At 32.9% G+C, this 57,671-nt stretch carries 52 protein-coding genes, 1 rRNA gene and 2 pseudogenes (1 of these 55 running past the window's edge); 22 read left to right on the forward strand and 33 right to left on the reverse strand.

Going from position 1 to position 57,671, the window contains the following annotated elements; all coding sequences use genetic code 11:
- A 16S ribosomal RNA gene (locus ACQ654_RS06355) occupies positions 1–877 on the reverse strand; it reaches 645 nt to the left of the window's first position.
- 709 nt (positions 878–1,586) lie between these two features.
- Complete coding sequence (locus tag ACQ654_RS06360) at positions 1,587–2,264, reverse strand: DUF4294 domain-containing protein (RefSeq protein WP_430409485.1); 678 nt, start codon at positions 2,262–2,264, stop codon at positions 1,587–1,589.
- Between the two features lie 109 nt (positions 2,265–2,373).
- Here ACQ654_RS06360 and ACQ654_RS06365 point away from each other — a divergent pair, with 109 nt between their 5' ends.
- Positions 2,374–3,462 carry a M42 family metallopeptidase gene (locus tag ACQ654_RS06365; RefSeq protein ID WP_430409486.1) on the forward strand — a complete coding sequence of 363 codons (1,089 nt, stop codon included), beginning with the start codon at positions 2,374–2,376 and terminating at the stop codon, positions 3,460–3,462.
- A 458-nt stretch (positions 3,463–3,920) separates the two neighbouring features.
- On the opposite strand, the gene ACQ654_RS06370 is transcribed toward ACQ654_RS06365, so the two are convergent.
- The gene (locus ACQ654_RS06370) at positions 3,921–5,270 is read right to left on the reverse strand and encodes a RagB/SusD family nutrient uptake outer membrane protein (protein WP_430409487.1); all 1,350 of its coding nucleotides are present in this window, start codon (positions 5,268–5,270) and stop codon (positions 3,921–3,923) included.
- A 12-nt stretch (positions 5,271–5,282) separates the two neighbouring features.
- Positions 5,283–8,252 carry a SusC/RagA family TonB-linked outer membrane protein gene (locus ACQ654_RS06375; RefSeq protein WP_430409488.1) on the reverse strand — a complete coding sequence of 990 codons (2,970 nt, stop codon included), beginning with the start codon at positions 8,250–8,252 and terminating at the stop codon, positions 5,283–5,285.
- A gap of 344 nt (positions 8,253–8,596) precedes the next feature.
- Between ACQ654_RS06375 and ACQ654_RS06380 the strand changes: the two genes are divergently transcribed.
- Entirely contained in the window at positions 8,597–9,043 is a 447-nt protein-coding gene (locus ACQ654_RS06380) for an SMI1/KNR4 family protein (RefSeq protein ID WP_430409489.1), read from the forward strand.
- A 104-nt stretch (positions 9,044–9,147) separates the two neighbouring features.
- Here the strand turns inward: ACQ654_RS06380 and ACQ654_RS06385 are convergent, their stop codons facing one another.
- Together ACQ654_RS06385 and ACQ654_RS06390 are read right to left on the reverse strand one after the other, a co-directional pair.
- A complete protein-coding gene (locus ACQ654_RS06385; RefSeq protein WP_430409490.1) occupies positions 9,148–10,059 on the reverse strand; it encodes a helix-turn-helix domain-containing protein in 912 nt (303 codons plus the stop codon).
- A gap of 304 nt (positions 10,060–10,363) precedes the next feature.
- Complete coding sequence (locus tag ACQ654_RS06390) at positions 10,364–10,642, reverse strand: hypothetical protein (RefSeq protein ID WP_430409491.1); 279 nt, start codon at positions 10,640–10,642, stop codon at positions 10,364–10,366.
- A gap of 351 nt (positions 10,643–10,993) precedes the next feature.
- Here ACQ654_RS06390 and ACQ654_RS06395 point away from each other — a divergent pair, with 351 nt between their 5' ends.
- Positions 10,994–11,200 carry a class I lanthipeptide gene (locus ACQ654_RS06395; RefSeq protein WP_430409492.1) on the forward strand — a complete coding sequence of 69 codons (207 nt, stop codon included), beginning with the start codon at positions 10,994–10,996 and terminating at the stop codon, positions 11,198–11,200.
- Positions 11,201–11,301: 101 nt separating this feature from the next.
- Here ACQ654_RS06395 and ACQ654_RS06400 read toward each other — a convergent pair whose 3' ends face one another.
- Both ACQ654_RS06400 and ACQ654_RS06405 read right to left on the reverse strand, forming a co-directional pair.
- A complete protein-coding gene (locus ACQ654_RS06400) occupies positions 11,302–12,693 on the reverse strand; it encodes a M20/M25/M40 family metallo-hydrolase (protein WP_430409493.1) in 1,392 nt (463 codons plus the stop codon).
- Positions 12,694–12,712: 19 nt separating this feature from the next.
- Positions 12,713–13,591, reverse strand: coding sequence for a PPK2 family polyphosphate kinase (locus tag ACQ654_RS06405; RefSeq protein ID WP_430409494.1), 879 nt, complete (start codon positions 13,589–13,591; stop codon positions 12,713–12,715).
- A gap of 249 nt (positions 13,592–13,840) precedes the next feature.
- On the opposite strand from ACQ654_RS06405, the gene ACQ654_RS06410 reads away from it, so the two are divergent.
- Positions 13,841–15,052 carry a hypothetical protein gene (locus tag ACQ654_RS06410; RefSeq protein ID WP_430409495.1) on the forward strand — a complete coding sequence of 404 codons (1,212 nt, stop codon included), beginning with the start codon at positions 13,841–13,843 and terminating at the stop codon, positions 15,050–15,052.
- A gap of 364 nt (positions 15,053–15,416) precedes the next feature.
- Here ACQ654_RS06410 and ACQ654_RS06415 read toward each other — a convergent pair whose 3' ends face one another.
- Positions 15,417–15,773: a winged helix-turn-helix transcriptional regulator gene (locus ACQ654_RS06415; RefSeq protein ID WP_430409496.1), complete on the reverse strand. Its 357-nt coding sequence runs from the start codon at positions 15,771–15,773 to the stop codon at positions 15,417–15,419.
- Between the two features lie 94 nt (positions 15,774–15,867).
- Here ACQ654_RS06415 and ACQ654_RS06420 point away from each other — a divergent pair, with 94 nt between their 5' ends.
- The 3 genes from ACQ654_RS06420 to ACQ654_RS06430 all read left to right on the forward strand — a co-directional run bounded on the left by ACQ654_RS06420 (position 15,868) and on the right by ACQ654_RS06430 (position 18,685).
- On the forward strand, positions 15,868–16,854 hold the full coding sequence (locus ACQ654_RS06420) for a zinc-dependent alcohol dehydrogenase family protein (protein WP_430409497.1): 987 nt from the start codon (positions 15,868–15,870) through the stop codon (positions 16,852–16,854).
- A gap of 108 nt (positions 16,855–16,962) precedes the next feature.
- Entirely contained in the window at positions 16,963–17,760 is a 798-nt protein-coding gene (locus ACQ654_RS06425; RefSeq protein ID WP_430409498.1) for an SDR family NAD(P)-dependent oxidoreductase, read from the forward strand.
- 1 nt (position 17,761) lies between these two features.
- Complete coding sequence (locus tag ACQ654_RS06430; RefSeq protein ID WP_430409499.1) at positions 17,762–18,685, forward strand: LLM class oxidoreductase; 924 nt, start codon at positions 17,762–17,764, stop codon at positions 18,683–18,685.
- Positions 18,686–18,740: 55 nt separating this feature from the next.
- On the opposite strand, the pseudogene ACQ654_RS06435 reads toward ACQ654_RS06430, so the two are convergent.
- The 8 genes and pseudogenes from ACQ654_RS06435 to ACQ654_RS06470 all read right to left on the reverse strand — a co-directional run.
- A pseudogene (locus ACQ654_RS06435) lies at positions 18,741–19,409 on the reverse strand (sigma 54-interacting transcriptional regulator); the annotation flags it as partial.
- A 19-nt stretch (positions 19,410–19,428) separates the two neighbouring features.
- Positions 19,429–20,331, reverse strand: a complete 903-nt coding sequence (locus ACQ654_RS06440; protein WP_430409500.1) for an IS982 family transposase — start codon at positions 20,329–20,331, stop codon at positions 19,429–19,431.
- A gap of 102 nt (positions 20,332–20,433) precedes the next feature.
- Positions 20,434–20,934 (reverse strand): annotated as a pseudogene (locus tag ACQ654_RS06445) (sigma-54-dependent transcriptional regulator); the annotation flags it as partial.
- Position 20,935: 1 nt separating this feature from the next.
- On the reverse strand, positions 20,936–21,769 hold the full coding sequence (locus ACQ654_RS06450) for a mechanosensitive ion channel family protein (protein ID WP_430409501.1): 834 nt from the start codon (positions 21,767–21,769) through the stop codon (positions 20,936–20,938).
- Positions 21,770–23,083 (reverse strand): ABC transporter permease, encoded by a 1,314-nt coding sequence (locus ACQ654_RS06455; RefSeq protein WP_430409502.1) that lies wholly within the window; start codon positions 23,081–23,083, stop codon positions 21,770–21,772.
- A gap of 3 nt (positions 23,084–23,086) precedes the next feature.
- A complete protein-coding gene (locus ACQ654_RS06460) occupies positions 23,087–24,016 on the reverse strand; it encodes an ABC transporter ATP-binding protein (protein ID WP_430409503.1) in 930 nt (309 codons plus the stop codon).
- A 285-nt stretch (positions 24,017–24,301) separates the two neighbouring features.
- On the reverse strand, positions 24,302–25,438 hold the full coding sequence (gene dnaJ / locus ACQ654_RS06465; RefSeq protein ID WP_430409504.1) for a molecular chaperone DnaJ: 1,137 nt from the start codon (positions 25,436–25,438) through the stop codon (positions 24,302–24,304).
- 61 nt (positions 25,439–25,499) lie between these two features.
- Positions 25,500–26,060 (reverse strand): nucleotide exchange factor GrpE, encoded by a 561-nt coding sequence (locus tag ACQ654_RS06470; RefSeq protein ID WP_430409505.1) that lies wholly within the window; start codon positions 26,058–26,060, stop codon positions 25,500–25,502.
- A 176-nt stretch (positions 26,061–26,236) separates the two neighbouring features.
- Here ACQ654_RS06470 and ACQ654_RS06475 point away from each other — a divergent pair, with 176 nt between their 5' ends.
- Complete coding sequence (locus ACQ654_RS06475; protein ID WP_430409506.1) at positions 26,237–26,896, forward strand: YceI family protein; 660 nt, start codon at positions 26,237–26,239, stop codon at positions 26,894–26,896.
- Positions 26,897–26,944: 48 nt separating this feature from the next.
- Here ACQ654_RS06475 and ACQ654_RS06480 read toward each other — a convergent pair whose 3' ends face one another.
- The 3 genes from ACQ654_RS06480 to ACQ654_RS06490 form a co-directional block, all read right to left on the reverse strand.
- The gene (locus tag ACQ654_RS06480; RefSeq protein WP_430409507.1) at positions 26,945–27,856 is read right to left on the reverse strand and encodes a TIGR01777 family oxidoreductase; all 912 of its coding nucleotides are present in this window, start codon (positions 27,854–27,856) and stop codon (positions 26,945–26,947) included.
- A gap of 81 nt (positions 27,857–27,937) precedes the next feature.
- A complete protein-coding gene (gene mnmD / locus ACQ654_RS06485; protein ID WP_430409508.1) occupies positions 27,938–28,615 on the reverse strand; it encodes a tRNA (5-methylaminomethyl-2-thiouridine)(34)-methyltransferase MnmD in 678 nt (225 codons plus the stop codon).
- Positions 28,616–28,617: 2 nt separating this feature from the next.
- Positions 28,618–29,130 (reverse strand): DUF4920 domain-containing protein, encoded by a 513-nt coding sequence (locus ACQ654_RS06490; protein ID WP_430409509.1) that lies wholly within the window; start codon positions 29,128–29,130, stop codon positions 28,618–28,620.
- 134 nt (positions 29,131–29,264) lie between these two features.
- Here ACQ654_RS06490 and ACQ654_RS06495 point away from each other — a divergent pair, with 134 nt between their 5' ends.
- A complete protein-coding gene (locus ACQ654_RS06495) occupies positions 29,265–30,329 on the forward strand; it encodes a branched-chain amino acid aminotransferase (protein WP_430409510.1) in 1,065 nt (354 codons plus the stop codon).
- A 275-nt stretch (positions 30,330–30,604) separates the two neighbouring features.
- Here ACQ654_RS06495 and ACQ654_RS06500 read toward each other — a convergent pair whose 3' ends face one another.
- Both ACQ654_RS06500 and ACQ654_RS06505 read right to left on the reverse strand, forming a co-directional pair.
- Positions 30,605–30,991, reverse strand: a complete 387-nt coding sequence (locus ACQ654_RS06500; protein ID WP_430409511.1) for a hypothetical protein — start codon at positions 30,989–30,991, stop codon at positions 30,605–30,607.
- Between the two features lie 343 nt (positions 30,992–31,334).
- Positions 31,335–31,457 (reverse strand): hypothetical protein, encoded by a 123-nt coding sequence (locus ACQ654_RS06505; RefSeq protein WP_430409512.1) that lies wholly within the window; start codon positions 31,455–31,457, stop codon positions 31,335–31,337.
- Positions 31,458–31,600: 143 nt separating this feature from the next.
- Here ACQ654_RS06505 and ACQ654_RS06510 point away from each other — a divergent pair, with 143 nt between their 5' ends.
- The 4 genes from ACQ654_RS06510 to ACQ654_RS06525 all read left to right on the forward strand — a co-directional run bounded on the left by ACQ654_RS06510 (position 31,601) and on the right by ACQ654_RS06525 (position 35,516).
- On the forward strand, positions 31,601–32,215 hold the full coding sequence (locus ACQ654_RS06510) for a response regulator (RefSeq protein ID WP_430409513.1): 615 nt from the start codon (positions 31,601–31,603) through the stop codon (positions 32,213–32,215).
- An 87-nt stretch (positions 32,216–32,302) separates the two neighbouring features.
- Complete coding sequence (locus ACQ654_RS06515; RefSeq protein ID WP_430409514.1) at positions 32,303–33,295, forward strand: hypothetical protein; 993 nt, start codon at positions 32,303–32,305, stop codon at positions 33,293–33,295.
- 15 nt (positions 33,296–33,310) lie between these two features.
- Positions 33,311–33,754 (forward strand): hypothetical protein, encoded by a 444-nt coding sequence (locus ACQ654_RS06520; protein ID WP_430409515.1) that lies wholly within the window; start codon positions 33,311–33,313, stop codon positions 33,752–33,754.
- Positions 33,755–33,818: 64 nt separating this feature from the next.
- Positions 33,819–35,516, forward strand: a complete 1,698-nt coding sequence (locus ACQ654_RS06525; protein WP_430409516.1) for a sensor histidine kinase — start codon at positions 33,819–33,821, stop codon at positions 35,514–35,516.
- A 5-nt stretch (positions 35,517–35,521) separates the two neighbouring features.
- Here the strand turns inward: ACQ654_RS06525 and ade are convergent, their stop codons facing one another.
- Together ade and ACQ654_RS06535 are read right to left on the reverse strand one after the other, a co-directional pair.
- Entirely contained in the window at positions 35,522–37,141 is a 1,620-nt protein-coding gene (gene ade / locus ACQ654_RS06530) for an adenine deaminase (protein WP_430409517.1), read from the reverse strand.
- A 69-nt stretch (positions 37,142–37,210) separates the two neighbouring features.
- Positions 37,211–39,265 carry a dipeptidyl-peptidase 3 family protein gene (locus tag ACQ654_RS06535; RefSeq protein WP_430409518.1) on the reverse strand — a complete coding sequence of 685 codons (2,055 nt, stop codon included), beginning with the start codon at positions 39,263–39,265 and terminating at the stop codon, positions 37,211–37,213.
- Positions 39,266–39,410: 145 nt separating this feature from the next.
- On the opposite strand from ACQ654_RS06535, the gene ACQ654_RS06540 reads away from it, so the two are divergent.
- The 3 genes from ACQ654_RS06540 to ACQ654_RS06550 all read left to right on the forward strand — a co-directional run bounded on the left by ACQ654_RS06540 (position 39,411) and on the right by ACQ654_RS06550 (position 41,416).
- A complete protein-coding gene (locus ACQ654_RS06540) occupies positions 39,411–40,457 on the forward strand; it encodes an SRPBCC family protein (protein WP_430409519.1) in 1,047 nt (348 codons plus the stop codon).
- 83 nt (positions 40,458–40,540) lie between these two features.
- A complete protein-coding gene (gene crcB / locus ACQ654_RS06545; protein WP_430409520.1) occupies positions 40,541–40,912 on the forward strand; it encodes a fluoride efflux transporter CrcB in 372 nt (123 codons plus the stop codon).
- 168 nt (positions 40,913–41,080) lie between these two features.
- Positions 41,081–41,416 (forward strand): P-II family nitrogen regulator, encoded by a 336-nt coding sequence (locus ACQ654_RS06550; RefSeq protein WP_430409521.1) that lies wholly within the window; start codon positions 41,081–41,083, stop codon positions 41,414–41,416.
- A 26-nt stretch (positions 41,417–41,442) separates the two neighbouring features.
- Here the strand turns inward: ACQ654_RS06550 and ACQ654_RS06555 are convergent, their stop codons facing one another.
- A complete protein-coding gene (locus ACQ654_RS06555; protein ID WP_430409522.1) occupies positions 41,443–42,048 on the reverse strand; it encodes a DUF1684 domain-containing protein in 606 nt (201 codons plus the stop codon).
- Positions 42,049–42,420: 372 nt separating this feature from the next.
- Here ACQ654_RS06555 and ACQ654_RS06560 point away from each other — a divergent pair, with 372 nt between their 5' ends.
- Positions 42,421–43,632: an MDR family MFS transporter gene (locus tag ACQ654_RS06560; RefSeq protein ID WP_430409523.1), complete on the forward strand. Its 1,212-nt coding sequence runs from the start codon at positions 42,421–42,423 to the stop codon at positions 43,630–43,632.
- Between the two features lie 31 nt (positions 43,633–43,663).
- Positions 43,664–44,044, forward strand: coding sequence for a VOC family protein (locus ACQ654_RS06565; RefSeq protein ID WP_430409524.1), 381 nt, complete (start codon positions 43,664–43,666; stop codon positions 44,042–44,044).
- Positions 44,045–44,224: 180 nt separating this feature from the next.
- Here the strand turns inward: ACQ654_RS06565 and ACQ654_RS06570 are convergent, their stop codons facing one another.
- Complete coding sequence (locus tag ACQ654_RS06570; protein ID WP_430409525.1) at positions 44,225–44,800, reverse strand: hypothetical protein; 576 nt, start codon at positions 44,798–44,800, stop codon at positions 44,225–44,227.
- A 132-nt stretch (positions 44,801–44,932) separates the two neighbouring features.
- Positions 44,933–46,864 carry a CocE/NonD family hydrolase gene (locus ACQ654_RS06575; RefSeq protein ID WP_430409526.1) on the reverse strand — a complete coding sequence of 644 codons (1,932 nt, stop codon included), beginning with the start codon at positions 46,862–46,864 and terminating at the stop codon, positions 44,933–44,935.
- Between the two features lie 62 nt (positions 46,865–46,926).
- Between ACQ654_RS06575 and ACQ654_RS06580 the strand changes: the two genes are divergently transcribed.
- Positions 46,927–47,694, forward strand: a complete 768-nt coding sequence (locus tag ACQ654_RS06580; RefSeq protein WP_430409527.1) for a DJ-1/PfpI family protein — start codon at positions 46,927–46,929, stop codon at positions 47,692–47,694.
- 125 nt (positions 47,695–47,819) lie between these two features.
- Here the strand turns inward: ACQ654_RS06580 and ACQ654_RS06585 are convergent, their stop codons facing one another.
- Positions 47,820–48,359, reverse strand: a complete 540-nt coding sequence (locus ACQ654_RS06585) for a sigma-70 family RNA polymerase sigma factor (RefSeq protein ID WP_430409528.1) — start codon at positions 48,357–48,359, stop codon at positions 47,820–47,822.
- Positions 48,360–48,760: 401 nt separating this feature from the next.
- Here ACQ654_RS06585 and ACQ654_RS06590 point away from each other — a divergent pair, with 401 nt between their 5' ends.
- From ACQ654_RS06590 to ACQ654_RS06600, 3 genes are all read left to right on the forward strand, one after another.
- Complete coding sequence (locus ACQ654_RS06590; RefSeq protein WP_430409529.1) at positions 48,761–50,380, forward strand: thioredoxin domain-containing protein; 1,620 nt, start codon at positions 48,761–48,763, stop codon at positions 50,378–50,380.
- A 61-nt stretch (positions 50,381–50,441) separates the two neighbouring features.
- Complete coding sequence (locus ACQ654_RS06595) at positions 50,442–50,609, forward strand: hypothetical protein (RefSeq protein ID WP_430409530.1); 168 nt, start codon at positions 50,442–50,444, stop codon at positions 50,607–50,609.
- Between the two features lie 156 nt (positions 50,610–50,765).
- Positions 50,766–52,433: a TlpA family protein disulfide reductase gene (locus ACQ654_RS06600; RefSeq protein ID WP_430409531.1), complete on the forward strand. Its 1,668-nt coding sequence runs from the start codon at positions 50,766–50,768 to the stop codon at positions 52,431–52,433.
- On the opposite strand, the gene ACQ654_RS06605 is transcribed toward ACQ654_RS06600, so the two are convergent.
- From ACQ654_RS06605 to ACQ654_RS06625, 5 genes are all read right to left on the reverse strand, one after another.
- Complete coding sequence (locus ACQ654_RS06605) at positions 52,423–54,027, reverse strand: alanine/glycine:cation symporter family protein (protein WP_430409532.1); 1,605 nt, start codon at positions 54,025–54,027, stop codon at positions 52,423–52,425. The genes ACQ654_RS06600 and ACQ654_RS06605 overlap by 11 nt on opposite strands.
- A gap of 135 nt (positions 54,028–54,162) precedes the next feature.
- Entirely contained in the window at positions 54,163–54,603 is a 441-nt protein-coding gene (locus tag ACQ654_RS06610; protein ID WP_430409533.1) for a hypothetical protein, read from the reverse strand.
- A 32-nt stretch (positions 54,604–54,635) separates the two neighbouring features.
- Positions 54,636–55,769, reverse strand: coding sequence for a hypothetical protein (locus ACQ654_RS06615; RefSeq protein ID WP_430409534.1), 1,134 nt, complete (start codon positions 55,767–55,769; stop codon positions 54,636–54,638).
- A gap of 214 nt (positions 55,770–55,983) precedes the next feature.
- Entirely contained in the window at positions 55,984–56,661 is a 678-nt protein-coding gene (locus ACQ654_RS06620; protein WP_430409535.1) for a toxin-antitoxin system YwqK family antitoxin, read from the reverse strand.
- Positions 56,633–57,400 carry a YHYH protein gene (locus tag ACQ654_RS06625; RefSeq protein WP_430409536.1) on the reverse strand — a complete coding sequence of 256 codons (768 nt, stop codon included), beginning with the start codon at positions 57,398–57,400 and terminating at the stop codon, positions 56,633–56,635. The genes ACQ654_RS06620 and ACQ654_RS06625 overlap by 29 nt, the downstream gene beginning before the upstream one ends.
- Positions 57,401–57,671: the final 271 nt, after the last annotated feature.

The raw sequence follows: 57,671 nt of genomic DNA on the forward strand, positions 1-57,671 counted from the left end.
CCAGGTGGGTTACTTATCACTTTCGCTTAGCCACTCAGACCGAAGTCCAAACAGCTAGTAACCATCGTTTACGGCGTGGACTACCAGGGTATCTAATCCTGTTCGCTCCCCACGCTTTCGTCCCTCAGCGTCAGTATATAATTAGTGATCTGCCTTCGCAATCGGTATTCTATGTAATATCTATGCATTTCACCGCTACACTACATATTCTAACCACTTCATTATAACTCAAGTTATTCAGTATCAAAGGCAATTTTACAGTTGAGCTGCAAACTTTCACCTCTGACTTAAACAACCGCCTGCGGACCCTTTAAACCCAATGATTCCGGATAACGCTTGGATCCTCCGTATTACCGCGGCTGCTGGCACGGAGTTAGCCGATCCTTATTCGTAGAGTACCGTCAAACAAATACACGTATCTGCGTTTCTTCCTCTATAAAAGTAGTTTACAACCCATAGGGCAGTCTTCCTACACGCGGCATGGCTGGATCAGAGTTGCCTCCATTGTCCAATATTCCTCACTGCTGCCTCCCGTAGGAGTCTGGTCCGTGTCTCAGTACCAGTGTGGGGGATCCCCCTCTCAGGGCCCCTATCTATCGCTGCCTTGGTAAGCCGTTACCTTACCAACTAACTAATAGAACGCATGACCATCTAATACCGATAAATCTTTAACTATAATCTCATGCAAGATCACAGTACCATGGGATATTAATCCAAATTTCTCTGGGCTATCTCCCTGTATTAGGTAGGTTTCATACGCGTTACGCACCCGTGCGCCGGTCGTCATCTGTAGCAAGCTACAATGTTACCCCTCGACTTGCATGTGTTAAGCCTGCCGCTAGCGTTCATCCTGAGCCAGGATCAAACTCTTCATCGTTGTTTCTTTAATATATCTTCAACTTCAGAAAAATTATCGTATCTCAAAAGATGTCTTTGCTTATGTTTTTATCATTATATCGTTTCCAATATAATTGCTGCTAATCAATATGTCAATGAACTAATATTTCTCTATTTCCTAAACTTCCTTCCGAAAGCGGGTGCAAATATAAAACCCTTTTTTCATTCCAACAAAACTTTTTGAAGATTTTTTTTAAAGCTCTTTTCAAACTTTTTGCCTCTATCAAAATATGTCTCAAAAATCAGAACTTACTGAACTAAAACGTTCCCGTTTTTAGCGGATGCAAACATACAACCTTTTTGTAAAACCCAAAACTTTTTTAACCTATTTTTTGAAAAAAATCAAAATCTTAAAAAATCAATATATTATCAGAACTTCTCAACTAAATCGTTCCCTCTTTAGCGGGTGCAAATATAAATACCTTTTAATTATACGCAACCATTTTTAAACCTTTTTTTAGTGTTTTTTTAAACTTAAATCATAACAATCTAAATACAAGATATTTGCAACATACTTTTTTTTGAAAATATTTTATATCATCTTCTATTGTGATCAAGCTGCATATATTTTACAACCTTTTAGGGGTAACACAGGTAAAGTTTTAATTTTAATGAGCGCGTCAAACTTCAATCAGTAACCTTTGTAAAAAAAGGGAAATAAAGCTAATGATTTTTATTGAATCTCGCAACTATTTCTTTTTCTGATCTTTAGATGACCATTTGTCCGTTAATTCTAGATATGAGAATGATAATGCCGAAGCTTGACTTTCTAGTTGTTTTTTGTAGAAAGCTCTTTGAAGTATGTCTTCTATTAGATAGTCTTCATGATTAGACTCTGGTTTGAATTCTTTTTTGAGCGAGATATCAAATAGATTTGCCGTAGTATTGTACCAAAAAGCTTTCCAGCCGCTTCGCAAACGCTTTATTAGATTGAAAGCAGTATCGCCTGTTTGACGGTGAATTAGCTTTATAAGTATTTGACCTTCTGTTTTTGTTAGCTTTTTTAGTTTCGCAGAGAGTTCTTCTTCTATGAATTTTTGAACTCTTCGTGTGTATCTTCTTCGTTTCGATTTGGAATCTATTGTATTGAGTCTTTCATTTAATACTACTAAACGTTCCGCCGCCATTTTCGCATACGGATATACTTTTAGCGTTTTTCTTCTTAATATAAGGTATCGAATACGTTCTTCCTTTGATGTAAATTTTAGTTTGTTGAATATGATGACTTCTGCGAGATCAATATGTGAACGCGGAATGGTGTCTCCTTCTATTAGAAACTTTTTTGTAGCAGTTGTGTCTTGCGTCATGATTTGCGCATTTCCTGTATAAGACATCAATACTATTAATATGAGATAGATTTTTTTCATTTTCTATTTAAAATTCTTTCAAATTTTGTTCCAAAAATAATAATTCGTTCTGTTATAACTATTAAATCTATTTTAATATTATTATTTTCGTTTGAATTAAATTAAAATTATGGCAAAAAAGAAGATTATCAATAAGAAGTCGATGGCTTTTTTAGAGAAATATTTGAATAATGCAGCTCCAACTGGATATGAATGGGATGGACAGAAGATTTGGATGGATTATTTGAAACCTTATGTTGACGAGTTTGTTACAGATTCATACGGAACCGCTGTTGGAGTTATTAATCCAAAAGCAAAGTATAAAGTTGTTATTGAAGGGCATGCCGATGAAATTTCTTGGTACGTTAATTATATTACAGATGATGGTTTGTTGTATGTGATTAGAAATGGTGGAAGTGATCATCAGATTGCACCATCTAAATGGGTTAATATTCACACGAAGAAAGGAATTGTAAAAGGCGTTTTTGGTTGGCCAGCTATTCATACAAGAAATAAATCGAAGGAAGAACCACCAAAATTGGATAATATTTTTATTGATGTTGGATGTAACACAAAGAAAGATGTTGAAGAACTTGGCGTACATGTAGGTTGTGTAATTACATATCCGGATGAGTTTCACGTGTTGAATAAGGATAAGTTTGTGTGTAGAGCTATTGATAATAGAGCTGGTGGATTTATGATTGCCGAAGTTGCGCGCTTGTTACATGAGAATAAAGTGAAACTTCCGTTTGGATTGTACATTACGAATTCGGTTCAAGAAGAGATTGGTTTGCGTGGAGCAGAAATGATTACGGAAACTATTAAACCAAATGTTGCTATTGTTACAGATGTTTGCCATGATACTACAACTCCTATGATTAATATGAAGACACAAGGAGAAACTAAAATGGGCGATGGACCTGTTATTTCGTATGCGCCAGCTGTTCAGAATAAGTTGAGAGAACGTATTATTGATACTGCTGAGACGAATAAGATTCCTTTTCAACGTATGGCTTCAAGTCGTTCTACTGGGACAGATACAGATGCTTTCGCGTATAGTAATGGCGGCGTTCCTTCTGCATTGATTTCGCTTCCGCTTCGTTATATGCATACAACTGTGGAAACTGTACATAAAGATGATGTTGAGAATGTGATTCGTTTGATTTACGAAACATTACTTACTATTAAAGATGGTGAAACGTTTAGTTATTTTGAATAGATTGGCTTTTATCAGATTATAGAATTTAGATCGCTTTGCAGCTAGATTTTAGAGATAAAACTCCTTTTTAGTATATATAATAGAAGGTAACAATTAAACCAAACTTGATTTAGTTTCAAGTTTGGTTTTTTTATGAGCATTAAAAATTAGTTTGATGCGTTTCTGGATCAAATTCAGAATGTAGCTTCTAGAAACTTTTCAGATAACCTTTTATTTTTTCTATAAAAAAAGAACTTCTCTTTGTATTGCTACAGAAGAGAAGTTCTAACTAAAAAAACTAAATAATGTTTCTTTACCCTAAGTTACGCATCGGCAATTCTTTTATAATTGCAAATTTATTTAAGATAGATCGTTAACTCACATTTACCTCATCATTATATGGTAGTTGATGAATGGTAAAAATGTCCTTTTATTAAACTCATCAATCTTTTATCAAATTACCAACACGCAGTTAGGGCTTAATATCCAGCATTTTGTTGTGTATCCGGACAGGCATTGATTTGATTTTGCGGAATCGGAAATACCAATTCATTCGCATCAAAGGAGAAACCTTCTATTGTAAGCTGTCTTCTTTTAAAATCGTGCAAATATTGTCCTTCAAAAGCTAATTCAGAAACTCTTTCGTTGAATACATTTGTAATTGTAGCAGTTATACTGGACAATCCTACTCTGGTTCGTACAGCATCTAAATCTTGTTGTGGCGTTGCGCCAACAGAAGTTCCAAGTTCTAGGTTTGCTTCTGCTCTTGTGAGTAGTAATTCTGGCAAACGAACCATTTGAACATTTCCAAATTGATTGTACCATTTAGTGGTATAGTTTCCAATAATCATGGCTATATTCGGGTTTGCATTTACGCCTCTGTTTTGAGAGGTTAGAAAGCTGGCAAATCCTGCAGTTATTCTTACATCACCTCTACCACCTTGCGTACTTGGTGCCCAAAAAGTGTTCATTCCGTTAGCTCCATCAATTTCAGAAACTTGTACTGAAAAGATATCTTCAGACGTGTTTGCATCTTGCGCAAAAGCAAATCGGTAAGTAGGAACCATACTTGCTCCGGAATCATTTATGGCTTCGTTAGCGGCATCTCGTGCTCCCGCAAAGTTTCCCATTTGTAAATGAACTCTTGCCAGGACAGCATTTACCGTCGCTTTGTTTGCATATATTCCATTACTGGATGGAACTAATGCACTAGCCGCGATTAAATCTGCTAAAATTCTGTCATATACTTGTTCTACCGTACTTCTTGTGTTACAGTTAGATGAAATATCTCCTCCATTAAAAGGACTTGCTTCCGTTTTTAATACAATTCCTGGATTTGAACTCGCATTTCCATCACTGTATGGTTTTGCAAATAGTTTTACCAATTCAAAATGAATTAACGCTCTTGCAAAAAGTGCTTCACCTTCTACTCTATCTTGTGCTGCATCATTTACAACATCAATGGCTTCTAATACTAAATTTGCTCTGTTAATGGTACTGTAACCAACATTAAATATGTTATTGACTCTACTATTTGTTGTTAGTATTTGCTTGTCTACTATTTGTTGTGGATCGTTAAAAGTTCCACCAAACATTATTCTGCCATCAGCACCTAACAGTTCTGATACAAAAATTAAATCTCCGCCAAGTAACGCTGTGCTTGACATTGTATTGTAAACGCCATTGAGCGCTCCAATTACTTTTTCGTTGCTATTTAATGCGCTACTGGCACTTAACGTGTTCAACGGTTCAACATCTACATAGTCTTCACATGAAAATGATAGATATGCAATGACAATCATTATATAATTTATATACTTGTTTTTCATCTGTTTATTTTTTTAAAATCCAACTTTTACTCCTAGTGTTACTGTTTTTGCTTGTGGTGCCGAATAAAAGTCTACACCTTGAAATATGTTATTTCCATTTGCTAAAAAGTCTGTACTTACTTCTGGATCCCATCCATCATATTTTGTGAATGTTAATAGGTTTTGTCCTGTGACATAGATTCGTAGATCCGTAAGCTTTATTTTTTCTAATAGTTTTGGACTGAAGTTGTATCCTATTGAAATGTTTTTTAATCGCACATACGAACCATCTTGTAAAAATCTGCTAGAAGCCGCTGTTCCATTTCCTCCAACTAATCGTGGTTGTGGAATGTCCGTGTTTGGATTGTCAGGCGTCCAATAGTTTAACTCACTTAGTAATTGATTGTCTATAAAATCGCCACCAACCATAAATCCGTCAGCCGCTTTGTGAATTTTGTTTCCTTGTACCACATTGAATAAGAAGCTAAAATCAATATTTTTGTATCGTAATTGATTACTGATTCCTGCAATCCAATCTGGATTTGGACTTCCTAATACTGTAAAGTTTGCAGCATTCGGATTGTTTGTAGTTCCGTCCGTACCATCATTTAAGAAATATAAAGCATCACCATTAGCTGGATCAACGCCTGCATATTCTCTTCCAAAGAAAACACCAATTGGCTCACCTTCTATTAATGCATTCATGTAACTATCATTTGTACTTAGAATTGGTTGTCCATTGATCAATTTTGTCACTTTGTTTTCATTATTTGAAAAATTGATATTGGTTGTCCATTTAAAATCTTCAGTATCTACATTTATCGTATTTAAAGTCACTTCAAAACCTTTGTTTTCTATGTTTCCAACATTTGCAGAGAATCCTGTAAAACCAGAAGTTGCGTCAATAGGTCTTCTTTGAATTAAATCTTCTGTTTGTTTTTTGTAGTAATTCAATTCAAGATTTATTCTGTTATTCCAAAAACCTAATTCCAATCCAACATCAAACGTTGCCGTTGTTTCCCAAGACAAATCATTGTTTGCGAGTTGCGTTGGCGATAATCCTGCTAATTTGTTGTAAGCTACAGGTGAGAATAAAGCCAAGCTTGGAAAACCATTAAAGTTGTTTCCGTTGATACCGTAACTACTTCTCAATTTCATAAAACTGATTACTTTTGAATCTTTTAGAAACGATTCTTCCGAAATTTTCCAAGCCGCCGAAACTGCTGGAAAGAATACACCGCCGTCAAATGCTGAACTTGCGTCATATCTTCCTGTAAATCCTACAATATATTTGTTGTTTAATTTATAGGTTGCTCTCCCAAAGTAAGAATAGAAACCATTGTTTGCTGTAGAGCCAAAAACGCCGGTAGGAACGGCTCCAGTCCCCGTTTGATCTAACCCTGAAATAAATCCAGTAGCCGTTCCTCCAGCTATTTCTGTTCTTGTTTTTTGCGCTTCAGTTCCAATAACTAGGTTAATATCATGTGCATCATTGAACTTTTTATCTATGGTAGCATACACTTTCGGTGAGAATGTTTGAAATTTTGTAATCGTCGTTGAGCCAAATCCTCCAGTAACTTCATTTCCTTGTGTATTATCGTTTTGAAATACAAATGCGCTACTTGCACCTCTATCTAAACCAAGTTCACCACGGATATTTAGCCAATCTGTAAGTTTATAGGTTGCATATACGTTTGCTAAAATTCTGTCTGAAGTGGTATTTCTTGTCGAATTTGCATCTTCTATAAGTGCGCTGTAATATCCGCTAATGATACTTCCAACCTGATCGTACCGAATTAGGTTTCCATCTTCATCTCTTATTGGAGAAATTGGTGCTTGTGCTACCAACTGAATTGGCGTCGCAAATGCATTGTCACCTGCAACACTATTGGTTTCCAGTCTACTTATTGTTGTGCTAATTCCTATTTTCATACGATTTCCAACATCATGTTCGTAATTTAGAATACCGTTGAGTTTTTTTAGATTGTTTCCAATCAAAATACCTTCTTGATTGTCATATGACAGATTTGTGTAGAATCTGCTTTTTTCAGTTCCGCCAGAAGCGCCAATACTAAATTGTGTCAATTTTGCATTTCTAAACGCCAAATCTTGCCAATCAGTATCAACATCTTGTCCTTGCGATAAATCATCCAAAATTATATCTGCAAAAACATTTCCTGTATCATCACCAAATGAATTAACAGCCGCTACTCTAAAAAAGTCTCTGTATTGTGCAGCATTCATATAGTCTCTGAGATTTGTAGGCTCACTGAAACCGTTTTGAAAGTCAACTCTGAATTTAGTTTTTCCTTCTTTTCCTTTTTTTGTGGTGATGAGTACAACTCCATTTGCACCTCTTGAACCGTAAATTGCAGTTGCGGCGGCATCTTTTAGCACTTCTATTGAATCGATATTATTAAAATTGATATCTCTCGTTCCGCCAGCAATTACCAAACCATCAACTACATACAAAGGCTCGTTGTTTCCACCAATTGAGTTGGTACCACGAATTCTTACTTTGATTGCACCATCAATTTTCCCGCTTTGACTTTCTATGAAAACGCCGGCAGCTTTACCAGATAATGCTTCTTGTACAGAAGCAACCGGTACATTGTCCAATTCATCCGATTTTATCTTGGTAATCGCTCCCGTGTTATCTACTTTGCTGGATTTCCCATATCCAACAACTAATACTTCGTTTAACAACGTAGTATCTTCTTCCATGGTAATATTTATAATAAGCGCATCCGCTATTGTTTTTTCTTGATTTTTAAATCCTATATATGAAAACACTAATACGTCTCCTTTTTTACAACTGATTGTGTAATTTCCGTCAAAATCTGTTTGTGTTCCAGTTGTTGTGCCTTTGACAATAATGGTAACTCCTAATAATGGTGTTCCTTTGTCATCCACAATGTTACCTGTAACATTTTTTTCTTGCGCTAATACTATACTGACATTGAACAGTAATAGTAGCAACATTTTAATGTAGTTCTTTTCCATTGAAATAACTTTTTTAGTTTATACTCCTTTATGTGCTAAAAAAGTGATGGTGAAATTGATACGTGCAGGAATACAGTTTTAGAGAAAGTATACAGAAATCACGCTACTTTTTTTGCTATCATAAAAGAACTACTTCCGTTATTTTTTTTGGGGAATCCCTATAAATGTTACCATTACCGAAGAATGTTTACCTTACGTTTACTTCTGAATGCTTGATTTGTTTTCAACTATTACAAATGAATTACAGGCTGAAAATATGTTTAATGATTTTGATATGGAATGAAATTGATTTAGTTTTAAGATTTACTAAGCGTAAGCGGTCTAATTAAAAAAAGTAAGATAAAATGCCTTTTCCCATTGAAGAAAAATATATTTTAAAAATAGAAACTGATTTGAATGTAAAGTTTCCAGCTGAATTCAAAAATCGAATGATTCAATTAAATGGTGGCGAAATAGTGACACGAAAATATGCGTTTGGCCTGTATCCCTTTTTTGATACATCTGACCGAAAAAGAATCAGCAGGACTTGCAATCATATCGGACTTGAAACTAAAAATGCTCGTGAATGGAATGGTTTTCCTAAAAATGCAATCGCTATCGGTTCAGACGGAAGTGGTGATCAGATTGTATTGACTCATAACGGAGATGGAATTTTGACTAACGAAATTTATTTCTGGAACCATGAAACGAGACACGTAAAGAAAATTGCAGAATCCATTCTTCAGCTTTCCTCTAAAAAAGACAATTCATTTTGGCAACGAATTAAATCAGTGTTTAATCGTCATGATTAACCAATAAAATCATAGAAAACCAAGATCTCGCTTTTCAGCGAGATTAGTTCAACTTACAATTTTGAGTTCGTCTTCCAGACTTCTCAAATTTGAGTTTCATTAAACTACGCCACACGCACAGCTTTCAAATATTGTGAAGGCGTTTGTGCAAAATGCTTTTTGAATGTTTTATTAAACGTTACTTTATTGTTAAACCCAACTTCGTATGCAATATCAATAATATTCAAGTTACGATGTGTGTCGTTTTTTAACAAATGCGAAGCTTCCGTAATTCTGTATTGATTGATCAACTCAAAGAAATTCAATTGAAAATGCTCATTGATAACTTGCGACGTGTTATGCCGCGTAGTATTCAACATCATAGAAAGCTTTTCTAAGTTGATATCATTCATTTTATATATTTTCTGATCATTCAATAAGTATAAAAGCTCTTCTTTTAATTCATTGGACAAACTTATCGTTAATCCTGAATTTCTATACTTATCCTTTATTCTTATAATGTACGTATTCGTAATAATTTTTGGCTGAATGTACGCCATGAAACCTATATATAAAACCATGGAAGTCATAATCCATATTTGAAAATGATATAAAAATTCACTTTTAGGAATCACACGAATAACCACTAAACAATACACTGAAAAGCTTACTATATATAGAAAAATTAGACCTACTAAATTTCGTTGCCACTTTTGTACACGTTGACTAATTTTAGGATTCTTTCGAATATCTCTATTGTATATTTTTAATACAAAATAACCATATCCATAAAGTAATATAAATTTCACAAAAACCATTGGCGGCAAAAATGATGCATAGTTAATGTTGCTTGTGTTTAGCATTATTTTCAATTTTTCTTCTTCTGGAAGCACCAATAATGGAAACAATACTACTATAATTACCAATGTAGGAATGAGATGTACTAGATGTTGTTTTTTAAATACATATTTTTCGGTAATACTTTTAAAATAGAAATACAACAATGGTCCATCTACAAAAACTATTACGGTTGACATAAATAACGCATGTGGAAATCTAAAGTTTAAATTTGAATCGTACAGAAATAAATGAAGTATAAAAAATGAACGTGCAAGTATAAAAACACTTATAAATGCAATCGCGTTTCTATTTTTATTCCGCTTAAAATTCATGATGATCGCAATGAAGAAACCTATCAATGAAGAAAATAAATAGAATAAATTGTACCACGTAAAGTTCAAACGATACTTTTTAACTATCTTTTGAAAAGGCGTAGTATGTTTCATTGCGACGAATTCACTGTCGTGGATAAAGTTAAATTCATAGCTCAACTTTATATACTTATTTGCAATACAAAGTAGCTTTTTCCACTTCACGATTTCGCGCATGTTCTAGTGCTAGTTCTTTATAAATAGGAATACTATCTATAACACTAGTTGTTGATTTTAAATTGGCAGTATCAGTAGAACTTAGGGATTCTTTTGATACGGCGCTTTGCAATTTTGTAAACTCCGTTTGATGGTTAGGGTTATTAAGGCTGTGTCCAAAGACACACACATCAGGGTTGAAAAAAATAAGAACAAATACCATCAAACGTGTTATTTGAATTAGTCCTTTCATAGCAATACGGTTTACCTAAATATACGATTTTATTCGTACAAAACAGCCTGTTTTGGTGTCTCCCGATAAAGTTTTACCTTTTTTATTGTGAATTATGAATAAAAATAAGAAGCTATTTCCTATTATTATTATGTTAATTAAATACTAGTTTAGATTTTCGTGTAAATAGTACTTAAAAGAAAAACTAAGTTATAACATTCATAATTTCAACAAAACATAAGCAACTAATTATTAATAAAGAAAAAGTTACTACTTCTATAACTTACAATTCATAAATATCGATTATATATATTTTTTTTAAACACTATCATTCAATAGCTTTAAATGATTAATAACTATAAACTATATATTATGAAAAAAAAAGATTTAAAAGGTTTGTCATTGAACAAAAAATCAGTTTCTAATTTAAATGAAGATTTAATTACTGGAGGAGCTGAACCATTAAGAAAGTTTACAAATGGGTGCACTGATGGGTGTACACCTTTCCAAACTGCTTGGAATTGTTCTAGAGGAAATTGTACAGGTGATTGTGATGGCGGAGCATCTTATATTTGTTAGAAGTAATTAGATTCGATCTAATATCTTTATAATAGCAATTAATTAAAAAAGCGAACTTTTTATAGTTCGCTTTTGATTTTTTATATAGTTTGATTTCGATACTATCCTTTTATTTTCTTCTCTTTTACCGTTCCGTATTTGTCAAATAAATAAACTAATGAAGTCATGGTTGCCGCACCCAATTCTAATTCACGTTTATTTACGGCGTCAAATGTATCGTTTGAAGCATGATGATGATCAAAATAACGTTGTGAATCTGGTCGTAAACCAGCCAATACAATTTGATCGTCTTTTAATGGTCCAATATCTGCGCCACTTCCGCCTTTTTCAAAGTAATGAATCAAATACGGTTTGAATAATGCTTTCCAGCTTTCCACTTGTGCAAAGTTTTCAGGAGAGCAATCGAACGAAAAACCTCTTGGCGTAAATCCGCCAGCATCACTTTCCAATGCAAATATGTGTTTTTCACCTTTCTTTTTGGCAACTTCTGCATATTTACGTCCACCGCGCAATCCGTTTTCTTCATTCATAAATAAAACGACTCTAATGGTACGTTTTGGCTTGTATCCTGTTTGTTTCATCAAACGCAACACTTCCATACTTTGTACAACACCAGCACCATCGTCATGCGAACCATCTCCTAAATCCCAAGAATCTAAATGTCCGCCAACTATTATAATTTCATTTGGAAATTCGCTTCCCGTAATTTCACCAATTACATTATGCGATTTTACATCTGCATATTGTTTGCAAAACATAGAAAATCCAAACTTTGTCTTTGGATTTTTTTGTAATTGCTTGCTTAATAGTTCTGCACCATTGGTACTTATTGCCGCCGCAGGAATTCTGTCAGCTACAGCCACATCTTCATATCCCATACTTCCAGTGTGCGGATAATCGTCCAAACGTAAATTCATTGAACGTACAACAACACCAACAGCTCCATATTTTAATGCTTCTTTTGCACCTGCATATCGTTGATCTACACAACCGCCATAGGCTTCAAACGTGCTTATTAAGTCTGCTTGCATTGGACGATTGTAGAATACTATTTTTCCTTGTATTTTATCTTTTCCAAGATTTTTTAAATCATCTATACCTTTTACTTCAATGATTTCAGCTTCTACGCCACCACTTTTTGTAGCTACAGAACCGCCTAATGCGCAAATTGGAACTTCTATTTTTCCAGAATTTGTTAAAATATATCCTTCTTCTGCATCACCGCGTTCCCACTTTGGCACCATTACTTCTTGCAACCAAACTTTGTCTAACCCTAACTTTTCTAGTTCAGCTTTAGTGTATTGAACTGCTTTTGCGGCATTGCTCGAACCTGACAATCGTCCGCCAATTTCATTCGATAAATGATCTAACCAAGCATAACTTTGTCCGTTGGTTAAGGAAGTTGAATATACACTTTTAAGTTGTTTTTCGTCTGCATTTTGCGCAAATCCAATACAAGCTGATAGGTATACTAATATGATGAGTTTTTTCATTTTGGGTAGTGTTAAGATATTATTCTGATTCGAGTTGTTTTTTATATTCTTCAAGATTTGCTTTGATATCGTCATCCAGTTCTGGTTCTTCAATATCTGTGTATTTTTTTAAAGTATCGTAAATTGTTTTCACCACAATATAACGCGCCGTTGGTTTGTCATCCGCAGGAATTGTATACCAAGGTGCATGTGGCTTGCTTGTTTTGTTTAATGCATCTTCGTAACAATCTTGGTATTTGTCCCAAAGTTTACGTTCTTTTAGATCGCCAGGAGAGAATTTCCAGTTTTTTTCTTTAAGTTCTAAACGACGTAAGAGTCTATTTTTTTGTTCTTCTTTTGAAATGTTTAGGAAAAACTTAAAAATAATTGTCCCGTTGTCGGAAATATGTTTTTCAAAATTGTTGATTTGTTCAAAACGTTTCGCCCAAAATTCATCATTTATAGCATCTACACTTTCCACTCCTGGAATATTTTCACCCATAATGTAATATGGATGCACGCGTGTAACCAATACATTTTCGTAATGTGTTCTGTTGAAAACAGAGAATTTCCCTCTTGCTGGCAACGCAATGTAATGTCTCCACAAATAATCGTGTTTCAATTCCAATTCGGTCGGCACTTTAAAGCTATGCACTACAATTCCACGTGTATTAAAATCTTTAAAAACTTCACGAATCAAACTGTCTTTTCCAGCCGTATCCATTCCTTGCAAACATACCAATACAGCATATTTCCCATGTGCATATAGCGTATCTTGTAGTTTTCCTAAATCTTCACGAACATCTTCAAGTTCTTTTTTGATTTCTTTTTTAGATGCTCCAAGATCAAATTTGGTACTAATTTCACTTAATTTAATAGGTTTGGTTACTTTAAATGTGTTTGTATCGAAATGCTTCATGCGTTACTATTTTTCTTTGAGTGCTAAATATACGGATTGTCCCTCACTTTTTTTGTAGTTTAGCCGCTTCAAATTGAACTTGTGCAAACTTTTTTGGTTTAAGCGAAAATTAGAAATTTTAAGTTCTGTTGAATCCTTTTTTAAGTTTCATAGCAATGCTATAGAACGGGAAAAAGACAAAAACAGGGTGAAAAATAGTAATTTTTCAGTAACTAAAGAAAACTTACACAAGTGCATTATCCCTGTTTTATGAAGTATCAAAAATTAGTTTTCGTATTGTTTTTGTGTTTAAATTCGTTTGTTTTCGCGCAAAGCGATCAAGATTCTATTCCTCCATTTACAAAAAATGGAATTTCAAAACCAAGTATTGTATCTACAAATCCATTCGGAATTTTTATTTCGCGTTTGAATCATAATTTTAAATTAAAAGCTTCAAAACGTACTGAACTTAGTATTAATTTGGAAAGTGGAAATGTTTGGGGACCAAATGTTAAAACCTATATTCCTTCGAACGAATCCGATAGAAATGGTTTGATTGGAATTCCTTGGTATAGTCGTCAGTTTTTCTTTGATGGAGACACACAAGATGCACAATCGTTTGAAATTGAAACTGATGGTGTTATTAAAGGTTTGCGTGTCGATCTTACGATTCCTATTGCAAAAAATCAAGAATTAGTTGTTGGATTGAGAGCTTTTATGCTGACAAATGGAAAGTTTCCGTTTTCGATTTTTACCAATGATAAGTTTATTGAATTTTTCCATGAAAATATTGCTGGTGGAAGCGATCCTTTTGATAGAAAAGTGTTTGGTTTGGATAAAGCAAGTATTAATTATACCGATAGAAACGGAAGAAGATTGAACGTTGGAAACGGTGATTTTTTAACTGCCGGAATTGAAACACATTACTATTATTATCCTAAAATTTGGAATGATAAGAAGATTTATTTGAATTTTGGCGGGCATTTAGGAACAAATCTTTCCAAATATAATATGTCTATGGATATTGGTTTGTCTGCCGCAGGTGTAAAACAATTCGATTTGAACGATCGAAATTTTATATTGTTTGGTTTGGGAACAAATATTCTTCGTAAGAATGCTCTTGATTTACAAAGTGACAATCTTGATTTTGGCACGAACGATTTTATCGGAAGTTTGGAAACGAATGTTGAATATACTTTTTTATCGCAAGGAAAAACCTATCACTCTTTTGGTTTAAATTTTTATGTTCAGACTAGCCTACATAAAAAAGAAGAAGACGAATATAATGTGTATATCCGAGATGATGAAGCGTTTAATTCTTGGGGGCATGGAACGCGTCATTTGTATAAGAACAATAATTATTGGACGTTTGTATATACGTTTACACGAAAAATATCGACTTCAATTTACATTCAACAAGATTTTACCGTGAATAACAATCCTGATTTACAGACAGGCGTGAGTGTGAAGTTTGGGATTTAGAAATTTAAAAATGATTAATGTAGGTGTCACAGATTCTAAGTACTTCTCGATACAAAAAATCATAGATTTTCCAATCGAAGTGACGCTTTAGAGAAATCTTCTGTATGTAATTTTGAGTTGCATGATCATCAATTTCAATGCCATCGAGATTTAATTAAAACTCTGATTTTACTAGTTTCTCGACTGTGCTCGAAATGACAATTTTTAAATCGCTTCGCTTCTAGACTTTTAGCTCGTTTATAGTAAGATTAAAAATTGTACAGTACTTATTTTGAAAACTTTCAATACAAATTCTCGTTATCATGTAAACTCACTCTCATGAAAAGTTGAATTGAGTAATTTAACATTGGAAATGATATTAAAACTACTTCGAATATGTTTCCGCTACATAATCGCCCCAATCTGCAATCGATTGAATTAACGGAATTAAGGTTTTGCCGAAATCTGTAAGTGAATATTCTACCTTTAAAGGTGGTTTGGATGTGTATACTTTTCGCTTTACCAATCCATCTTCTTCCAACGCTTTTAACTGTAAACTCAAGGTTCTTTCTGTTACTGTAGGCATCGATTTCCGCAATTCACTATATCGCAACTTTGTATGCATCAAATGAAAAAGAATAACTGATTTCCATTTTCCACCAATAATTCCCATCGTTAAACTAGCACAGCAAGGATATTCATTATCTCTAAACCTAAATAATTTGGGCTCTTTTGTTTCCATAAAAGTATACTATCATTTTTGACCGTTATTGCAAAGGTAAATTACTATACTTACTTTTGCAACTATAATTTTTATAGTAACTAAAAAGATAGATATGAAAGCAATGCTTATTACTGAATACGGTGAAAATGCTGTATTTGAAAAACAAGAAATAGCAATTCCAAACTTACAATCAGGAGAAGTATTAATCAAAATAGCCGCATCTAGTGTAAATACCGTAGATACAATGATTCGGAAAATGGGGAAAGACTTACCTTTATCTCCAGATGCACCAGCAATTCTGGGAATGGACTTTGCTGGAACTATTGAATCTATTGCAGACGATGTTACCAATTTTTCTGTTGGTGATGAAGTATATGGTTGCGTTGGTGGTCTTGCAGATTTGCCTGGCACATTGGCTGAATATGTTGCAGCTGATAGTAAATTGATCGCAAAAAAACCAACAACTATTTCTATGAAAGAAGCTGCGGCACTTCCCTTAGTTGGTATTACAGCGTATGAAGGTTTGGTGCGTGCTGGTATTACAGCTGGACAAAAAGTGTTGGTTCATGGTGGTTCGGGTGGTGTTGGTCACATTGCTTTACAATTAGCAAAATACTTTGGAGCAGAAGTATATTCAACAGGTGGCGGCGAAAAACAGATAAAACTTATCGAACAATTAGGCGCAACTGCAATTAATTATAAAACTGAAGCTGTAGAAACATATGTTGAGCAGCATACAAATGGTACTGGATTTGATATTGTATACGATTCTGTTGGCGGAGGAAATTTAATAAATTCGTTTAATGCTGCAACACTAAATGGACATATTGCAACTACGGTTTCTATGTGTGAATTAGACTTAACATTAGCACATTTTAAGGGATTATCATTACATGTTGTATTTATGTTGATTCCAATGTTGCACAATCACAAACGTGAAGCACATGGAGAAATACTCAGAAAAATAGCAAAAATTGTAGAAAATGGCGGATTGAAACCTATTGTAGATACACAATCATTTTCATTGGAAGAAGTAGGAAAAGCACATGCACATTTGGAAAGTGGACAAGCAATGGGAAAAGTAGTTATTGAAAATTAGACATAAAATAATCTATGATGAAACATCTGTTATTAATTATGAATCACACGACCGAATGATAATTTGGATGTTCCATATGACCATTAAAAAAATAATACATATTAACACATGAAAACAATTGTAATTACAGGTAGTACTGATGGAATTGGAAAATTAGCCGCAACCAAATTGGCGAAAGATGGACATCAAATTATTGTGCATGGTAGAAGTGAAGAAAAGCTTCAAAAGACACTCGCTGAGATTAAAGAAATTTCAGGAAATACTTCGGTTGATGGTGTTATTTCTGATTTATCAGATTTCGGAAGTATTCAAAAAATGATAGCTGAACTCAAAAAGAAAACACCAAAAATTGATGTTTTAATCAATAATGCAGGAGTTTTAAAAAGTAGTATTCCATCAAATAATGATGGTTTAGATTTACGATTTGCTGTCAATTATTTTGCACCATACTTATTAACGCAAGGATTAATTCCATTACTTAAAAAAAGTAGCTCTCCAAGACTTATTAATTTAAGCTCAGCCGCACAAGCTCCTGTTTCTTTGGAAGCCTTAGAAGGAAACATAGCATTATCAGAACAAGAAGCCTATGCACAAAGCAAACTAGCATTGACGATGTGGAGCTTTTATCTTTCACAAAAATTAGATTTCTTAAATGTAATTGCAGTTAATCCAGGTTCCTTATTAAATACAAGAATGGTACAAGAAGCTTATGGACAGTTTTGGTCATCAGCAGATAAAGGTGCTACTATTTTATACGATTTAGCAAGCTCAGAGGCATATAATGACAGTACTGGACAATATTTTGATAATGATAAAGGAACTTTTTCCAAAGCACATACTGATGCGTATCAGCAAGAAAAATTAGAGCGATTGATTGCCGAAACTAAAAAAATATTGAAGGTTTAGCATGAGTGTTTTTAGTAACATAGCAACCAAAGGCAAATTAACATTAGGATTGGTGTTTCCAATTGAAGCTTACAAAGGTGCTGTTGCAAAAATGGAACAGCAAGAATATCTTGCCAAACGCGCTGAAGAATTAGGTTTTAAAGCATTATGGTTTCGGGATGTGCCTTTTAACGATCCTAGTTTTGGCGATGCAGGACAACTATATGATCCATGGATTTATATGACGCATATTATGAATCATACCAAAGAGATTGCGTTAGCTACAGGAAGCATTATTTTACCATTGCGACATCCTGTACATACAGCAAAATCGATCAATAGTCTGCAGTTGCTTTCAAATGAACGACTTGTGTTAGGTATAGCTTCTGGCGATAGACCTATAGAATATCCTGCGTTTAATCAAGAATTGAGTCAAAAATCTGAGTTGTTTAGAGATAGCTTTTTTTACATTAAAGCATTGCAAAAAGATTTTCCAAGATATAGTTCAACGTTTTATGGAAGTACAAATGGCAGAATTGATGTGCTACCAAAATATCATAAAAAAACTCCAATGCTGGTTACGGGACATTCAGGACAATCGCTGGATTGGATTGCTGAACATGCAGATGGTTGGCTGTATTATCCTAGAGATTTTAACACCTTACAACTAGTTATGAACCGATGGAAAGAAGCGTTAGCTAAAACTGAACAAGATTGGAAACCGTTTATGCAATCGTTGTATGTTGATATAACCGAGAATTCAAAAACAAAACCATCTGCGATTCATCTTGGATTTAAATCAGGAATAGACTATTTAAATACACATTTGAAATTATTGGAATCGAGTGGTGTAAATCATGTCATGTTAAATTTAAAATACGGTTCACGAACCGCCGAAGAAATGCTAGAAGAGATTGGGACGCATGTGATTCCTAATTTTTCTTGATGTATCTAAATTAAAACGCAAAAAAAATCAGCTCGTAAAGGCTGATTTTTTTATATTATTTAGAAGCAAATAACTTCACATCTTGTTCTGTAACTTCTTTTCCTCCAAGAATGATAAGTCGTTCTATAACATTTCGAAGTTCTCTAATATTTCCTGTCCAATCGTATTCTTGTAATAATTTAACAGCTTTATCTGAGAATTTCTTTGCAGCTGTACCTTGCGCTGTAGAAATTTTTCCTGCAAAGTAATTTATCAATAATGGAATGTCTTCTCTTCTATCATTTAGTGCAGGCACTTTTATTAAGATTACGGCTAATCTGTGGTATAAATCTTCGCGAAAATTTCCTTCTTCAATTTCCTTTTTTAAGTCTTTATTGGTTGCCGCAACCACACGAACATTTACTTTAATATCTTTATCACTTCCAACACGTTGCACTTTACTTTCTTGCAATGCACGTAATACTTTCGCTTGTGCAGAAAGGCTCATGTCTCCAATTTCATCTAAGAAAATTGTTCCACCATTTGCGGCTTCAAATTTTCCTGCTCTATCTTTGTTTGCACTTGTAAAAGCACCTTTTACATGTCCAAAAAGTTCACTTTCGATCAATTCACTTGGAATTGCCGCACAGTTTACTTCAATCATTGGTCCTTTACTTCGATCACTTTTTTGGTGTAACCAATGTGAAACCAATTCTTTTCCTGTTCCGTTTGGTCCAGTAATTAACGTGAGTTCGATATAACTTTTAGAATAGAATGAGTTGTTTAGTGTCTACCAGATCCTTTTTCAATGATGGTTTTTTCTCTGTAAAATTATACGCTATTAGTGCAGAAAAGATATTAGTAAAATAATTAACTGGACTTCTATGTCTTGAATGTTCTACTTGAAAAATATTCTTTAATTGATCAAAAATAGTTTCAATAATCGCTCTTTTTCTTAAATGATATGCATCCATTAATGGTGTGACACATTTAGTTTTCATATTTCTTTTGAGCTTTGTTACAAGATGAATTCCGTTAGAAAATAAATTCGTAAATAGCTCTTTAGATAGATAGCCTTTATCTCCAAATAATTTACCAAATAACTTTTTCAAAAAAGAAGCTGTTTTTAATGGTTTTCGATCATCAACATTTCCCTTAGTCAGCATAAAATCTATGATTCCTCCACAATCATTAGTTACAATGTGGAGTTTAAACCCATAAAACCAACCCAAAGAACAATGACCTCTTTCTGCTAATTTTTTAAAAGTTTTGTGGCCGTTAATTCGTCTGTTATGACAAACTCTAAGTGGTGTAGAATCTATAAAACTAATTCCATTACATTTAGCCAAACCAAGTGTTTTTAAGTAAATAGCTAACGGCATAAAACTTTGTTGTTTTAATTCAACCATTCTGTTATAACTTACCAAATCAGGAAAGTCCTTTTTAAGATACTTGCATACATATCCTATATAGAATTTTTTGAAATTCCTAAAGCCAGAAAGATGGAACAGCACCTCAATTGTCATTACTTCTGCTAAAGACATTTTACTTTTTCTAAATCGTTTTTTACCATTATCCAATAAACTTTTTTGCCAAAAAGGAACAAAATCTTTGCAAAAATCATCAAATGAACAGAAAATTTGTGTAATTTTAGTATCAGAAATCATAAGCAGATGTTTAGATAATGAATTGAAATTCAACACTTTAATTTACTAAATATTCTGCTTTTTTTATGTTAATTAATTGACTTTTTATATCGAACTCACGTTAATTAGTACGCGTGCATCTGTTGGTGCTACTTTCTCAATCATGTCTTTGATTTGATGAATCGCATCTGATTCTCCAATCATTTCATAATTTTTGCTCACTTTTTTCTTTAGTCGTTTGTTTTCAACAACTAATTCTTTTTTATCGAGCGCATTTCTTACCGTATTTAGTAATCTGTTTAAATCTGGCGGTTTTGAAATGTAATCAAAAGCTCCTAAACGCATTGTGTTTACTGCTGTGTCTAAATCTCCATGACCAGAAATCATTACAAAAGGTGTTTCAGGTTTTATCTTTTTTGCAGCTTCTAATACTTCAACTCCATCCATTTTTGGCATTTTAATGTCACATAATACCAAATCATAATCTTCTTTTTTGACCAATTCTATACCAACTAATCCATCTTCTGCTTCAGATACTTGATAGGTATCATTTTCTTCAGATAAGATTTTTACCAATACTCTTCGGATTGCCGATTCGTCTTCTATTACTAATATTTTAGGCATATTATTCTTTTTTTGTATTGTAAACATGCACATCTCGCTGTGGAAATGGAATGGTTATGTTGTTTTCTCTAAATAATTTATCTACTTCAAATCGCAAATCACTTTGTACTAAAAATGCTTTGAAACTATCCATGACGGTAAATACCAATTTGAAATCAAGAGAACTGTCTCCAAAGTTAGTAAAAAGCACCGTGGGTTCAGGATTTTTTATTACTTCTTTATGATTTGATGCCGCTTGAATTAATATTTTTTTCACCAAGTTTACATCACTTCCATAGGCAACACCAACGCTAATACTTTCGCGAGTGGTAACTCCGTTCTGCGTCCAATTATATAAACTATTCGTTAGGTATAGATGGTTTGGAATAATTAGCACTTTATTATCAATTGTTACAGCTCTTGTAGTTCTCAATTTTATTTCTTCTACACGACCAAGTTTGCCTTCCAATTCAATAATATCGCCTACATGTACTGTTTGATCTATAAGAATAAAAATTCCTGAAATGATGTCTTGAAATAAGGTTTGTAACGCTAACCCAATACCAATTAATAAAGCTGCTGAGGCCGCAAAAATTCCGGTAACATTTACACCAATCGCGCTAAGCGTTACCAAAACAATAACAACGTATGTGAACCAGGTAGTGTATGAAAAAACTGCTTTGAATTTTATTTTCCCATCATGATTCAATTTCCTAGTAATGATTCTTTGAAAAACCCTAATTAGTAAATTTGCTAATAACAATACTACACATAAAATAAGTATATGTTTTACACTTATCTCTATATTTTCACCTAGTTGAAAAGATGCATTTAATATGTTATTTAGTTCTTTCATTTAATACTTTAACCACTTGAATATTTCTTTGTAGCTTGGTTTTTTACCATACATTAAAATTCCGACACGATAAATTTTTGATGCAAACCAAACTGTTCCCGTAAAGGTAACATATAATATGGCAACTGAAATTAATTGTTGCCAAATTGGAACTCCAAATGGAATTCGCATTAGCATTACAACCGGAGATGTGAACGGAATGTATGAAAATAAGGTTGCAACAGTTCCGTGTGGATCTTCCAATACGGTGAAACCTCCAACATATACCGCCAACATTAACGGCATTATGATTGGCATCATAAATTGTTGTGTATCCGTTTCGTTGTCTACTGCGGCACCAATTGCGGCATATAATGAACTGTAAAGTAAATATCCACCAATAAAAAACACAAAGAATGCAATAACTAAGTTGGTTAAAGGCAAGCTTTGAAATACTTCAGCCACTTGCGTTTGGAAGTTTGCATCAACTTGTTGTAACGCTTCTTGCTGTTGTGCTAATTGCGCTCCTGCCAAGTCTACACCAAATACAACGGAGAAAATTAACACCATTATACCTCCTAAAATTAACCACATTACAAATTGTGTAACACCAGCCAATGACGTTCCTATGATTTTTCCCATTAGCAATTGCACAGGTTTTACAGAAGAGATGATGACTTCAATAATTCGGTTTGTTTTTTCTTCAATTACACTACGCATAATCATATTTCCATAGATAATGATAAACATGAATAGTAAATAACCAGCCGCTAAACCGAAACCAAGTTTGGAATAGTTGACAAGTTTTGAGGTACGTTCGCCCGTAAAACTTTCCTGAACAATACTTACGTCCATTTTAGATTTTTTCACCAAAGTAACGTCTACACCATTGTTTATAAAGGCTTCATCCGTTAGTCTTTTGCTGAGTTTTCGTTCTAAACGTGCTATGAATTTTAACGAAGGTGAATCTTCTGAATAGAATTTTATATGTGTAGAAATATCTTCTATAGCTTCCTTTTCTTGAATATGTAATAAGCCGTATTCTGCTGCGGCTTCCACTTGTTTTTTAGCTTCTTCCAAAGTAATGTTTGAAAGAATATTGTATGTCGTATTCGAATCTACATCTATATTTTCTGTAAATATTTCGGCAACTTTTCCTGTTTCATCTAATATGGAAACTGTACGCTCTTTGTTTCCGTTTATTTGTGTGAGATAAAAAATTAACATTCCCAATCCGATCATGATTAATGGACTTAAAAATGTCATAATAATAAACGACTTGTTTCTAACTTTTGTTAAATATTCTCTTTTGATAATTAGTGGTAAATGATTCATAGCCTAATTATTGTTTTCTACAGTTTGAATAAAAATATCGTTTACACTCGGAATAACTTCTACAAAATGATTGACGCTTCCTTTTGAAGTTAGATACGATAATAAATCGTTGGATGTGTCACCGTTTTTAAGTTTGATGTTTACTTTTAAATCATCATCAATTGATTTGAAGGTTGCATCTGTCAACTCAAATTTTTCATGTAATACTTTACGCAGTTGTTCATTGTCTGAAGCGGCAACTCCAACTTGATATGTGTTGCTTTTGTATTGACGTTTTACATCAATTAATTTTCCATCTAATACTTTATTTGATTTGTGAATTAACGCAATATGATCGCACATTTCTTCTACAGATTCCATTCGATGTGTCGAAAAAATTACTGTTGCACCTTCGTCACGTAATTGAAGAATTTCATCTTTAATAATATTCGCATTGATAGGATCGAAACCACTAAATGGTTCATCAAAAATTAACAACTTCGGTTGATGCAATACTGTTACGACAAACTGTATTTTTTGCGCCATTCCTTTAGAAAGTTCTTGAATTTTCTTGTTCCACCAATCTGTAATTTCAAATTTTTCAAACCAATATTGCAAACGCATTTTAGCTTCAGATTTGCTCAATCCTTTTAATTGTGCTAAGTACAATGCTTGCTCACCAACTTTCATCGATTTGTACAAACCACGTTCTTCGGGCATGTACCCAATATCTTTGATATGAAATTGCTGTAACGATTCGCCATCAAGCAAAACTTCACCAGCATCAGGCGCTGTAATTTGATTGATAATTCGAATGAGCGATGTTTTCCCTGCTCCATTTGGACCAAGTAGTCCAAAAATACTTCCTTTAGGAACATCTATGGAAACTTTGTTTAAAGCAGTATAATTGCCATATTTCTTTACGACTTCTTTGGCTTGTAAAATTGAACTCATGAAAGTTTTTTTATATAAGTAACGAGCTGGTATATTTTGTTACAGTACGTATTAAAATAAAAGGTGTTAAATCTGAGAATTTGCGCTTCTGTGGCATTAGTTCAACTTGTAATTTTGAGTCCATTTTTGTGAATTTTCAAAAATAAGCTTTACCATTATAAAGCAAAACCCACCCTTAATAGGTATCAAGGATGGGAAAAAATTGCTATGAAAAAGAAAAAATTACTGATCTGTTACGACCAGTAACTTATCAAAGATAGTTTTTTTTTCGTAATACCAAAAGAATTACGAAAACATGTCTTTTACTTTTTCAAAAAATGATTTGTCACTTTTTTCTGGACTCGGTACAAAATTCTCGTCTTCTGCCATTTTCTCAAAGAAGCTTTTTTGCTCTTTTGTCAATGTTTTCGGGGTCCATACGTTGATGTGAACTAATAAATCTCCTTTTCCGTATCCGTTTATACTTGGAATTCCTTTTCCGCGCAAGCGTAATATTTTTCCAGACTGTACTCCAGATTCTACTTTGATTCTGACTTTTCCAGTCACTGTATCAATCTCTTTTGAGCTTCCTAACGCCGCTTCTGAGAAACTAATGTATAAATCGTAGTGTAAATTATCTCCTTCACGCTTGAGCGCTTCGTGTTCTTTTTCTTCAATGGCAACTAATAAGTCTCCAGAGATTCCGTTTCCAGGTGCTTCATTTCCTTTTCCTGCAACTTTTAATTGCATTCCTTCTTCAACTCCTGCTGGAATTTTGATAGTTACAGTTTCTTCTGAAACTTTTAATCCATGTCCGTCAGCATCTGCTGGTTTTTTACTAATTGTTTGTCCAGCACCACCACATGTACTACATGTAGTAGATGTTTGCATCCTACCAAGTATTGTGTTGGTGATTCGTGTCATTTGACCAGAACCATTACACGTTTCGCATGTTTTGTAACTTACGCCAGGCGCTTGTATTTTTCTGCGAACTTTTACTTTCTTTTCAACACCATTTGCAATTTCTTCTAACGAAAGTTTTACACGAATTCTAAGATTACTTCCTTTTACGCGTCGTTGTCTTCCGCCACCGCCACCAAATCCGCTGAATCCGCCACCGCCGCCGCCAAAAGCACCGCCAAAAATATCACCAAACTGACTAAAGATGTCGTCCATATTCATGCCGCCACCAAAACCGCCACCGCCGTAACCGCCGCCGCCTTCAAAAGCTGCATGTCCATATTGGTCATAACGTGCTTTTTTGTTTTCGTCACTTAGTACTTCATAGGCTTCTGCAGCTTTTTTAAACATTTCTTCAGCTTCTTTATCATCAGGATTTTTGTCAGGATGATATTGAATCGCTTTTTTACGATATGCTTTTTTTATTTCTGCAGCAGTAGCACTTTTGCTAATACCTAATATTTCGTAATAATCTTGTTTCATTTTACTTTGCTTGTTTCAAAAGATTGTGCGTTGTGATCAACAACTTGTCGTCTTTTTTAAATTATTGTCCAACAACTACTTTAGGATAACGAATTACTTTTTCTCCTAAAGTGTATCCTTTTTCAAGAACGTCAATGATTTTTCCTTTCATTTCATCCGTTGGTGCAGGAATTTGTGTTACAGCTTCATGATCTTCTGCATCAAATACGTCTCCAGCTTTCACGGAAACTTCTCCTAAACCTTTGGCTTTTAGCGCTTCTCTTAGTTTATTACTAATTAGTTCAACACCTTTTTTCACATCTTCTGCATCTGTTTTAGCAATTTCTGCCAATGCTCTGTCAAAATCGTCTAAAACTGGCAACATGGCAACAACTACATCTTTACTTGCAGTTTTAAATAGCTCCATGCGCTCTTTGCTTGTTCTTTTTTTATAGTTTTCAAATTCTGCAAATAGACGTAAAAACTTGTCTTTTTCTTTTGCTAAATCTTCTTTCAGTTGTTCTTCAACAGATATTTCTTCTGTTGCTGTAGTCTCTTCAACAGTTGTTTCTTCTGCTTTAGTAGCTTCTGGTTGTACAACTTCTTGTGCTTTCTCTACTGTAGTATCCTTTTTTTTGCTCATGATGATATGTCCAAAAAATTTTTATTATTTTCTCTTAATGGTTTGCAAAAGTACTGCCAATTATGGAAAAATGTCAAAATGTCACCAAAAATATTTTTATTTAGTATGTATACATAACTTCAAGACATTTTAGTAATTTTACATTCAGATTTTTAATCCATAAAAAACCAATATTGATGAGAAAGAAATTTTTAAGTGTGATTTTATTGGCAGTCGTAACTACGTTTGCCGTTTCCTGTAAAGGAGAAAAGAAAAACGAAACAGATGCTGAAGCGGCAAAAACTGAAAAAACTGCAACTTCTGAAGCTGTAAAGTATAAGGTTGATACTGCAAATACTACGGTAACATGGAAAGGTTCTAAAGTTCTTGGCGGAAGTCACAATGGAACAATGAATGTATCTTCTGGAACATTTGCCATGAAAGACGGTGCGTTAGAGAGTGGAAATTTTATTATTGACATTGCTTCTTTAAAAGTTTTAGATATTCCTGCAGAAGATGAAGGAAATGGAAAACTAAAAGGTCATTTGTTAAGTCCTGACTTTTTTGATGCTTCTGCTCATGGAAGTGCCGCTTTTTCAGTAACTGGAACAAGTGAGAAAGATGGAAAAACAATGATTGAAGGAAACTTGACATTGAAAGGTGTTAAGAAGAATATTTCGTTTCCTGCTACAGTTTCAATGAATGGAGATCAAGCTACAATTAAGAGTGAAGTTTTCACAATTAATAGAACTGATTTTGGAATGCAATACGGTTCTTCATCACTTGCAGATACTGTAAAGGATAAAGCAATTAGTGATGATGTAGAGTTGTCTGTAAGTTTGACAGCTACGAAATAGTAATTATTTGTAAAATATGTATTTAAGATAAACCGACTTCGTGTCGGTTTATTTTTTGAGTAAATTTTCTAAAGCAGGATTGAGCGCAGGATAGTTGAATTTGAAACCCGTTTCTTCAATTTTTGCCGAACTTACTTGTTGACTTGAAAATAGCAATGTGCTCATTTCGCCCAAAATTAGTTTCATCATAAATTTTGGTATGTTTGGTAGAAAGAATGGTTTGTTTAATACGGAAGCAATTTCCTTTGTGAGGAATTTATTGGTCGTCGGATTTGGTCCAACTCCATTAAAAACTCCAATATTTTTTTTCGTTATTGTGTGAAGATACATGTTTGCAATATCATCAATATGAATCCATGATTGCCATTGTTTTCCTGAACCAATTGCGGCGCCAACTCCATATTTTACAGGTTTTAACATTTCTGGCAAAGCACCACCTTTTTTAGAAAACACCAATCCTGTTCGTAGTATTGTTACTGGAATTTCTAATGATTTGAATTGATTTGCGTGTAATTCCCACTGTTTTACAACACTTCCTAAAAAGTCTGTAGCTTCTTGTTCCGTGTCTTCTGAGTAAAATTCGGTAAGTGAACTTGGATAAATTGCCGTTCCTGAAGCTGAAATGTAGTGCTTTACGGTGTGGTTTTCCATATTTCGAAGCGATTTGAACAAAATGTTTGCCGTATCAATACGACTGTTCATGATTTCTTCTTTGTATGCTTTTGTCCAACGTTTGGCAATATTAGCACCAGAAAGGTTTACGATTGTATCAACTTCTTCAAAACAAGCTGTGTCAATTTTGCCTTCAGCCGGATTCCAAAGAAATCCTTTTTTTTGGTCAGATTGTTCTATTTTACTTTTACGAGTCGTTAGGTAATGTATTGTATGATTTTGCTCAATACATAATTCAGTTAACGCCGAACCTATTAATCCTGTTGCGCCACAGATGAGTATTTTCATGGGAATCATTTTCTTTTTCACTGTAAAAATACGTTAAAAAGAATAGACTTGAGGAATTAGTGGTGTTTTGAATCTTAAATATTAGTTAATTTTTGTAGCACGAAGCATTTCACGTTTTCCTGGCGGACCTGGTAATCGTTCTACTTTGAGACCAACTTTTTGCATAGCACGCCGGACACTTCCTTTGGCGGCATAGGTAACTAATATACCTTTGTTTTGCATGGCGTTATACATTTTTTGAAAAATGGAAACTGTCCATAACTCTGGTTGTACATCTGCGCCAAAGGCATCAAAGTAGATGAGATTGAATTGTTCTTTATCATTAATTTGATCAAAGAATTGTTGTCGTTTCGTCAGTTTGAAATTTTCAGAAAGAATGGTTTCTTTTTCCCAATCGCACACATGCATTTTTTCAAATATACTTTTCTCACTTTCTGCATTGAGTTTAGAGATGTAATTGAGCTGCGTAATTTCTGCGGAAGCGACTGGATATGCTTCTACACCGTTGTAATTGATGTGAAAGGCATGCTTTTTTGCTTCTAAATAGCTTATAAAAGCATTCAATCCTGTACCAAATCCAATTTCGAGAATGTGAATTTGATCAGGATTGAATGTTTGTTTTATGTGATGTAAGCCTGTTTTTATGAAAACGTGATTGGCTTCTTGAATAGCACCATGCGTGGAATGGTAGTGTTCGTTCCATTCTTCAAGATGAATCGTTGTTGATCCGTCTCCTGTGGTGATTATTTTTCGTTTCAAGTTTAGTTTTTCAATAAAACGCCGTCAGCTTCAAATGAAAGTGTCTTTTTTGGTTCTGTAATTTCAGCAATTTCTTCCGCTGATTTCCCAGCATCTTCAGCATAATGTTTTAATTCGTCAACAGACGTTTCTTGCACAAATGCTTTTCCGTTTACGATGACTTCACCTTTCGCATCAAGCGGCATAAAAAATCCGTAATCTTTAAATTTTACCATTACTTCTTCTTCTGTTCCTAAGTCTAAACGCATCCAACATCCTTTTTTAGAACATACAGAGTTAATGTTTGATGCAAATTTTACATTTAGTGTATCACCAACTTTTAAATTGTTGTATTTGTCATTGATTTCGGCAACCGTTAATACGTTTTGAGTATCAATTTTATCTCCAAAAGAAGAATATGCCATGTCTTGACTTTTTACTTCTTTCGTTTCTTCGGCAGTTTTTTCATTATTTTTGGCGTCTTTACATGCTACAAACGTCACTAAGGTCAATACTAAAAATACAATTTTCTTCATTTTTATTAAATATTTCTTAAAATTATTACTGTTTTATTATGAATCTTTAATTTTACAGACGAATTTTTGTTGAAAACTAAGATTTTTTTAAAATTAATTATTCGTAACTTTGTACAAAATTAAGAATTAATATGATGAGTGACCTTCCTAATGATATAAAAATTTCCAAAGTTTCTGAGAGTAAGATTTCAAATGTAGACTTTAATAAGCTAGATTTTGGAAAAATATTCACAGATCATATGTTTGTATGTGATTATAAAGATGGAGCTTGGCAAACGCCAGAAATCATGCCATATCAACCGCTTACCATTGCGCCTTCTGCACGTGTTTTTCATTATGGGCAAGCCGTTTTTGAAGGAATGAAAGCTTTTAAGGATGAAGATGATCAAATTTGGTTGTTTCGTCCAGAAGATAATCATGATCGTATTAATAAGTCTTCACATCGTATGGCAATTCCTGAATTTCCAAAAGATTTTTTCTTTGAAGGCTTGACGCAGTTGTTGCATTTGGAGAAAGATTGGATTCAGAAAGGAAAAGGAAATTCTTTGTATATACGCCCTTTTGTGATTGCTACAGAAGAAGCAATTTCTGCTTCTCCAGCAAGTACATATAAGTTTATGATTATTTGTTCGCCAGCGCAATCGTATTATGCAGGTGAAGTGAAAGTATTGTTTGCTGAGAAGTTTAGTAGAGCTGCTGATGGTGGTGTTGGATTTGCAAAAGCCGCTGGAAATTACGGAGCACAGTTTTACCCAACAAGTTTAGCACATGCAAAAGGATATCAGCAAATTATTTGGACAGATGCAAGTACGCATGAGTATTTGGAAGAAGCTGGAACGATGAATATTTTCTTTAGAGTTGGTGATACTTTGTTGACAGCTCCAAATAACGATCGTATTTTAGATGGAATTACCCGTAAGAGTTTGATTCAATTAGCAAAAGATAGCAATATCAAGGTTGAAGTTCGTCGTGTGACAGTTGCAGAAATTAAAGAAGCGGCTAAAACTGGAGAGTTGAAGGAAATTTTCGGAGCAGGAACAGCGGCTGTAATCAATCCAATTTCTGGATTTGAACATGCAGGCGATAAATTTGATTTACCAAAATTAGACAATTCGTATGCTACTTTTTTTAAAGAAAAATTAATGAATATTCAGTACAACGTTTCTGAAGATCCACATGGTTGGAGATATAAGGTATAGTTGCTAGTTACTGATTTTCAGTTATTAGTATTTTAGACATAAATAAAAAAGTGATTCGTAATTGAATCACTTTTTTGTTTGTGTTAGTTTCAAATATAACGCAACGCTACTTTTATAATCTTTTTTATTTTCGTTTTCTTTGCTTTCCCAAAGAATACTGAATCAAGTTCAGCACAGGCTTCGCAAAAGAAAGGGAATTTTTCCAGAGGTATTTCTAGTTTCTAGTTTTTTTTACGGAAAAAAGAAATCTATTAGAATAAATTTTTGAAAACAATCTATTGCTTTAAAATTCCTGCAATGTTAGGTTTGAAGTAGTTTGGTCCTTTGAGTACTTTTCCATCTTCACGGTAGATTGGTTTTCCGTCTGCGCCAAGTTTGCTCATGTTACTACGTTGAATTTCTTCAAAAACCTCCACAATTTTGTCTTGCATTCCGTGTTCAATAATTGTTCCGCATAGTATGTATAACATATCCCCTAACGCATCGGCAACTTCCACTAAATCATCATTTTGAGCAGCTTCTAAATATTCTTCGTTTTCTTCTTTCATTAAGTTAAAACGCAGCATGTTTCTAGCTTCTCCAATATTGGCAGTTGGCGAATTTTTGATTCCTAATCCAAATGCAGTGTGAAATTCTGTTACGGCTTCTATTCTTCTTTTCAAATCGTATATTTTTTAATTGTTTGTGTATTCAAATTCTGATGCGAAATATAGTTGAATATTTAAACCGTTTTTGAGAGATTGACATTTTATTTTGAAACTTTTATTAACAACGTTTGCTGTTTAATTCGTAATTTTACAGCCATAAAGAATATTAATTCTAAGACTCTTCTTTTTAGTAGAGTTAATTCAATTTATAATTTTAAGTACGCCTTTACAGGCTTCTCAAAATTGAATCTCATTAATTAAATAGCATATGTTTTCTTCTGGTCAATTGATTTTTGCGGCTTTTTTTGTAATCGTTTTTACAGTGATTATGATTTATGCGTATCGAAAGGATTTGCAATTACACAAACGCCATTACAAAGGAAGTTTGCGCATTTTGGCTATTTTTATTCTCTTCATTATTACCATTGTTGTGATTAAAAAATTCATTGTATCCTGATGATTTTCGTTTTGTATTCCACATTTTTTTGTAAATTGTAGGAAAACTAACTACAAACCACCATAATATAGATACGTTTATTACCTTAATTAGTAATAGGATTCCCAAATCGTTAAAATTTATATTGGCGCATATAGTTTGTTTGTAATTTTTTAGAACCCTAAGATATGATTACAGTCGCTATTGCAGAAGATCATCAAGCCTTGATTGATGGAATTATTTCGTATTTGGAATACGAAGAAGATATTAGTATTGTTGGACATGCCAATGATGGAGAAGCATTGCTAAAGATTGTCCGACTGAAACAACCAAACATTGTGGTTTGCGATATCCGGATGCCAAAAATGGACGGAATTGTCGCAACGAGTCATATTAAAAAAGAATTTCCACATACTAAGGTATTGGCGTTTACCATGTATGACCAAGCGGAGGCGATACGACAAATGTTAGAAGCGGGCGCGACAGGTTATATTTTGAAGAATTCTCCATTGAAAGTTGTGTTGGAAGCCATTCGTACATTGTATGATAATAAACCGTATTATGATGCGAAGTTGAATATTGAACAGGTTTCAAAGAATAGTTCCAAATCTATTTTATCGCGACGTGAAAAGGAAATTTTGGCATTAATTGCACAGCGAAAGACTTCACAAGAAATTGCAGATTTACTATTTATAGCAAAATCCACCATTGACACACACCGTAAAAACATGATTCAAAAGCTCAATTTGAAAGGCGCTAATGAGTTATTAGGTTATGCCATTGAGCAAAAATATGCATTTTAGGGTATTAAAATTGAAGAATACCTATTGTTGGGTATGGTTTTATGGGTTGGATTTTTGGAGGTTTGTAGGGTAAATAATCGAAAAAATATGAAAATCACTAGTTATCTTGAAGAGATTAAAGCTAATAATCTTTTTAAAACAATTGTAGATAGATTCATTAGAGATTACGCAAAAGAAGATGGATTTAAATATCTAGCTTTACGAAAAAAAGGAAATAAGTTTTTTATAGAATTGTCCTATAATCATAAAATGAATCAAAAAAAAGTTCATGAGATAATTAAATATATAGACACAAATCTAAACAGTGCTTTAAGCGTTACTACTTTAAAGTATTTCGCAATTCAAAGTTCAAGAAAAAAAAGAATTAATAAACATAAAAAGAAATTAAAAGTTAAAACTAAACTTTCCGATGTTGATTTTTCATTTTTTCACGGGAAAAAGATTTCTGGGAATAGTATCCGTAGACCTGAGCATAATGAAACTCCAGGTACTATAGGCGGAATAATCGAGCTTGAAAATCATAAAGGATTATATTTAATGAGTAATTATCATGTAATTATGCGTGATTCAGGAAAATTGGATTCTTCTGTTTTCAATGATGATGGTATAGCCATCGGAAAACTGTTCTGGGGAAAGTTTGATGATAAGTTTGATATAGCTTTAGCCAAAATAACAACCTCAAAACCTCCAAAAAGAGGAGTACATGATTTTAAATTTGGAAAACTAACCCCTCCATCTTATAGTAAAATAAATTTGACATCTTTTAGTGCTGGCGGTTCTGATACTGGAGAAATTTATTCAATAAATTCAATTGTAAAAATTGGGGCAAATGTTTTCAAAAATCAAATCTTATTTAAAAAATCTAGACTTGAACCTGGAGATTCAGGAACATTAATAGTTTCTGGGAACAAGAAAGTAAGAGATGTAGTAGGTTTATTTATTGGAGGAGAAAACGTAAGCAGTGACAACAGTATAAAAATCGCTAACAATTTGTTTAATTTATTCTCTAATACTGTAGAAGAATTTAAAGATCATAAAGACCGAATTATGCCTAAAATTAAATTTAAAACTTTTTATTAATTAAAAAAATGTAAAATGAATTACATAAAAATTGACAGAAACATACAAAAACAAACGGTTCACTTATTCAGCGCGAGATCTTTTGATCTAGATGCCATAATTACTTTCAATAGCATTTCCAAGCTATTAGAAGAAATAGAGATTGATCTTTTAGGTCAGCTTGAAAATTCTTACAAATTAACGAGTAGTTATTTATTTAATCAACCCATATTAGGAAATAGAAGCTTTAAGATAGTAGTTGTAAATTTACAAGAACAAAGTCAATACCAAACCCTCCAACCAAACATTAAAGTGAATATACAAAATGGCCCATTTCAACTGAATCAGGGAGATTCAATATATGTTCATATAAACTTTTATGAGCTGCTTATAGATGAACTCAATTTTGGAAACTTTGATATTTACAAACTTAATTTTAGCCCTAAACGTAAAAAAGGAAATATACTTGTAGGTGGATAAAAAAAACTTAAAACATATTACAAAACATTTTTTTTTACTAGTTAGTTTTTTACTAACTAGTTTTTTGCATGCTCAAAATATTGATTTTGAAAATGTTCTATCATTTTATGAAATAGAAAAGTATCAAGAAGGTTTAAATGAATTAAACAAAATTGATACATTAAATATTTCTGATTATGATAAAGCCACTTGGTATTTTTATTATGCAGATGTACAATCTATTCTAGATAAACATGATAAAGCTTATAAATATAGTCGTAAAGCTGAACAAATCTTCGAATCACTCAACGAAAGAGAGGATGCTATCGACACAAAATTTCTCATTTTAAGTATCGTAGATCATCAAAATTCTCTAGGGTATGATGAACAACCAATAATTGATAATATTTTATCATATGCTGTAAAAGAAAATGATTCAATTGCATTAATGAAAATTTATTTTAGAATAGGTCATACTTTCACTTTAAATGACAACAGAGATAAAGCAAATTATTATTATAGAATAGTTCTACAAAACACTAAAGACAGCTTAAATATTGCGTATGCAAATATGAATCTGGGAACTGTCCATTCTACAATAGAACCAATGAACCAAGACTCTGCGTTGTATTACACTAAAAAAGCTGTTCCCATATTGATAAAAAAAAATGATTTAGAAAGGTTAGTATATAATTATAATAATCAGGCAGAAGCTTACTATTATAAAAAAGAATATAAAAAAGCGATTCAATATCTTTTAAAAGCAGATTCTATAAATATTAATAAAAATGATCAAAAAACTAGAATTATTTTATATGAAAATCTTGCGAAAAATTATGATAGTATAAAAGATTATCCAAAAGCAATGTTTTATTACCGGAAAAAAATACAGCTTTCGGATAGTATAAATAATATTGCTCAAAATCTAAATATTACTGAAGTTAATACAAAATACCAAACAGCAGAAAAAGACAAAGAAAATGCTGAACTAAAAGCAGATAAAGCTCAAACAAATACGTATTTAACAATCGCATTAGCTGTCCTAGCCCTTGTCATCATCACCGCATACCTCATCCAAAAAAATACACGTAAAAAACAATTGCTTGCCGAACAAGCAAAAAACTTAGAAGTGCAAAAAGTGGCTAACTTATTAAAAGAACAGGAACTCGCTAGTATTGACGCTATGATTGCGGGACAAGAAAAGGAGCGACAACGAATTGCCGAAGATTTACACGACGATCTTGGTGGGTTAATGGCAACGATTAATTTACATCTAGAAAATATAGGTTCTGAACATAGTCCAAAAGCATTGGATAAAACAAAAACCTTACTTGGTGAAGCCTATGAAAAAATACGTAGCATTTCGCATGTAAAAAATGCTGGCGTGATGGCAAATAAAGGTTTGTTGATTGCCGTAAATGATATGGCAACGAAAGTAAACGCATCCAACCAAATTCATATTGAAGTGATTGATTACGGATTGAATGAACGCTTGGAAAATTCACTAGAATTATCACTGTTTCGTATGATTCAGGAATTGATAACAAATATTATCAAACATGCTGAAGCTACAAAAGCAACGATTCAATTGACACAACACTCACAAAATTTAAATATTATTGTGGAAGACAACGGAAAAGGATTTGACTCAAAAAATTTACAAGAAACTGGAATTGGTTTAGATAATATCAAAAAACGAATAACGCATCTAAACGGTAAATTAACAATTGATAGCACTTTGAAAAAAGGAACAACTATTTTAATTGATATTCCTATTGCTTAATTACGCTAAACTTCCAACGAAGTAAACTCAAAAGTAGTTCCGTTGAATAATCCTTTATCACTGAGTTTTAATGACGGAATTACTAATAATGCCATAAATGATAACGTCATATACGGCGCGCGTAAGGTACTTCCCATTGCTTTTGCTAATTTGTCTAACTCAGCGTACTCCTCGCCTATTTCCCAACCTGTTTTGGCACTCATGATACCTGCAACGGGTAAGGAAACTACTTTTTCAGATGTGTCTGAAACGGCACAAATACCACCTTTATTTTCTATGAGAAGATTTACAGCTTTGCAAATGGCTTCGTCAGAAACTCCAACTGCAATGATATTATGTGAATCGTGTCCGACAGAAGAAGCAATAGCGCCTTCTTTTAAACCGAAATTTTTGATAAATGCCATGGCTGGAGCATCGTCATTGTAACGATTGACAACGGTCATTTTCAGAATATCTTTTTCAACATTTGAAACAAGGTTTCCATCTTTAATTAAATTATCAAGAATCAACTCGTTAGTAACCAATTCACCATCTAAGGCTTCTATAACACGAATTTGTTTTTTTGTTGCTTGTACTTGAAAATCTTCAACGTTCTTTTTTGAAGTATTAAAGTTATTTAGAATTTCAAATGGTACACTCTTTATGTGTGAAGTTCCGTTTGAAGCCACACAGATTCCATCAATATAGGTTTCTAATACTTTGAATTTTTTTACATCTTCTAACACTACAAAATCGGCAACATCATTAATTTGTAATTGTCCAACATCCAAATTATAGTGTTTTACAGGATTCACACAAGCCGTTTGTAATACTTTAAAAACATCAACACCTTTTGCCACCGCACGCGCGCACAATTCATTGATGTGTCCGACTACTAAATCATCTGGATGTTTATCATCTGAGCAAAACATCATTTCCTCAAAATGCTCATTTAACAATGGAATTAACGCTTCAAAGTTTTTGGCGGCACTTCCTTCTCGAATAATTACTTTCATGCCTTTTTGTAGCTTTTCCAACGCTTCGTTATACGTGAAACATTCATGATCGGTAGAAATTCCCGCAGCAATGTATTTTGAAATATCGTCACCACGTAACCCTGGCGCATGTCCGTCAACTGGTTTGTTGAAATGTTTTGCCCAAGCTATTTTTTTCATCACTTCTGGATCATCAAACAACACACCTGGATAATTCATCATTTCTGCCAAATATTTTATTTCTGGCTTCGCTAATAATTCTTTGATATCATCCGAATCGATAATCGCTCCTGCAGATTCAAAACTCGTTGCTGGCACACAAGATGGCGCTCCAAAATTGAACTTGAAAGGTACTTTTTGACCGTTTTCTATCATAAATTCAACACCAGTTTTCCCCAATACATTGGCAATTTCATGCGGATCAGAAACGGTTGCGACAGTTCCATGTACTACTGCCAAACGTGCAAACTCAGAAGGAACTAGCATGGAGCTTTCGATATGTATGTGTGCATCTACAAATCCGGGAATGATGTAATTCTCAACGTTGTGATCTTTTTCAATAATGTTGAGAATTTTTCCATCTTTGACATGAATTTCTCCTTTATAGATTTTTTTATTTGCAATGTCTACGATGTTTCCTTGCTTGATCATGAGTTTGTGGTATAAAAAAGGATGCACGAATGCATCCTTTTAAATTATATGTAAATATAGTTTTAAATTTTATTTCTTATCTGTCAAGAAACTATAATTCTTAGCATAGTATAACATTTGGTTGTCAAATGCTTTCGGTTGTTGAATTTTGATTGCTATAATTTCTCCTTCTTCATTTGTTTCAGGAGTTAATACAGGATTTGCAAATCCACTATATGCTTTAGCTTCAAAAGCTTCATTTCGCTTTAAAACTTCTGCATGAGTTGCTTGGTCTACTTTTACTCCGTATCCTTCTACCAATGCTCTAGCCGCTTCAAAATCTCCTTCAGATTTGATACGTTGCGTTTCACGTAATAATTGTCCGAATAGTTCACGAAGTTTCACATAGTCATTAATGTTATAGTATGTTTTTCCATCACGTGTAACTTTTTCAATTACGTTATCTTTTGCGCCTTTTTCAAAAACCCATGCAGAAACCCATTGTCTGTTTACCATGTGATCTTCTTCCACATCATCACCTAGTTTTAAACGAATTAATTGTGTCATCAACCCATTTCTGATATATCCATCATACGCCGCTTTTCCAACGCCTTCCGTATCTTCAACCAATCCAAGCTCTTTTAGTTTTGGATCCATTAAATAATACAATCCAACTAAGTCCGCTCTACCTTCTTCCATGGTAGACGCATAGTTTTTTAAGGTTTCTTTTGGTTGTCCAATACCTGGATTTATTTGACCAGAAGCATGACCTATTACTTCATGTAAAGCTGTGTGTAATTTATCTGCTAGTTTTCCGTATTTTTCTTCTAATTTATATTCTTCATCATCATGGACAAATTCTTTTAAACGTCCTGATCCGCCAGCTTGAGAATATGCATTAATGATATTTCCTAAAGAAACTGATTTTGAACCATGTGTTTGGCGAATCCAATTGTTATTTGGTAAGTTTACACCAATTGGCGTACTCGGTGAAGCGTCTCCTGCTTCTCCTGCAACGTTTACTGTTTTGTATGAAACTCCAACTACGTTTTTCTTTTTGTGACTTTCAACTAATGGAGAATTGTCCTCAAACCATTGTGCATTTTCAGATAAAGCCGCCATTTTTTTAGACATGTCAAAATCTTTAATTTGTACAATTGTTTCATACGAACCTCTATAGCCTTTTGGATCGTTATATACTTCTATGAATCCGTTAATCCAATCAATATTTCCTTCCGTTGAAGTTGCCCAAGAGATACAATATTGATCCCATGTATCTAAACTTCCTGTTTTGTAATATTCAATTAATAACCCTAATGTCTTTCCTTGTTTTTCGTTTTCGGCAACACCTTTTGCTTTTTCTAACCAATAAATAATTTTATCGATAGCTTCTCCGTACATTCCGCCAGATTTCCAAACTTTTTCTACCAATTTTCCGTCTTCACGAACAAGTTTAGAGTTTAATCCTGCTTCAACAGGTTGTCCATCTGGACCTTTGTATGCTGTTTTGTAAAATTCTTCTACATCAGCACTTGTAATATCTGGTCCATAAAAGTTGATAGCAGAAACTAATACATTATCTACCCCATCTTTTTTATTTACTTTCTTAGTGTCTTTATCATTAAAGATTACGTCTAAAGCTTCTCCTGACAATTCAGTTTTTGTATCCGCTAACAACGTTTCTAGATACGCTTTTGTAAATTTAGGTTTCATCTTATCATTTGAGTAATGATGATGAATTCCGTTTGCAAACCAAATACGTTTCATATAGGTTTCAAAAGTTTTCCAATCGTCAGAATCTTTATCTCCTTCATAATTTACATACACATTCTCTAATGCTTCTCTAATCGTTAAATTATGACGATAATTTTGATCCCACATGATGTCTCTACCAGAAAGTCCAGCTTGTGTTAAATAATATACTAACTGTTGCTCTTTCAAGGTTAATTCATCAAATCCTGGAATTTCATACCTGATCACGGCTATGTCTTCAAACTCATCTACCTTGAAATCCATTTTTCCACTTTCAGCTACTTCTATAAATTTCGGTTCATAAGGATCTACCTTAACTTCTGCTGCTTTTTCTGCACAAGAAAATAACATTCCAGCTGCTAACACTACTCCTGCAATTGATTTTAAGTTCATGTATATTGTATTTGGTTTTTAAAAATATGGAAAAGAATACGCCTATTTAATGTAAAATTGCTATTCTTTTGCCACAAATGTAATCAATTCAATAAAACATTAAAAATTTGTACATTAGCATTACTAACTAAACAAACCGAACAATATGAAAATTTTAAAGTATTTGCTGTTACTACTGTTAGTAGTTTTAGTAGCAGGCGCAATTTATGTCGCTACCAGACCTAATGATTTTGATCTTTCAAGAAGTAAAGTTATTAAAGCTCCACCTTCTGTTATTTTTAATAATATTAGTGATTTTAGAAATTGGGAAGCTTGGAATCCTTGGATGGAAAAAGACTCTACAATTGTTGCAACGTACCCAGATCAAACTGCTGGTATTGGCGGATCATATAGTTGGACAAGTAAAGATGGACCAGGGAGAATGAAAAACTTAGCTATGGAAGCTAATAAATCACTAGAACAAGAATTGCAATTTGCTGATTATGATCCAAATAAAGTTTCGTGGACACTTGAAGAAGTACCTGAAGGCACAAAAGTCACGTGGAGAATGAGCGGTGAAAATACACCTTTTATGTTTAAAGCCTTTGCCGCAATGAGTGGTGGTATGGACAATATGATTGGACCTGATTATGAAAAAGGACTTGAAAACCTAGATGAAGTGATTACCGAGTATATGAAAAATAATCCCATACAAAAATTCCGATTGGGCGAAGTTTCACAACAAGAAGCACCTACGAAACAGTTTATTGGTTTTTATCAAAAAACTACCACTGATGCCAATATGGAAGAAATGTCAAGTTTATTTATGCAATATATGCCGAAAGCTGGTCAGTATGCGGCTATGAATAAATTAGAAAATTATGTTCCTGGATCATTGTATACAAAATGGGATGAAGAAACGAAAGAAGCCGAATTTTATATCGGTCTTTTAGTTGACAGTGAAGATGCACTACCAAAAGCAACAGGAATGGTTACAACAGTTATGCCAGCTGGAAAGGTTGTGAAGATTTCAAAATTTGGTCAATATGGCGTTGGCGACATGGAAGCGCATGGAAAAATTGCCGAATTTATGGCTAAAAATAATTTAGTGCCTGCTGGTCATGTATGGGAATTGTATGCAAACGATCCTATGAATGTGAAACCAGAAGATGTACAAACTGATATTTATTATGCAGTAAAACCTGCTGAATAAAGTCTATAAAATTTTAAAGAAGATTGTCTAAATTGTAAGCAATGATTACTTTTAGGCAATCTTTTTATTTTTAAAATGAACAAATGAAACAGGTTTTTTTAGTTTTTATTGGTGGTGGGTTTGGAAGTGTATTACGCTTTCTATTGAGCAAATACCTTAATAGTCCTGCTTCTGGAATTCCGTACGGAACATTTGTAGCCAATATTTTTGGAAGCTTACTAATAGGAATCATTTTAGGAATGGCTGCCAAAAGTGAAGCTATTAGTCAACAACACACGTTATTACTTGCCACTGGTTTTTGTGGTGGATTTACTACTTTTTCTACATTCGCATACGAAAATCATATCTTTTTAAAATCTGGTGATTTTATGACCTTATTTCTTTATACAATTGCAAGTTTTATCATTGGTTTTTCAGCTGTGTTTTTAGGTATGTATGTTGTAAAATATATTTAAATCATTTTTCACCAAGAAAAAATAATATACAATCGTTAAAAAACTACTTCTAAATTCAATAACCTTAAAAATTATTGGGCACAAATTAAAATATTCATAAAAGTAAAAGCACACATTCCAAATCTGTACGCTCTACAGTATCTTTATTAGGTAAACAATCATTTTATCATGAAAAAGATAGAAGCTATTATTCGCAAATCTAAGCTTGAAAATGTCAGAGATGCACTCCACGAAATTGAAGTGAATTTTTTTACCTATTGGGAAGTTTCAGGTATTGGAAACGATAAAAAAAGTCCTCTATATCAAGATGTAGATTACAATACACATGATATTGCAAGGTATAATATTTCCATTGTTGTTACTGATGATTTCGTAGAAGAAACCATTAATATAATTTTAGAACACGCCTATACAGGAAAGGTTGGTGATGGAAAAATTTTTGTCATTCCTATTGAAGAAGCCTATAGAATCCGAACTATAGAAAACGGAAAGTCTTCACTGTAATAGTTATTGAATGTACATGAAACAATTTAATGCTTTTTAAAAGCTTTTACACCAGCATTAATTGCTACAGCTAAGAAATTCACTCTCGGCGGAATTGGACACGAATAACGATCGCTGTATGCACAATATGGATTGTATGCATGATTGAAGTCAATTTCAATTGTATTTCCTGCCGGAATTTTCAAATCGATATAACGTCCACCGCCATAACTTGCAAATCCGTTGGTTTCATCTGTAAAAGGAAGAAACAAATCGTCTTTGTATTTAGGATCTCTATTTGGATCTTGATTTTGATATATTTCTAAAGAATATTCTTTTCCAGCTATTGTAAACGTTGCAATTCCATAACATTTGTATGTGGGCGTACGTGTTGTAGAAGTTGGCATTTTAAAAGGTTTTGTATTTGGTGTCAATTTAAAATTTGCAGTTACTTTAAATGTATCATTTACAGGGAAAAACTCTAAAGCTTTGAATGTTTTTAAATCTTTTGGTGTTAATGGCGATTTAGAAGCATCTTTATAATCGGCATTCAATTCACGTTGAAATTCAGTTTCACCTGCCAATTCACTTTTTTCTTGCGCACAACTTACATTCAGTACTAAAATACACAAAATCAAACATATATTTTTCATCGTTTACGGTTCAATTTAATTAGACAATTTTAAAAATAGAATAATTTCAAAAATACAATTTGTCATCAAATAATTACCAATTTTTATTTTTTGTATGCAATTTTTATGTAGTTTTGAATTCAAATACGACAAAAATGAGAATTAACACGGTAAATAAGTATGTACAAAGATCTTCTTGGGAAAGGAGCTCGGGCACTTATCTATTGTGTTGATATAACTATCACATATAACAATTTAAAAAGTCCGACTTCACCGTCGGACTTTTTTATTTTGGTAAAGTTTCATTACAGATTTTACCAATCCTGATGAAGATCAGCATCTCTATTTTTTTGATGTAATAAATAACTAATAGTAACCAAAAAAACACGAATCATGAAAAAAATGTACGCCAATTACATTGATTCATTCAAAGGATTATCAAAAGAAATATGGTTTCTCGCGCTCATTTCACTTGTAAATAGAGCTGGAACCATGGTCATTCCATTTTTATCATTGTATTTAACTAAAGAATTAGATTTTAGTGAAGGAGATGTTGGGTCAATTCTTACCTTTTTTGGAATTGGATCATTATTTGGATCTTATTTAGGTGGTAAATTAGTAGATAAAATTGGGTTTTATAAAATCATGATTTTCAGTCTATTCATTACAGGTTTTGGTTTTATTGGCTTGCAATATGTAAGCTCTTTTTGGGGATTATGTTTCGCAATTTTAGGAATTATGACTGTTGCCGATATGTTTCGTCCTGCAATTTTTGTTTCGCTCAAAGCGTATAGTAAACCAGAAAATCAGACACGTTCATTAGCACTCATTCGTTTAGCCATTAATTTAGGTATGGGAATTGGTCCTACACTAGCGGGCTGGATTATTGTTTCAGAAGGATATAACTTATTGTTTTGGATTGATGGTGTTACGTGTGTCGTAGCTATTATTGTTTTTTATATGCTTGTGAAAGAACAAAAAAGACCACCAATTGAAAAAAGTGATGCTGAAATTTCTTCTGAAAAAAATGCCGCATATAAGGATAAAAGTTACTGGGTTTTTATTGCAATTTGTTTCTTTATGGGAATGGCGTTTTTTCAATTAATTATCACAATGCCTATTTATCAAAACGTACAGTTTAATTTGACAGAGTATGATACTGGTTGGATTATGTTTATAAATGTGGCGATCATTGTGGCTTTTGAAATGCCTTTTATCAATTACTTAGAACAATTAAAAATTTCTAACACAAAACTGATTATCTATGCTTCTTTATTATTTGCATTAAGCTTTTTTGTATTGTTATACAATGTTTGGGTTGGAATGCTCATTGTTTGTATTGTAATTATCACGCTCGGTGAAATGATCGGATTTCCATATACAAACTCGTATGCTATTAACAGAGCAAAAGAAGGTCATGAAGGAAGTTACATGGCGTTGTATGCAATGGCATTCTCGTTAGCACATATTTTCAGTCCAAAAATCGGATTGGAAATTGTAGCGAATTTTGGACATCAAATCAATTGGTTTGTGACAGGAATATACGGCGTAATAGCTATGTTTTTAGCCATTTGGCTGCATAAAAGAACTCAAAAAGGACTATAATTGGTTTTAGTTAAAATCAAACTTTAATCTTATGAATTTAAATCAAGTTACAATTTCGTCTACAAATGTTGCCAAAGCAACTGAATTTTATACAACACTAGGATTGCGTCTCATTGTAGACGCACTTCCTAGATATGTCCGTTTTGAATGCCCAGATGGTGAGGCTACTTTTTCAATTCATCATGTAGAAAAAATGTCCGATAGTCATAATGTTACATTGTATTTTGAAGATGATAATTTAGACTCAACAGTCAAGGAATTACAAACCAAAGGAATTATATTTACAAGTGTACCAGAAGACAAATCATGGAAATGGCGTGAAGCACATTTGAACGATTTGGATGGTAACAAGTTGATTTTGTTTAAAGCTGGTGAAAATAGAAAAAATCCGCCGTGGCGTGTTGAAAGTTAGGATTTGCAGTTGTGAGTTGTGAAAAAACGACATTTTAAACGGAATGAAGCTAAATTTTTTATAAGATTGAGCTATCAAGTTTCAAAGTATTTCTCGATACAATTTTCTCCGAAAATTACTCGAAATGACGTTTTTAGCAATCTAATAACCTAAGAGCGAAGCGATCAAAAATAGATTGATTTATATTTTTCTTTCAAAACGTTTCTTACTTCTTTTAAACGCTGTATTTTCCCAAGTAGAATCAAAACCATTCCAAAAAACTCTAATAATAAAGTTTCCATCACGATAAATAAGAACTTGAATGTCTTCAAATTCAAAAAAGATATTGTTATTATCATTATCGCTTTGTAAAAACTTTTTGTGATCATCCATCGCTTTCCTTATTTTATTTAAAAATAATTTAGCTTTTTCTCCACTCAAGTCTTTAAATGCATATCCTTTATATGTAGTTCCTTCAGCCGTCCAATAATTTCCATAAAAACCTAGAATTAATCCTTCTTTCCCCAAGTCTTCACTTTTATAAATAAGAGTTGTTAACTCTCCTGATTTTGACGCCGCCAACGGTTCAACAGTAAACTTTTTTATAGCTTCACTTACACCTAAAACTTCTTGAAAAAGGAATGCTTTACATCTAAAAAGAGAGATATCCTTACTCCATTCTTTTGCTATAAAAAAATTTTGAGATCCTTGTCTTATTTGTGAATAAGATGTTGTAGCAATAAGTAAGAAAAGTAAAGTTGTGACTAATTTTTTCATGATTCTTGTATTAGATGTAATGTAAAATAAATATAATTTCAATATCATAAAAGTTTTTTCATTCAAATGAAAATAAGTTCATAAAAAATTAAGGGTTTGAAATCCTTCTAACAATCCAAAAACAAGGTATTCCTACTTTAATACTGAAAATTCAATACTCGAATCGTTAAATAATGTATGTGTCTGATTTTTAAAGTCCTCTTCGGTTGCTTTGTAAATGTTTGGCACAAATGTTTGCGGATTTAAATCAATTAACGGAAACCATGTACTTTGCACTTGAATTTGCAGTTTATGTCCTTTTTTAAAGGTATGATGTACATCTTGTAATTTAATATTTACAGCCGTTTTTTGATTTGGCACAAAAGGTTCAGGATTTTCAAAACTGTTACGAAAACGTCCACGCATTACTTCACTACGTACCATTAAATGGTAGTTACTCAATTTTAAATGATCTTGCATACCTTCTTTTTGCTCTTTTGCATCATGCGGATGTACGTCTACAACTTTTACAATCCAATCGGCGTCTGTTCCTGTAGTAGCAACTTTTAGTTTTGCTAAGATATCTCCCGCAAGGGTAAAATCTTCTTCTAGTATTTCTGTTTCAAAGATTAATACATCTGGACGACGCGCTGCAAATCGTTGATCGTCTGTCATGTATTTTCTTGGTGTAAATACTGTTTTTATATCTTCCGAATACGGAACAGGACGTTTTAAATCACTTATGAATACTTCTTTTGATGTTCCTTTTTTCTCCGTTGACAATTCTTGATTTGCATTTAAAAACATGTCTTGCTTTGTCATAGTTGCTGGTGGCCAACTTTCAAAACTGCTCCATTTTTTCTTTCCTGTATCAAAAACATATGCTTCTGGTAGCCCAGAGTTTTTGCTTCCATCACCTTTTAGGAAATGATTGAAGAATTTTGTTTCAATATCTCGTTGAAAATTTAATGAAATTGAGTCTCCAAAATAATAGTTTCCAACATAGTTTTTTACTTTCGTTCTCGCCCATTTTCCATGATCCCAAGGTCCAAAAACCATTGTATTGTATGCATCTGGATTGTTTTTTTCAATTGCTTTATAGGTTTCAAATGGTCCGTATAAATCTTCCGCATCAAACATTCCACCAACAATCATTGTTGCTACTGATGGCTTGGAATGTTTTAAATTTTGAATTAACCCTTTTGGCTTCCAAACACTATCATAATTTGGATGATCAATGATTTCTTTCCAAAATACATCATCAACTTGATCCGACTTAGACGTGATTACATTATCAAGTTTTTCGTATTCAAAATAACTGTTCAAATTGCTTAATGGGCCAGCATCTAAAAAGAACTGATATTGATCTTTAGTGCCTAAATCTGGTAATTTGTACCAAGCTGAATCTTTTGGCACATCTTTCATCGTTCCAAATAAAGAAACCGCTCTAAAGTAACTTAATAGAAAAGCTCCATTGTGATGGAAATCGTCAAAAAAGAAGTCACCAATACAGGCTTGTGGAGACGCCGCTTTTAATGCTGGATGCGCGTCAATTGTAGAATACGTAGCATAAAAACCTGGATATGAAATTCCCCAAGTTCCTACGTTTCCATTATTGTTTTCAACATTAGTTACCAACCATTCAATCGTATCATACGTATCTGAAGATTCGTCAATTTGTGTGTTATCTGTTTTGTTTGGAATGTACGCACGCATGTTGTCATATACACCTTCACTCATCCAACGACCACGAACATCTTGATATACAATGATGTTTCCTTCTTTCATTAAGTGCGAATTTGGACCAATTTTGGTTCTGTATTCATCTGCTCCATACGGTTTGCAACTATATGGCGTTCGCATCATTAATATTGGATATTTTTGACTTTTATCTTTTGGCGAATAAATCGTAGTATGCAATTTGATTCCGTCACGCATTTCGATCGTAACTTCCTGCTTGTCATAATGTTCCGGCACATACGTGTCAGCTACTTTTGTTGTGTCTTTTTCAGTTTTTGTATCAGTTTTTGCACAAGAAGTTACTAGAAAAGCGAGTAATAAGATGAGTTTAAAAAAGGTCTTCATTGATTGTCGTTCGTAGTTTTTAATGTCTAAATTTACAAAATATTAATCGCTATCATATTGTCATGAGAAAAATACTCGCACTTTTAACGTTTGTAGTACTTTGTATAAGTTGTCAAAATGCTGTAAATACTAAAAAAGATAATACTTCAACTTCGCCTAATGTCCAAGTAGAGAAAAGCAAGAAAGAATTTCCGAAGCTTGAACCAAATCGTTATAATGTTGGTTTTTTAATTATGGATGGTGTGTTTAACACAGAGTTGACAGCTCCTTTTGATATTTTTCAACATACTATTTTTCGTGAAAATATTAAAGTAATGAATGTTTTCACCGTTGCAAATACTGATGAAGCAGTTACAACTTTTGAAGGTATGCGGATTCTTCCAGATTTTAATTATTTGAAGGATAGTTTACCTATGATTGACATTTTAGTGGTACCAAGTGCCGAGCATCATTTGGATACAGATTTAAACGATGAAAAAATGATTGCATTTGTACAAAAAATTGCTAAAAATGCTGAATTTGTAACTTCGCATTGTGATGGCGCTTTTGTGTTAGCGAAAGCTGGATTGTTAGATAATGTTGCGTCTACAACGTTTCCTAGCGACATTTCAAAGATGCGTGAAATGTTTCCTAAGTTAGATATTAGAGATAACACCTTATTTGTTCATGATGGAAAATACATTACCTCGGCTGGTGGCGCAAAATCGTTTGAAGCAGCGTTGTATTTGTGTGAATATTTATATGGAAAAGAAATTGCGAAAAGCCTTGCTGGCGGATTGGTTATTGATTGGACATTGGATGGTTATCCGCATACGGTTATTGAAAAGTAATTTGTGAGTTGTGAGTTGTGAGTTGTGAGTTAAAAATACTTTTATATTTTATATTTTACATTTTTAACTTCGGTATTCGGTTTTGAATTTAACTGAATTTAAAAAACCTCACTACTCATTACTATTTAACTACAGACTTTACATTGTTTTTTGTCTTTCACTTCTCCCGTTAGGAAACCTTTATCGTTGAGTTTGTAATCGCAACAGTCCATATACCCTTGTACAATGAGTTTTCGTCCGCGTTGAATTTGTGATTTTACCGTTGCTAATGGTAAGTTTAGCTGAGACGCAATTTCCGCTTGTTTCATACCTTTGATATCCGAAAGCAGTAATGGATTTCTATATTTTTTAGGCAAGTTTTTAATGATTCCTGGCAAACAATCTTTTTCAGAATGTTTGTAATCTTCTTCACTGACAATTGTTTCTTCTTGTTCTAATGGAGTTTCTTTAGATGATTTTCTAAAATAATCTAAAACCGTGTTTCTGCTTACACTTAGCAACCACGATTTTACTTTTCGTTCATCTTGAACCGTTTCAAGTTTCGTATGTACTTTGATGAAAACTTCTTGCACTAAATCGTCCGTGACTTGAGCATCTTTTACTTTACTCATAATCAAACGTTTTACATCGTTTGCATATGTTTTCCAGATTTCTGTTGTAGTCATACTTTTGTTTTTTTAAGCCTAAATAGAAAACTATCTAGGCTTTTTATCATAGTTAACAATTACAATGTACACAGGTACAGTTTTCACAAGTACATTGATTGCATTGTCCATTTTTACAACTGGTACAGTTGCATGTACAGTTTTTATGATTTTCCATCATCTTACAAATTTTAAAGTTCATTCAGTAGACGAGAAATGCTTTAAAAAGATGCATAGTTTTTATAAAATTACGAATTAATCGTCGTTAACAAACGTATCTATATGTAAATCAACACCTAAAGACTCCTTAAAAATAGCTACAGCTATATCCTTATTTATAAGTATTTTTAATCAAATTGAGAGAAACCGTAATTTTTCTTACAAATCAATAAATATATTAGCTTAAAATTTAAAAGAATTTAATGACTAATATTAAGATGTTGTTTTTGTATTTGAAGAAAATGAAGATTCATTTAGATCAAAAAGAGTTTACGTTTCAGCTTGAATCGCATCCTGAATATCCTTCTTTGCTAGCCATTAGTGACACCTTACATTTATTCCAAATAGAGAATGCCGCTTTGCATGTAGATAAAAGTCAAGTTGAATCATTACCAAATTATTTTATTACAAAACTCAAAGATACGCAACAAGATTCGTTAACGTATATAGAAGCGCACAAAACAAGTCGTTTTTATACTGTGTATCAGAATTCAAGAAAAATTACACTTTCTAAAGAAGCATTTTTAAAGAAATGGAAAGGCATTGTTTTTTTAGTAGAAGAAAATACTAAGCTTTCAAAAAAGTTACATTCGTTTAAATTATTTCATGCTATAGCAATTGCCTGTTTGTTAACTTTTTTAGTGCTTTTGAAACACTATTTCCCAACAACATCACAGTTTTTATTTGTTCTATTTCCACTTTTAGGATTGTTCTTTTCAATTGTTGCCTTACAACATATATTCAATCTTAATCAAACGTTTGTTGACACTTTTTGTAGTAGTACAAATTCACAACAATGTACATCAGTTGTCAATTCAACACGCTGGAAAATCTTAGAAAAAATAAGCTTTAGCGATATAAGCATCACTTTTTTTAGTTTTCAAATTCTACTTTTCTTTAGCTCAGGATTTACAAATAGTTTGGATCTCTTTTTTGAGTTACAAAAAATTATACTGTTTGCTTCTATTCCTATTTTGATTCTTTCCTTGTATTATCAAAAATTCATAGCAAAAAAATGGTGTCGAGTATGCATTTCTATTACTGGAATTATCATTTCTGAATTGATCTATGTTTTAGTATTTCATCAACATAGTACTGTCGAAATTTTATTTTCACACTACAACTTATACATTTTTGTCTTTCTAGCAATTTTACTTTCATGGTATTTTATAAAAGATAAATTAATCACAATCAACAACTTAAAATCTTTAGAGCTTAAAGCCACACGATTCAAAAAAAATTATACACTTTTTAGAAATACCCTTTTTTCCAGTCCAATTACTGTATTACCCCAAACCGCCTTAATTTTTGGTAATGAATCGGCAAAAGTAACATTAGATTTTGTGACAAACCCATACTGTGGATTTTGTAAAGCTCCTTATTTTATGTTGAAAGAGATGCTTCAAAGGCATAAAAAGGAGATTTGTATTCGGTTTTTCTTCAATTTCGATTTGAATAAGAATAGTACAGAAGCTTCAAAACTTGTGCAACATTTAATCTATATATATGAAAAATTCGGGACTGAATTATTTTTCAATGCGTTGGAAGATTGGTATCAAGAAAGTGACCTGAAAAACTGGTTGCAACAATATTCATACACGTACGATACAACTAATATTGACGAACTGATACAAAATCATCGTTCACATTTTGTGAAACATAGACTTACGTTTACACCTTTTTTAGCGGTGAATGGACATCAGTTTCCAGAAATGTATTCCATTACCGATTTCACCTATTTTATTGAAGAATTAGTAGACGAAAATACGATACAATTAGCGGAAAGTCGAAAAGCTATTAACAGAGTAGACACAATTATTTAATTATTTTATTATTATGAAAATCAACCTTAAAAACTCTAGAAACCAATTAAGTAGAGAGGAAATGAGAACTATTGTTGCTGGAAGTAGTGCTTCTTTTGGAAATGAAACTGCACAACTGCTTTGTAAAAATAATCAGGAGTTTCAAATTCCTAAATGTGAAGAATCAGTAATGATTGCTAAATGTAAAAATCATGGTGGCGTAAAAATTTGTTCTGGTGGAGGGAATTAATTTTGAATTTTGTTTGCAAGGAAAGGTAGTCTCACAAACTACCTTTTCATACAAAAAACTAATAATCAAATACCTACCTCTACGGTTTACCGTAATGATTATATAAAACAAAGTCTTATTTTTACTTTTTAAGAAAGTTTTTAACTACAATCTATCATGTTAAAAAAGTCAACTATTTATGCTATTTCATTAATAGCTAGTTATTTCATAGTATCAAAAATATTCTTGTCAAATCAATCAAATATTGGTTCTTCTTTACTTGGAAAAATTCCTATTGGCTTAGGAAGTCAACAAAATCCTAAATTCAACGAAAATAAAGAAGTTGGTTTTGGTAAAAAAGTAGATTCTGATTCAGAGAGTAATATCAATAATAGTATTGTCATTCTCGGAAAATCCGATGATCCTGGCGTATTTAAACGACCAAACTTTATTAATAACACGTATTTATTTGGAAAGTCACATCAAGATATTGAAAAAAATATAGAAAACAATATAGCAACAATCAAACTACAAAATATAGATGCGCCCATGTTGATGGAATTTTCCCCAAGTGGTAACAAAAACATGTATTCTTCTAATATTTATATTGTTCCAAACGATACTGTTCAATTTGAAGTTAAAGATGAAAAACTAGTTTTTACAGGTAAAAATGCCGCACAAAATAATCTATCATTGGCATTAAATGCACATACACCTGAATATTCAAAATCTCCCTATAGAGGAGATTTATTTTTATATAAAAAATATATTACTGCTATTTACGAAAAGAAAAAGGCATTTTTAAAAGAATATACTAGTAAACATAAACTTTCCCAGAAAGTCAATACCATTTATGAAAAACTACTAAAATTTGAATACTATGACAACCTTGTAAGTCCAAGAGTGAACCCTTCATCTGACGAAGCTTTTTATTATAATGATTACGATGCATTGCCTAGTTTAGTTCAAAATGAGAGGTTTAATGAGAAAAGGTTATTTGATATTAGTGATTATCTAGAAAATTTGACTGTAGACGATTTTCAAGATTTTGAAGCCATGCGGAACACCTATTTTTTTAAAAATAGTTTAATGGTTTTTATTCGTCATCACTTTGTACAATCAAATGCAACTCTATTTTCAAGAGAACGATTAATTGCAGAAAAAACTTTTATTGAGAACAATTTTAAAGGAACAATTAAAGATTATGCCATCGGCAGAATGATTACAGATTACTATAATAAAGGATTTGCTTATGGTTCAGAAAATATAAACTTTATGATTGCTACGATTGATGAATATTTAGAATCTGTCGGAGATAAAAAATCATTTAGAGATAAGATGGTGGATATCAAAGAGGATATTTTAACGTATGATTTTACATTGTCTGAAACTGCTTTGAATGCTAAAATGGTGAATCATTTAGGTGATACACTTACAATACAAGATATTTTTAATCGTTCCAAAAAACGCGTTAAAGTAGTAGATTTTTGGGCAAGTTGGTGTCCGCCATGTGTAAAGCAAATTCAAGAAAGTAAACCTTTTAAAGATCGACTTTCGGTTGAAAATAATGTAGAATGGATTTATCTTTCTATTGATACAGATCGTGAAAAATGGTTAAAAAAAGGCAAAGAGTTAAACAATTTTTTACATTTTAGAAATTCGTATTTGTTAGTAAATGGCAAGAAATCATCATTAGCAAAAGCATTAAATGTACATCAAATTCCACGCTATGTTATATTTGATAATAAGAACAGAGTTATGGTAAATAGCGCGCCAAGTCCATCCGATGAGGAAGTCTTTGAACGTATTATTGATCATACACAAAAGCCAACTCCTATTCAGTAGTTTCTTTTTTGGATTGAATCGCGTTTTTGTAACGTTTTAGTTCTTCTTTTACTTTTGGAGCCAAAATAAACAGTCCAATCATATTCGGAACTAACATCGAAAATACCATTGCATCTGCAAAATCTACAACAGCTTGTAAACTTGCAGCCGCGCCTATAATTACGAAAATACAGAAGATTGTTTTGTAAATGTATTCTGCTTTTTTGCTTCTTCCAAAAAGATACGACCACGCTTGATGTCCGTAATATGACCACGAAATCATAGATGAAAACGCAAATAGAATTACAGCAATTGTTAACACATACGGAAACCAAGAAATTCCACTTTCCAGAGCATTGGATGTCAAAATTGCACCTTGCTCAAAGGAAACTTCTGTTCCTGCGCTAATTTGTCCTGTAATGATTAAAACCAACGCTGTCATGGTACAAACGACAACCGTATCAATAAATGGCTCTAATAATGCTACCAAACCTTCACTAGCGGCGTATTTTGTTTTTACTGCCGCATGTGCAATGGAAGACGAGCCAATTCCTGCTTCGTTAGAAAACGCCGCTCGTTTAAACCCTTGAATCATCACACCAATAAAACCACCTGCAACACCTTCATAACTAAACGCTCCATTGAATATTTCGCCAAATGCCGCTGGAATACTTTGATAGTTGATTCCTAAAATGACAATAATCGCAAAAACATACACAGCAACCATTACTGGAACGACTTTGTCGGTGACTTTTGCTATTTTTTTAATCCCGCCAATAATTACAATTCCAACACAAATTGCCATGATAATTCCAAATAACCAACCTTTTCCGTATAAGATACTTTCTTCGCCACCAGTTACATATTGAAATAGTTGAAACGCCTGATTTACTTGAAACATGTTTCCGCCACCAAACGAACCACCGATACACATAATTGCAAAGATTACTGCTAAAATTTTACCCAAACGCTTCAAGCCTTTTTCGTGTAAACCTTTCCGTAAATAATACATTGGCCCACCATATACGACACCATTTTCGTCTACTTCTCGGTATTTTACGCCAAGTGTACATTCTACAAATTTGGACGCCATTCCTAAGAATCCGACTAGTATCATCCAAAACGTTGCGCCTGGTCCGCCAATGGATAATGCTATGGCAACTCCCGCAATATTTCCCAATCCGACCGTGGCAGACAAAGCCGCTGTGAGTGCCTGAAAGTGTGAAACTTCGCCTTCGTTTCCTTCAACTCGGATAGTATCAGGTTGATCGTTGTTTTCCGTTGTAGAAATTGATTCAGAAACTTCAATTTTGTGATCGTCTTCTAAATCGTCATAATCGCCTTTTACAACTTTAATTGCTGTAAAAAATCCGCGAATGTTGATGAATTTAAAATAGCCTGTAAAATAACTTGCACCAATAATCAGTACGATTAAAACCCACGGAATTCCTACTTCGCTTGTGATTGGTATTTCTGCAAAAATGGCATCGGTAAACCAACTTGTTGCATTTCTGAAGTTTTCATTGATACGCGCATCCAATGATGATGATTCTTGTTGCGCATAGGAAAAAAAAGGAATTAAAAAAGCTAGGTAAGATAATCGTACTGATTTCATCTGTTCGTGTTTTGATTGGCACGAAGATGAAATTTAAAAGTACTTCAGAAAAGGTTACGCATTGCTGTTTCTAGGTTTCTGAATGGTTAAGTATGTACTTAAGCATGCGGTATGTGTGTATAGATTCAACCGTTTTTAAAGGTTTACTTCTGTAATTTTTTGATCTTTTAAAGTTGCTCCCAAATATCCGTCATCTTTTTTTCTTTCAAAAGATAGCTCAAAATTCACGTTACTTTCTTTTAAAGAACCGATGTATGACAAATGAAAATCTGTTATTTTTTGATCTTGGAATTCGCGTTTTAAATCTTTATCACTTGCGATTATAGCAACAATTTGAGCTTTTATGCTTTCCATATTGTTACGTATGAATTGAACAGTTTCTATTTGATTGTCAGAAGGACCTTTTTCATTTCCTACTAATAAAATAAATAATGCTGTATTTTCTGTTTTGGATGTAGCATCTAATGTCCAAGTAGTTTGTTTTGAACTATTCTTTTTTATACGCGCTTTAAATGTGCCTATTTGTGTGTCTACTATTACTTTTTTTCCGAATAATAAATTTCCGATTCCCAACATTGAAATATTTATTTTTTAATCCAATTAAATGTTTATTCACATTCAATGGTGGCAAATTTAAGTAAATCGTTTTCAGTTGCGTATGCAATGAGTTGTTCTTTTCCTCCTGAACCGCTTATTTTGAGTATTTTTTTGATTTGATAGATATGTGCCTGAAAACCATCAACACTAATGTGCATAGCTTCGGCAATTTCGGTATACGATTTTTTTGCACCACAAATACCTAAGTTGGCTAAGACTTCTTGTTGTCGGTCAGATAATTCGGTTTTGGAAGCTTCTTTGAGTTTACTGATTTTCTTTTTTGTACGATTGAGTTTTTTTGTCAATGATTGAATGGTATCAATGTGACTTTCATTCGCAATTTTTAACTTTTTGTTTTCAGATTGTAACGTATTACGTTCCGTTTCTAACAACATAAATTCTGAATGTTGTTGTTCTTTTTCCGAAAGGAATTTCCAGCTATATAGAAGAATTGAGAATAGTAATATGAAGATGAATTTGAACGAAAGTGCCGTAATAATTCCAATTAAACTCCAGTTTGATAAACTTATGTATTCCTGTACCATTTCGTACGGAACAATTCGGTGTGAAACCGCAATAACGATTAATATGAATAATAAAAAACAAGGTAAATACATGAATTTCATGTTTCTACTCGTAAATGCTTTGTTTAGTTCGTATAACAAAGCCAAGGCTACCACTAACGAAATTGGAATGTCTATCAACCAAATAAAACTGTTGTTAATGTCTTGATTGTTAAATGATGTTGCTATAAAAACGAAGGCTATCATGCTAAAAATTCCAGAGAATAACATGCTAAATTCTTTTACAGAAAATCGTTGTACAATACGAACAATCATGTTTCTATTTTTTTGATGTTCGATAGAAGGCAATGATAGTAAAATGAATAACGAATTGATTAATGAAATGAATACACTCCAGTATATCAGCCATTTAGAACTAGTTGAAAATGTAAGGTAGTTTGAAAATAGTAGTGTTACAAATGCGCCAATTCCCCATGAAAAAATTGCCAAACCAAACCATTTGATTCCGCTAATTGTGTTCATGTTTTTTTGCTTTCGCTCTTTGTCATAGATTCGTTGAATGACAAATGCTGTAACCAAACAGACAATTGCCGTAACTGTAGATTCTATGTGTGCGTACATGTGTTTTTGATTGATTGATGTTTTAAAGGTACTTAAAATAGCGTGAATGAAGAGTATTGTAAACCTAAAAAACGTTACTTGAATTTTTAAGAATATAAATTACACGGTATGGCTTTATACTAAAAAAGTTGCAGATTTTGACTAAAAACTCAGTGTCAATTTTATCATATATATATTATATAGACTGTGAAATACTGAAGCATATAAGATTGAATTATTGTATTTTTCCGTCTTGTATTGTGGCACACGATTTTGATTTTTGGAGTCCATATCGAATGCCATTTTTTACTTGAAAATTTCGGTATAAGCTACCGTTTTGTCTCCAAGCCTTCTGAAAACCATCTTGTTTGTCATCTCTGTAATTGTAGATATACGCTATATTTCCATTAGAATACCAACTTTTCTGTATTCCTTCTTTTTTATCATTGAAGTAATTGTATTCAAATTTTAGCTTTCCAGTCGTTTGCCAGTATCCAGTTTGTTTTCCTAACGAAACATTATTTTTGTAATTTCGTATTTCGTAAATCGTGTTATTTTCATGAAAACTTTTAAATGTTCCGTGCAATTTCCCATTCAATACGGAGCTAAAGGTTTTTATTTTATTTCCTTTTAATTCTTTATATATAATACCCGAATAGGTTACGTTATTTAAATAATAAATTCCATTTATAAATAAAAGTTTCGGATTGCTAAAGGCGACAGTATCTTTAGGTATATCACTTGTGTTTATGGTATAGTTAAACACTGTTACTTCTTTGCCAACTGTATGTTCATTTTCAGGTTTACACCCAATTAATGAACTTAGAATCAATAAGGAAATAACAGCGCTATTGAACTTTTTTTTTGTTAAATAGATACTCAAATTATTGAGTGAATGTTCCTTTAGTACCATGATAAGCTCCTGATTTTATTACAAATAATCCAGAAGTAGAGTATTCTTCACTACTTACGTGATAATGGTAAATTTCTTCTGAAAAATCAGCAGTAGTACCTACATGACCTCCATTTACATCTAAATCACTTGGATATGATTCATCTTCATCTTTTCTTCCATATACAGGAAATCCATCTCTAAGAAAGCCAATTAAATTATTGTCATCAACAGTTAAGTACGTACCTTCACAATGGTAGTGATAATCTTCGCCAGGGCCAGGATGTGCACCTGTAGCGTCAAAAGTACTCCATGCAATTTCTGTTAAAACTCCCATACCTTCATAATCGTTGTAAATAGGTGCTCCATTTAATGCCATTCCAACTGCACCTAATTCAGTTTCTTCTTTAAAACTTGATTCTATTGGATTTGTAGGTATTGTCATTGCATAATTATGCGCTATCATGGATGTGTTTGCATTGGCATGATTTGTTCCAAGGAAATCTTCATACATTTCATGCCCAACTCCCCAATAAGGTGTTTTATGATCTGGTAATCCTGTACTGCGAATGGTAATATTATCGCCACTCACCTCTACAGTTACACCATCGGTATAATCATTTGAAAAGCTACTTTGTACAACAGTTGTAATATCTACTGTTCCTTGTTCATTAGTTGTTGTTGTAGCTGTTTCATTGTCACTACAACTCATAAGTAGTAACATACTTATTGCTAAAATTAAATATTGATTTTTCTTCATTTTTTTCTATTTAATAAATTACACTCGTACAAATAGTAATTAGGTTACTAGTTAGGATGCCTTTTTTTAAAAAATCTTGCACTTAGTTATCATTTTTATTTTAGAACATATTTTCAACAACACGTAACTATCTAACTTTCAATCAATTAAATTGAAAAAAAATAATTATATGATGGACTAATTAATGTGTTGCCATTTGAGTTTATATTCAAATGTGTACTAATTTATAAACTAACAAAGCTCTTAATTTTTTGTATTGTATTTTTGTGTG

This window comes from Kordia sp. (assembly GCF_965283645.1).
In the GTDB taxonomy this organism is placed as follows: domain Bacteria; phylum Bacteroidota; class Bacteroidia; order Flavobacteriales; family Flavobacteriaceae; genus Kordia.

Bases quoted from the DNA above. Each gene is read 5' to 3' on its own strand.
- ACQ654_RS06360 (WP_430409485.1), bottom strand. From the start codon at position 2,264: ATGAAAAAAATCTATCTCATATTAATAGTATTGATGTCTTATACAGGA.
- ACQ654_RS06365 (WP_430409486.1), top strand. From the start codon at position 2,374: ATGGCAAAAAAGAAGATTATCAATAAGAAGTCGATGGCTTTTTTAGAG.
- ACQ654_RS06370 (WP_430409487.1), bottom strand. From the start codon at position 5,270: ATGAAAAACAAGTATATAAATTATATAATGATTGTCATTGCATATCTA.
- ACQ654_RS06375 (WP_430409488.1), bottom strand. From the start codon at position 8,252: ATGGAAAAGAACTACATTAAAATGTTGCTACTATTACTGTTCAATGTC.
- ACQ654_RS06380 (WP_430409489.1), top strand. From the start codon at position 8,597: ATGCCTTTTCCCATTGAAGAAAAATATATTTTAAAAATAGAAACTGAT.
- ACQ654_RS06385 (WP_430409490.1), bottom strand. From the start codon at position 10,059: ATGTCAACCGTAATAGTTTTTGTAGATGGACCATTGTTGTATTTCTAT.
- ACQ654_RS06390 (WP_430409491.1), bottom strand. From the start codon at position 10,642: ATGAAAGGACTAATTCAAATAACACGTTTGATGGTATTTGTTCTTATT.
- ACQ654_RS06395 (WP_430409492.1), top strand. From the start codon at position 10,994: ATGAAAAAAAAAGATTTAAAAGGTTTGTCATTGAACAAAAAATCAGTT.
- ACQ654_RS06400 (WP_430409493.1), bottom strand. From the start codon at position 12,693: ATGAAAAAACTCATCATATTAGTATACCTATCAGCTTGTATTGGATTT.
- ACQ654_RS06405 (WP_430409494.1), bottom strand. From the start codon at position 13,591: ATGAAGCATTTCGATACAAACACATTTAAAGTAACCAAACCTATTAAA.
- ACQ654_RS06410 (WP_430409495.1), top strand. From the start codon at position 13,841: ATGAAGTATCAAAAATTAGTTTTCGTATTGTTTTTGTGTTTAAATTCG.
- ACQ654_RS06415 (WP_430409496.1), bottom strand. From the start codon at position 15,773: ATGGAAACAAAAGAGCCCAAATTATTTAGGTTTAGAGATAATGAATAT.
- ACQ654_RS06420 (WP_430409497.1), top strand. From the start codon at position 15,868: ATGAAAGCAATGCTTATTACTGAATACGGTGAAAATGCTGTATTTGAA.
- ACQ654_RS06425 (WP_430409498.1), top strand. From the start codon at position 16,963: ATGAAAACAATTGTAATTACAGGTAGTACTGATGGAATTGGAAAATTA.
- ACQ654_RS06430 (WP_430409499.1), top strand. From the start codon at position 17,762: ATGAGTGTTTTTAGTAACATAGCAACCAAAGGCAAATTAACATTAGGA.
- ACQ654_RS06440 (WP_430409500.1), bottom strand. From the start codon at position 20,331: ATGATTTCTGATACTAAAATTACACAAATTTTCTGTTCATTTGATGAT.
- ACQ654_RS06450 (WP_430409501.1), bottom strand. From the start codon at position 21,769: ATGAAAGAACTAAATAACATATTAAATGCATCTTTTCAACTAGGTGAA.
- ACQ654_RS06455 (WP_430409502.1), bottom strand. From the start codon at position 23,083: ATGAATCATTTACCACTAATTATCAAAAGAGAATATTTAACAAAAGTT.
- ACQ654_RS06460 (WP_430409503.1), bottom strand. From the start codon at position 24,016: ATGAGTTCAATTTTACAAGCCAAAGAAGTCGTAAAGAAATATGGCAAT.
- dnaJ (WP_430409504.1), bottom strand. From the start codon at position 25,438: ATGAAACAAGATTATTACGAAATATTAGGTATTAGCAAAAGTGCTACT.
- ACQ654_RS06470 (WP_430409505.1), bottom strand. From the start codon at position 26,060: ATGAGCAAAAAAAAGGATACTACAGTAGAGAAAGCACAAGAAGTTGTA.
- ACQ654_RS06475 (WP_430409506.1), top strand. From the start codon at position 26,237: ATGAGAAAGAAATTTTTAAGTGTGATTTTATTGGCAGTCGTAACTACG.
- ACQ654_RS06480 (WP_430409507.1), bottom strand. From the start codon at position 27,856: ATGAAAATACTCATCTGTGGCGCAACAGGATTAATAGGTTCGGCGTTA.
- ACQ654_RS06490 (WP_430409509.1), bottom strand. From the start codon at position 29,130: ATGAAGAAAATTGTATTTTTAGTATTGACCTTAGTGACGTTTGTAGCA.
- ACQ654_RS06495 (WP_430409510.1), top strand. From the start codon at position 29,265: ATGAGTGACCTTCCTAATGATATAAAAATTTCCAAAGTTTCTGAGAGT.
- ACQ654_RS06505 (WP_430409512.1), bottom strand. From the start codon at position 31,457: ATGTGGAATACAAAACGAAAATCATCAGGATACAATGAATTTTTTAAT.
- ACQ654_RS06510 (WP_430409513.1), top strand. From the start codon at position 31,601: ATGATTACAGTCGCTATTGCAGAAGATCATCAAGCCTTGATTGATGGA.
- ACQ654_RS06515 (WP_430409514.1), top strand. From the start codon at position 32,303: ATGAAAATCACTAGTTATCTTGAAGAGATTAAAGCTAATAATCTTTTT.
- ACQ654_RS06520 (WP_430409515.1), top strand. From the start codon at position 33,311: ATGAATTACATAAAAATTGACAGAAACATACAAAAACAAACGGTTCAC.
- ade (WP_430409517.1), bottom strand. From the start codon at position 37,141: ATGATCAAGCAAGGAAACATCGTAGACATTGCAAATAAAAAAATCTAT.
- ACQ654_RS06535 (WP_430409518.1), bottom strand. From the start codon at position 39,265: ATGAACTTAAAATCAATTGCAGGAGTAGTGTTAGCAGCTGGAATGTTA.
- ACQ654_RS06540 (WP_430409519.1), top strand. From the start codon at position 39,411: ATGAAAATTTTAAAGTATTTGCTGTTACTACTGTTAGTAGTTTTAGTA.
- crcB (WP_430409520.1), top strand. From the start codon at position 40,541: ATGAAACAGGTTTTTTTAGTTTTTATTGGTGGTGGGTTTGGAAGTGTA.
- ACQ654_RS06550 (WP_430409521.1), top strand. From the start codon at position 41,081: ATGAAAAAGATAGAAGCTATTATTCGCAAATCTAAGCTTGAAAATGTC.
- ACQ654_RS06555 (WP_430409522.1), bottom strand. From the start codon at position 42,048: ATGAAAAATATATGTTTGATTTTGTGTATTTTAGTACTGAATGTAAGT.
- ACQ654_RS06560 (WP_430409523.1), top strand. From the start codon at position 42,421: ATGAAAAAAATGTACGCCAATTACATTGATTCATTCAAAGGATTATCA.
- ACQ654_RS06565 (WP_430409524.1), top strand. From the start codon at position 43,664: ATGAATTTAAATCAAGTTACAATTTCGTCTACAAATGTTGCCAAAGCA.
- ACQ654_RS06570 (WP_430409525.1), bottom strand. From the start codon at position 44,800: ATGAAAAAATTAGTCACAACTTTACTTTTCTTACTTATTGCTACAACA.
- ACQ654_RS06575 (WP_430409526.1), bottom strand. From the start codon at position 46,864: ATGAAGACCTTTTTTAAACTCATCTTATTACTCGCTTTTCTAGTAACT.
- ACQ654_RS06580 (WP_430409527.1), top strand. From the start codon at position 46,927: ATGAGAAAAATACTCGCACTTTTAACGTTTGTAGTACTTTGTATAAGT.
- ACQ654_RS06585 (WP_430409528.1), bottom strand. From the start codon at position 48,359: ATGACTACAACAGAAATCTGGAAAACATATGCAAACGATGTAAAACGT.
- ACQ654_RS06590 (WP_430409529.1), top strand. From the start codon at position 48,761: ATGACTAATATTAAGATGTTGTTTTTGTATTTGAAGAAAATGAAGATT.
- ACQ654_RS06595 (WP_430409530.1), top strand. From the start codon at position 50,442: ATGAGAACTATTGTTGCTGGAAGTAGTGCTTCTTTTGGAAATGAAACT.
- ACQ654_RS06600 (WP_430409531.1), top strand. From the start codon at position 50,766: ATGTTAAAAAAGTCAACTATTTATGCTATTTCATTAATAGCTAGTTAT.
- ACQ654_RS06605 (WP_430409532.1), bottom strand. From the start codon at position 54,027: ATGAAATCAGTACGATTATCTTACCTAGCTTTTTTAATTCCTTTTTTT.
- ACQ654_RS06610 (WP_430409533.1), bottom strand. From the start codon at position 54,603: ATGTTGGGAATCGGAAATTTATTATTCGGAAAAAAAGTAATAGTAGAC.
- ACQ654_RS06615 (WP_430409534.1), bottom strand. From the start codon at position 55,769: ATGTACGCACACATAGAATCTACAGTTACGGCAATTGTCTGTTTGGTT.
- ACQ654_RS06620 (WP_430409535.1), bottom strand. From the start codon at position 56,661: ATGGTACTAAAGGAACATTCACTCAATAATTTGAGTATCTATTTAACA.
- ACQ654_RS06625 (WP_430409536.1), bottom strand. From the start codon at position 57,400: ATGAAGAAAAATCAATATTTAATTTTAGCAATAAGTATGTTACTACTT.